We start from the raw sequence: 57329 nt of genomic DNA, 5'->3' as shown, positions 1-57329 counted from the left end.
GGCAGTCTCGACCCCCTGGCCGATCTCATACGGGCGCAGCGACTCGCCGTCCTCCTAGCGACGGTCCGCGGTTACGATCCCGACCGGCCCCGAAATCTCACCCGCTCCGTGATTCTCGGTACCAGCGATGCCTGATATCCCTGCCGCGTCGGACTGCGTGATCGCGCTCGATGTCGGTGGCACCGGCATGAAGGGCGCGATCCTGGACCGTGCGCTCACGCCGCTGGCCACGCTACGGCGCCCGACTTTGCGGGCCTTGGGGCCGGACATGGTGATCGACGCTATCGCGGTCGCGCTGCTCGAGCTGCGACAGCAGGCTGAGCAACGGGGACTCACCGTGCGTTCCACGGGAGTTGTGGTGCCGGGGATCGTCGAAGAGGCTTCGGGAAACGTCGTCTTCTCCGCCAATCTCGGATGGTCCGGACTTCCCCTGGCGGCGCTGCTCGAAGAATCCACTGGGCTACCCGTCACACTTGGACACGACGTGCGCGCCGGCGGGACAGCCGAATGGCGCGTCGGGGCTGCTCGGGGCGTGCTGGATGCACTCTTCGTCCCCGTCGGAACGGGAATCGCGGCCGCGGTCCTGTGCGGCGGTCGGCTGGTACGCGGCCTCGGCGATGCGGGCGAGCTTGGTCACGTCGTGGTGGAACCGGACGGAGCCCCATGTGCCTGCGGCGCCCAGGGCTGTCTGGAGACCATCGCTTCCGCCGCGGCCATCGAGGCAGCGTATGCCGAGCGCTCCGGCCGGCCTGTTGACGGAGCCGCCGAAGTAGCAGGGCTAGTGGCCCGCCGCGATCCCGTGGCCGTGGCTGTTTGGGACCGGGCCGTCGACGCCCTCGCCTCGGCACTCGCCACCTGCAGCACGCTGTTCTCACCCGAGCGAATCGTCATGGGGGGCGGTCTCGCGGATGCCGGCGACCTGCTGATCAAGCCGTTGCGTGCACGCCTGGAGGACCGCCTCACCTTCCAGCGGCGGCCGTCGGTGGTCCGTGCCCGACTGGGTGATCGGGCGGGGTGCCTGGGCGCGGGCATCATCGCGTGGGAATCGGTGGGGTACGAGCCGCATCCCGCCGGCAGGAAGCGCCGCGAGGTGGGAGCGATAGTGCCGTGATCCTGACCGTGACCTTGAACGCGGCGCTCGACGTCACCTACACCGTGGACGACCTGGTCCCCCACGCCTCGCACCGCGTGCTCGCCACTTTCGAGCGGGCGGGCGGCAAGGGCATCAACGTGGCCCGCGTTCTCTCCGCGCTTGGTACACCGGCCATTGTGACCGGACTGGCCGGCGGCCCAACGGGCGGGATGATCCGCGACGACCTCATGTCGTCTGGAATGCGGGACGAACTCGTACCGATCACGGGCGACTCGCGCAGAACCGTCACCATCGTCTCGCGGGCCGACGGTGATGCGACGGTCTTCAACAATCCAGGTCCCCACGCCGATCTCAAGACCTGGGCTGGCTTCGAGATCCGCTTCGCCGAACTCGTCCGCAACGCTCGCATCGTTGTCCTCTCCGGCAGCCTACCGCCGGGACTGCCGACCGACGCCTACGCCCGGCTGATTCGGCTGTCTGCCGACGCGGGCGCCGCAACCGTGCTCGACACCAGCGGTCCGCCGCTGCTCGCGGCGCTCGCCGCCGGCCCTACCGTGGTGAAGCCGAACGCATCCGAGCTCGCAGAAGTGACGGGCGTGGCGGACGTAGTCAAGGCAGCAGGAATCCTGCGCGAGCTCGGGGCGCACGCAGTCGTCGCATCACGCGGCCCCCTGGGCCTGTACACCGTCACCTCAGAGGGTGCCTGGCGGGCCGCTCCCGTTCGCCAGCTTTCGGGGAACCCGACCGGGGCTGGCGACGCATGCGTCGCCGCTCTCGCGCTCGGGCTGCAGTACGGCGTCCCCTGGCCAGACGTATTGCGCGAGGCAGTGGCGCTCTCGGCCGCAGCAGTGCCCTGCCCCGTGGCGGGTGACGTCGCCGTCGACGTCTACGCCGAGTTCCGTACCGAAGTTTCCGTAGAGGAGATACGTGCCACTGACAGCCACTGACCTCATCGTGGGTACCGCCCGTTCGAACAACACAGGGATCGGTGCCTTCAACGTCGTTCAGATCGAGCACGCTCAGGCAATCGTCGCTGGAGCCGAGAGGGCCGGCCTGCCGGTGATCCTCCAGATCAGCGAGAACACGGCCCGCTATCACGGCTCACTCAAACCGATCGGGCTTGCCTCACTGGCCATGGCGCAGGAAGCCACTGTGCCCGTGGCGGTCCATCTCGACCACGCCGAATCTCCCCGACTGGCTCGCGAGGCCGTGGAAATCGGCTTCACCTCAGTGATGTTCGACGCCTCCCGGCTGCCTTACGAAGAGAACGTCTCCGCGACACGCGAGGTCACAGCGCACTGTCACCGTGCGGGCGTCTGGGTGGAGGCGGAACTCGGCGAGATCGGAGGCAAGGACGGCGCCCACGCGCCCGGGGTCCGCACCGATCCGACTGAGGCCCAAGCCTTCGTGGAGGCGACGGGTGTGGATGCCCTAGCCGTGGCAGTCGGCAGCAGCCACGCGATGCTGAGCCGCGACGCGGTCCTCGACTTCGAACTCATCGGGCGGTTGCGAATTGCCGTCGACGTGCCGCTGGTCCTTCACGGTTCCTCGGGTGTTGCTGACACCGATCTTGTGAAGGCAGTTGCTTCAGGCATCACGAAGGTCAACATCTCGACCCATCTGAACAAGATCTTCAGCAGAACGGTACGCGAGCGCCTTGCGGCATCCCCCGAGGCCGCCGATCCGCGCAAGTACCTTGGCCCTGCCCGATCGGCGATCGAGGCCGAGGTCGCCAGGCTGCTCAGAGTGTTGGCCAGCAGCTGAGGTCGCTCTCCCGTTCGCGGGACTCCCTGGGGTGCGACAGAGCGCAAAATGAGCGTACCGGTTGCATGATTTTAATGCTAAAGCAATCTTCCACGCGTCTATCGACACCAATGTGTCATCGCCGCGACAGTCGTTTCTCGAGTGATGCCGCCCCATGCTCCCCTTCTGCCCCGTCTGTCCGATGCGCACAACAAGGTCGCCAGCACCGACGAGACCGATACCAAGACCGGTGACTTTGACGCTGAGGGCAACAGCTTCTCCACCCAGAAGCTCGCAGCGGTCGGGCTGATTCCTGAAGCACCTGTCAGCGCGCTCGGTGCCCAGCTGACATGGCCCACCGCGGCCCCCGGCACGAAGAACATCGTGTCCAGCGCGGGACAGGCGGTGAAGATCGACGGATGGCCGCAACCGTCCCACTGGCTATGGAAATGCGGGCATCGACTACCGGTTCTTCGCGCACTGCATTGCGCTGGACCCGATCAGGCAGGTCAAAGCCGACGTACTTCCGGCAACGGAAGCATCCACTTCTTCGACATCGCATTGGCGCCCTAGCCATGCTCCCGGTGGAGTAGGCACCCTTCGCCGGGTGCCTACGTCGCTGTCCACGGACAGTGGGACATCCGGGTGAGCGGACAGTTCAGGTCCTTGCTGGCGGACAGTTGATCTCCCTGTCCGGTATGACAATTGATCGCCCGTGCGGCTCAATGCTCCGGTAGCTGACGTGGAGTATCGGAGCGGATGATGCCTGCGTAGGGTGGCCGGGTGACAGATGATCGCGAACTGCGCCCGAGGCCCATAGGTGAGTTGCGGAACGCCTTCGACCTCGTGGAGCAGGTGCGGCTGCGGTCCGGAGTATGGGTGCGTAACGGTTCGGTGGAAGAGCTGAGCACGATGTTGTTTGGCTACTCTGTCGCGCTTCAGGTCCACGGGGTGGACGAGGACTTCGTCTTCCACCCCGCTGCCGGCCCGTTCGCGCAGTGGCTGGGCTGGAAGTACGGCTGGTCGATGGCGACGGGCTGGGCCAGCGCGATCGAGCGGCATCTCCCTGACGAGCCACCGCTGGAAGCGTTCTTCCGGTTGCTCGACGAGTTCCGGGAGAGCACAGCTGGCCGGCCGAGGGGAGCCGAAGCGTGCTGAGTGCTGGCGGTTGATCTCTCACGACGACGCCAGCGGAACGACGCCCTGGCCGGTGGTGGCCTGGGTCAGCCGCAGGCTGGAGCCTTCGGTGAGGACGATGTGGGCGTGGTGCAGGAGCCGGTCGACGGCGGCGGTGGCCAGCGTTTTGGGCATGATCGAGTCGAATCCTGAGGGGTGCAGGTTCGAGGTGACGATTACGGACCGGCGTTCGTAGGCAGCGTCGATGACGCGGTAGAACGCCTCGGCGGCGGCCTGTCCGGAGGGCAGCATGCCGATGTCGTCGATGATGATGAGGTCGCATCGGGTGATCTTCGCGATGGCCTTGGAGACGGTGTTGTCGACGGTCGCCCGTCCCAGGTGGGCGGTGAGCGATTCGAGAGTGAACCAGGAGACCTTCATCCCCTCGTCGATCGCCTTGTTCGCCAGGGCCTCGGCGAGATGGCTCTTGCCCGTACCGGAAGGCCCGGCGACAGCCAGGTTCTCCGCGCGTCCGATCCATTCCAGCGTCATCAGGGCTTGCTGGGTCGGCGCCGGGATGGAGGAGTCGGCCTCGCGCCAGGAGTCGAAGGTCTTGCCCGAAGGGAGCTGGGCCTGCTGGCGGTGGTTGCGGCGGGTCGCCTCGTCCCGTCCCTTGATCTCTTCCTCCAGCAGGATCCGGACCACCTCGGCCGGGTCCCAGCGTTGCGAGCGGGGCGTGGCGAGGACCTCTGGGGCCGCCCGGCGCAAGTACGGGAACCGCATCCGCTTCAGGACGGCCTCCAGCTCGATGGGGATCGGCGGGGGTGCGGGCGACGGCGGGACGGGGGACGGGGCCGGAACGACTTCGGGCGGATCGGCAACAGCGGTGGTGGTCATCAGCAACTGCCTTTCTTTGTCGGATTGTTCGGAGCAGTAGGTCAGGTGGCCTGGCGGCCGAAGTCGGCCCAGGCGGAGGTGCCTGGCTGGACCGAGTGGGATTCGTCGGCGACGACGAGGTCGGCGGGGCGGGTGCCGTGCCGGCGGTGCTGGACGATGGACATCAAGTCGTCCTCGGCGAACCGGCCCGCGGTCGCCGCGAGACCGAGGCCGAGGTCGACTTCGGCGGGGCCGATGAGGGCGGCGAGCTCGACGGCGGCGGCCATCTTCACCCGGATCCGGGTGGTGCCCGCGGCGCCGGCCTCGATCAGCCAGGACTTCGCCCCGGGCCCCAGCGCGAGGAAGGCTGCCTCGGCGTCGTTCGCGGGCTTGGGTTTGGGCTGGCGCGGGGAGCCGTCCATCTCCTGCGGATGGTTCGGATAGTGCGCCAGGTCGGCGGCCCACGGCAACGACTTGAGGATGTCGGACCGCGATCCCGGCGACCCGGTCGATGGTCATCGTCTTCTCGTTGTCGGTGAGTACGTAGGTCGGTGCCCCGCCGATGGCCCGCAACGTGGAGTCGATGCAGGAGATCACAGTGGGCAGGGTCCGGTCCCAGACCGGGATCACCACCCGGAAGCGGGACCAGGCCAGCCACGCGCAGAACAACAGCGTCTCCCGCTCGGCCGTGCCGCCCGGACCAGGCACTTTCGGGCCCCATCCCCAGTCGAACTGCAACCAGAGACCGGGCTCGGTGATCCACGGCCGGTAAGTACGACTGTGGCCGGCCCGCCAGCGTTCCTTCGCCCGCGCGACCGCCCGCCGGGTCGTCCGCTCGTCCCCGGCGAACCCAAGCAGCTGAAGGCGTTCGTGGAGCTTGTCGGCCCGCACCGTGCCCTGCGAGCGTTCGACCCACTCCTCGATCTTCGGCATGAACGGGTCGATCACCTTCGGCCGGCTCACCGGACCACCGGTGGGACGACCCGCGTCCCTCATTCGTGCGTACCGGCGCACGGTCTTCGGATCGACCCCCGCCAGCGCAGCCGCCGAATGCGCGCACTCGGTGGCGTCGAGAGCCTCGAAGATTTCCATGATCTCCCTGTCAGACTTCTTCACGATCCCTCCGGAGATGAGTTGGTTCGCTGCCAGGCAGCACCGAACCAACCCCCGGAGGGATCACCTGTTCGGAATCGACACGAATGGGTCCGCGGAAAGGGAGATCAACTGTCCGCAGATCAGGACCTGACTTGTCCGCCTACAAGGATCTTGCGCTGTCCGCTCTCAGTCGCCATCGTCTGTCATCTCCGCTCGTCCGCCGTGCAGCACACGAGGCTCCGCGGTCCGGCCTTGGTCTCTCAGCGGCTGAAGAAGCGGGCGGCGTATGCCGGGACGGCAGGGGGCCGAGCTCGCTGACCGCAGCGTTCCATGTCATGGAAGGCCAGGACAGCCGTTGAATCATGGGTCCTGGCTGTACTCGTTCTGTCGGCAACGCCGGTCTCGGCGGGGCGACCGCGAGTAAGACAGGTCGGGGGCGAATCGCTAGTGAGGTGCTTGGCCTGGCCGGCTCAGTACCCTCGGGTCTGCTGGGCGGCATCGCGGACGCGACCGACGTAGACGGGTACCCGTTCGGCAAGCCGGGCCATTTCGCGACCCGCATGGACTCCGATTGCAAGGGCCAGAGCAAGGGCCACGGCTCGGCTCAGTTCGGTCAGGCCTTGCGTGGTGCGCCCCTGGATAAAACCGAGAAGCCCCAGATAGACGGCTGAGCCAGGAAGAAGAGGGCCCAGTGCGGCTGTCACGTAGATCAGGGAGGTCGTGCCTCTACGCCGTGCGATGAGCTGCCCGAACAGGCCAACCAACATCGTGGCCGTTCCGGTTGACGTGACCGGATCCAGGCCTGCCTGGCCGTTGAGAGCACCGAAGACAGCCCAGCCTGCCGCGCCGTTCGCGGTGACCGGCAGCAGGACATCGCGAGGGCATTGCAGGAGCACTGCCAGCGCTGCGGACACCAGCATTGCAGCGATCAGCTGCAGTATGGGCAGGGAGTTGCGTCCGAAGCTCTCCTCTGGGCGGAGTTCAGCGCCCAGGTAGTGTGCCAGCGGGAGGACAGCGAGTACCCCCAGTACGATTCCCGTGACGAGGTAGAAGACTTCCAGCAGTCGCGCGCCGGCCGTTAAGTAGAACGCTGTCAGTCCGTCTTCGACTCCTGCGACCAGTGCCCGGCCGGGAAGGAGTGCGTAGAGTCCGCCTGTGATCACGAAAGATCCCTGCAAGCCGGCTCCGGCCGCAGCCAGGAGTACTCCGCTGATGGAGGCGGGCAGGGCGCCTGCGACGAACTGGTAGAATTCTGGCACTCCGTAGCGTGCCAGCAGGGCCGCGAGACGGTCGCCTGCGGCGGCCGCGCAGAAGGCGGTCATGAATCCTACGACCGCGAGCAGACTCCAGTGTCCCCCTACCAGCAGGCTCGCGCTGCCGGCCAAGCACCCTGCGGCCAAGGATGCAGCCCATGGAGGGTAGGGGCTGGCGTCGTTCCGGATCTGTGTCAGTCGCGTCTTGGCAGTCTGGACGTCGTATTCGCCGTGCACGATGCGATCGACCAGCCGGTGGGTGGCTTCTAGTCGGCTGTGGTTCGCCGCCCTGCGGCGTACGGTTCGGGTTGCTGTTAGGGGAACTGGGTGTGTGTCCGGCTGGAAGCTGATGGACAGCATGGTGAACGTCACCTGAGGTTCGCACTGGTGCAGGCCATAGGCGCTGGTGATCCCGAGCATGGCGGCCTCGACGTCTTCGGCACCTTGTCCGCTGGCCAGGAGTAGTTCGCCGATGCGCAATGTGAGACCCAGCACCTCACCCGCGTCCAGGAGTTGGCCATAAGGTGCGTCCTGCCTGCTCTGCGGGGACTGAGGCCGAGGACCTCCCCGCCACAAGGCGTCCCGCATTCTGTCCAGCCACGATTCGCCTGCCGCTCGGCGGCGAGCTGACCGAGTGCTGCGTCCCCTGTGAACCGGGTGCTGGTTCGATGTGTGGTTTCTTTTCGTGGGTCCTAGCATTCCGCGCACGCCTCCACGCGAGATCAGTCGCCCGTACGGTCAGGCGCGGGCCCAGTGCCACCATCGGGCAATGCCGGATGATCTTGTAGCTGGCACCACTTGCCTTCTGAGTGTCGTATCAGAGCGGATGAGGGGAGCACGATGACCAAGCATGACCCGGCTATCGACATTGCGCCGACGACGATTAAGCACCTTTCTGACGTCCTCGGTCTTGGTCATCGGGCGTTCGACACGACCATCAAGCCATAGGCCGGGTGATCTTCGTCAGCGCGGCCGCACACATCGAGGCGTCGGAGCCGGCGTGCTATGTGGCCTTGAACTGCGATGCGCTTGGTGACTTCGTGCTGGGTTTCCGTGACCTTGGAGCAACACGGACTGGGGCTACCGGAATGGATTGCTCGTTGCCTCTGACGCACGAGGCAAGGAGGTGGCCGGTCTTCTCGGTACAGCGTGCCGTGACTACCTCGTAAGTGCAGAACCCTCCTCTTGCCGTACGCGGGAGAACGCTGCACTGGACGGAACGGGCAGTTGACAGAGCGGATCCACGGTCGGTTCAGCAGAGCCGGGAAGCTTCGGGCCTCTCGCGGGTACATCCCTTCGGGTCTCAGTAAGCGAGTGAAGAGGGCTGCGGACCACCTGATGGTGACGCGCGAGATGATCAGTTGGGACCAGAGGAAGCGCTGAGCAGGCAGGGGACGTGCCTGGATGCTGTCAGGTTCAGAGGCTGTCGATGACGTCAACGATGAGCCGGGTGCCGCCGCTCGCGATGAGAGTAACTGCGATGGCGGTCAGGAGGATGCCCGCGACCTTCTCCAGAAGGGCAGTGGTGGAGGCCGTAATGCGGTGGGTGAGGCGGCCGGCCAAGGCGAGCGTGATGCCGGTGAGGGCCGCGTAGGCAAGGCCGGCGATGGTGAGGCCGACGGCCGCGGTCGTACTGGGGGCTTCAGCTCGGTACGCGACGAAGAAGCCAAAGGTGGTGCCGCCGAAGGTGAGGGGGAAGGTGAGGGGAGTGAAGGCAATCGACCTCCACGGCGGCACCGCGGGCCGGTCTTTGGCGGCGGGGCTGTCGGAGACAGGTTCGACGGCCGTTGCGGTTTGACCAGTCATCATGGGAACTGCTGCCAGGAGCAGTGCGATGCCCCCGGTGGCCGAGAGCGCGGCTGTGCTGAGCCCGAGGAGTTCAAGGAGCGGTTCGCCGACCCAGAGGGCCGCGAGCATGAGAATGGTGGTGTTGACGAAGAGCTGCCAGGCCAGCTTGCGTTGGTCAGAGCGACTGTAGCCCTCCATGTAGGGGAGGTAGGACGCGAGTGCCGCAATGGGGCTGTAGAGCGCGAAAAGGGCGAAAAACAGCAGCAGCGCATCGTCCAGGTGCAGCGACGACATGACGTCTCCAGAAGGTACGGGCAAGCCGCGCCGAGGTGAGAAAGAAGGCCCGCCGGCGAAAGCCCTTCGCTGTTATCGGCTGTCGGCGAGCGCGTACTGGGTATCCGGGAGTTGGAGGGTGAAACGGCCCGGGAGGTGTCAGAAGGTGACGGGCTCGCGGATCAGCGGGCACGTCATGCAATGTCCTCCGCCGCGTCCCCGGCCGAGTTCAGCACCCACGATGGTGATGACCTCCACTCCGGCTTTGCGCAGCAGCGTGTTTGTCTGTGTGTTCCGGTCGTAAGTGAAGACCACACCGGGCTCAAGGGCGACAGCGTTGTTTCCGCTGTCCCATTGCTGGCGCTCGGAGGCGTACACGTCTCCACCCGTCTCGATCACTCGCAGTTCGGGCAGGCCGAGTGCTCGGGCGACCACGTCTACGAAGGGAGTCGAGCCCTCATCGGTCACGTCCAGTCCAGGCGCCTTGTCACTCGGACGGAGCGAGAAGGTGTGGACGGCGCTCATGATGTGCGGGTACAGCGTGACGATGTCGCGGTCGGCAAAGGTGAACACGGTGTCCAGATGCATCGCCGCGCGCAGCTTGGGCATTCCGGCCACGATGACGTGCTGTGCCGCGCCCTGTTCGAACAGTGCCTTGGCGACCTGGGTGATGGCCTGGCGCGAGGTACGCTCGCTCATCCCCATGAGAACGACGCCGTTGCCGACAGGCATGATGTCGCCGCCTTCGAAGGTGGCCTGGCCCCAGGTCTTCTCGGGGTCGCCCCACCAGACGGTGGAGCCCTTGAAGTCGGGGTGGAAGGCGTAGATGGCCTTCATGAGGAGGGTCTCGTCATGCCTGGCGGGCCAGTACAACGGGTTGAGTGTGACGCCGCCGTACAGCCAGCACGTAGTGTCGCGGGTATAGAGGGTGTTGGGCAGCGGCGGCATGAGGTATTCGCGCGCGCCACTCGATTCCTGCGCGAGTGCGAGATAGCCGGAGCGGAAGTCATCCGGCAGGTCAGTGGTCGCAAGGCCGCCGATGAGGAACTCGGCCAGCTTCTTGGTCTCGAGGGTTTCCAGGAAAGAGCGGGCGTCGTCAACGAGGCCCAGGCCGACCTCGTTAGGGACGATCTTCCGGTCCAGGAGCCAGTCCCTGGCTTCGCGGACGTTCATGGTCTGAGCCAGAACATCGTGAAGTTCGACGACGTCGACGCCGCGCTGGGTGAGCTTGTTGACGAAGTCTGCGTGGTCGCGTTGGGCGTTCTCTACCCACATCACGTCATCGAAAAGCAGGTCGTCGGAGTTGGTCGGTGTCAGACGCCGGTGCGCGAGACCAGGAGCGCAGACCAGAACTTTACGCAGTCGGCCGACCTCGGAGTGGACGCCGAGCGTCTCGGCGGAGGCATCTGCGGTCATCGGATTCCTCTAGCTCATGTGCTGTCTCAAACAGCTTGCGGGGGATGGGAACTGCGGCGGCAAGAAGTTGCCGAGGTCAGGTCGGTCAGTAGCGCAGGAGGGCAGCGGTGCCGTCCACCACGTCGCCCTGCCCTGCGGGAATCTCGGTGAAGTGGGCGTCGCTGAGTACGGCCGCGCGGAGCAACAAGGCTGCTGCGTTCATCTCGAACGCTTCTGCTGCCTTGTCAGCGAGGGCTTCCCGGGCACTTGCCACCACCAGTGGTTCGGATGCGGCAGACCATTTCAACAGGCCTTGGGGGAAGTGAGAGGAGAGCAACAAGGTACTCACTCGTCCGTCGGCCAAGGCCTCGGCCACCGCCGGGATTGAGGACACGGCAGCGCCCGATGCCGCGCTCTGCCTGAAACTGGCAAACGTGTCGTCGTGTGAGCGCCGGGAGGCGGCAGCAAGGGCTTCGTCAACCGATCGGCGTAGAGACTCCTGTGCGTCTTCCCCGCCACGGCCTCCAGAGACGTCCACGAGAGTGAGGCCTGCACGCTGCAACACCGGCTGGTCACGCAGGGCCGCAGTTGCCTTGACATCGCCGCCGATGAAAACCACGGCTGCGTCCACCGCCTCAACAGCGGCGGCAATCTCCTCTGCCACACCTGCCGCGTTCGCGGACCACACGTTCTCTGTCCTGCGATGGTATGAGGCTTTCGACGGCCCACCGGCCTTGACTCGAGTGATGTGCAATGTACTGCCGCTATAGGAACGGCTAGCCGCGGCATCCAGAGTCCCCGCCTCGTATGCGTCAATGTCGCCGCCCTGCCGATCGATGGCCACCACGACATGGGGAAGCTGCCGGTCGTAGTCGAGCACCGTGTCGAAGGCGTCGGCCACTGGCCCGAATACTGCTCTGTTCCGCAAAGGTGGAGCCGCCAGAGTGTACGCACCAAGCAGACGACCCTGGGTTGCAAATAGGGACTCCCCTTGCAGACCCACCACCTCGGGCGCACCGCCTACCTGCGCTCCAATGACATCGAGCGTCTGGCTGTCCGCGCCCTGGTGCTCGAGTTCCTGTCTCAGATGCCGCCACTGGATCTCGATACGTCTGTCCGCGTCCTGGTCCGCACGGGTGGTGTCCAGATGCACCGACACGACAGGCCCCGACACCTCATACAGGGGACGAAGAAACGCAAGGTCCACCAGCACTCCTTCAAGGTCACCAAGAAACAGAAGCTACAGTCCGGACATATTGCCCCATACCATTAGGAAAGGTGATCCGACGCGCGGGCATGTCGACTCCTTCCCGCTAAAGCTGGCAAGGGCGACGCGAGCGGAGGCTCCGCGTCTGGCCAAGCGGGAGCGCTGTTGCTGTCCGGGCTGTTGCGCCAGCACGACGGCATTCAAGCCGACAGTCGAGCGGCAGCGCCGAAGGCGATGCAGCCGACCGCGGTGACACCGAGAGTCAGGTGCTCCAGTAGCGCGCCAGTGACGAAGTCAACCGGCAGGAACGAGACGACCATGGTCGTCCACAGCGCTACGGCGACAGCGAAGCCCAACGTAACTTGGCCGGCGAAGAGGGCAAGGCCATTTTGACGCGGCAAACGCTGGCCCGACACGGCCATCGCAATCAAGGCGGCGATTGCGATCAGTGCAATCACCAGATTAATCCATACCCCGTCGGAAACCTCATGGGCACACTCTGCGCCGCCGACTGGGTTGTTAGGTGCAGCTCGGTAGGTTTCGACGTCGAGCGCATCCCTGAACTGGAAAGCAAGCACGACAATCGGACCGTAAAGTCCGGCCGCGTTAACGATCAGACGCTGCCCTGACTCGAAGGCACCCGAATCACGGCTGCGGAGCTGAAGCAAGGTCTTCACTCCGAGTAGCAGCAAGAGCGATGCAAACCCGAACACCGCGCCGTTGAGCTGGAGCTCATGCGCGGCGACAGCCCGAGCGATACCTTCGGAAGAAAATCCAGCGATCACGGCGAAGGTGAAGCTAAGGATCAGCAGCGCGAAGAATGCGGAAACGAATAGAGCAACCCCATCCCCGCTTCGCCTGTCCTCAAAGGTGTGTTTTCCTGATGACTGTTGATCAACGGTCAGCGGAATAGCTAGAAGCGCGAAGCCTGCCAGGAGTCCCGCCACAGCCGAGTACCAGCCAGCCGTCGTTGCCACGTCGAACCTGACAGCTTCATCGCACATCATTTGCTTACACTATGTCATTTCTGGTGCCAGGATTGCCTTAGCCGTTCTCGATGCCGCGCGCCTCCAAAGAAAGTTCAGTATGAGGTGCGAGGGAGTCTGCGGCTGGCATACGGTGTGGCTCTCATTTGGGGGAGTACGGGGAAGTTGGATTTCTCCGGACGAGGTGTGCGTGATCGTGAAGCCGTTGTTCCTGCCGTCGCGGGCCCGGTCGTCGTTGTGCGGCCGGGTCAGAGAATGTACATGAGGATCCAGTGAGCCTCTTTCATCCTGAATAGTCGCAGGTCATTAGCATATGGATGGCCTATACGATGCTGCCGACGCGACGGGTGGAACATCTGGCTCTCCCCAGCAGTCGCCAGGACTTCAGCTGCGCGAAGGCGCGTTCTCCGGGAGCTCTCAGCCGGGCGTGGTCGCGGTTGAACTGCCGATAATGCTCTGGCTGTTCGCGGTGGTGGTAGTAGTAGGGGGTTCGGCTGGTGGCGCCGGCACCTTGGTAGGCGCGGTCGGCGAGGACCAGGATCTGCTGGGTGAGGCAGGCCCGGCCGCTGCCGTGGGCACGCGCGGCGGTCAGGTCGTGGGTGCGGCCGGGCATTGCGCGGGAGAACCACAGCGGTGTGCCGTCGGGGCGGGCGATGACCTGCACGTTCATGCCGTCCCGACGGTGCTTCATCGAGTAGTACGGCTCGTCGGCGCCGATGCGGTCGATGGGGATCAAGGTGCCGTCAACGATGACGTTGGGCCTTCCCCGAGGCCGGTGAGGGCTTCGTGGAGGCCGGGTGCCAGGCCGCGGGGACGTCCAGCGTCTCGTCGACTTACCGCCAGGCGGTGGTCTGGGGTTTCCCGAAACCGCTCCGAGCTGCGAGAACGTCTCGTTCTTCCGCTGTGGAATCAGCACGCCAACGATCAGGGGCACCGTCTCGTCACCACACCCGCCGACCAGCCCAGTTCACCCTCCAGGACAGGATGAAGGAGGCTCAGTCACCCAGAACCTGGGTGATGCCCCGCTGTGCCAGGTGAGCCTCGTCGTGCGCCCGCTCGGCGGTGACGAGGGCCGGGTGGACGCCGTCTTCGATGCAGCGGAAGAACCGGTCGGCCGCGTCCATGTTTTCGGCGCCCTTCGTCAGGACCAGCGCGGTGGTCCGGGTCAGCGGATGGGGTGGCTCCCGCCGGAGCTCCGCGACGAGCTCGGCGAGCGCGGCTCCCACCGGTTTGACCTCGTTGTCGACCGTCAGCAGGCCCAGCTCGTACTCGTAGGGATCGAAGCCGGTGAGGCTGCGGTCGATGTCGTGGCTGCCCCACCAGGTGCAGCCCCACACGTCCGACGACGACAGGGTGTTGCGGACGAAGGTGCGGGCCCAGTCGGGGATGGACGCGTCCGGGCGCTCTACCGGGGAGGCGCCGAACTCCTGCAGCCACTTGGCGCGTCCGGGGCCCGGCGCGTACGCCCCGGCCAGCTCGGCCATGAACTCGCCGAGGTGGAGGGTCCCGGTGCCGTCCGGGCCCCAATGTTCGAGGACCCCCGTCCAGTAGGGATAGCTGTGGAAGACGCTGGCGTTGCCGCTGGTGGCCGCGCCCTGGGGGCTGAAGACGTCGCCGTGCAGCCAGGGCCGGTGGTCGAGGCCGTTGACGTGGAAGCCGCCCGGTGCGATCCGGGCGCAATGGTCGAGCAGCCTGGCGGCCCAACGGTCGCCCTCGGCGGGGGGTGTCCCGTCGGTGATGACCGAGATCTCGTTGCCGAGGTCGAAGCCCAGGAACCGCGGGTGGTCCGCCACGGTGTCGGCTAGCGCCTCGAGCAGGTGCAGTTCGGCCGCCACGACGTCCTGGTCGGTGATCATGTTGCGGCCCCTGACCCACACCGGCTCGAACGTGAAGCCGCTGAGCCAGCCGTCGAGGACGCTCACCATCACGTCCAGGCCGGTGTCGGGGCGGTCGGCGAGGTCGAGCAGTTCGCGCAGCCGGCCGAGGGCGGCCGTGCTGACGAAGGCGGGGTTGGGCTGGAACACGGGCCAGATCAGCTGGATCCTGATGTGGTCGAGCTCCAGACCGGCCAGAGCGCGCAGGTCGTCCAGGACGGATTCCGCGTCCCAGTCGTTCCAGCAGTACCACCAGTTCCTGCTGGGCACATAGTTGACCCCGAAGCGAGGTGGCTGGGCCCGGTGCTCCGGCGCCGGCTGGGCTAGGGCGTACTTGTTCATGTGTGTCCTTATGTGAGAGGTGTCGGATGCGGGCGGGAGTCAGCGAGCCGCCTCCTCCAGCCACAGCGCGGCGGTGACACCGCGCGGGTAGTAGCGGCTGGCCATGACCTCTCCCGCGAGCATCTGGTCGCTCCAGGCCCAGACGGAGTGCTCCGGGTGCAGCAGCCAGGCCCGGTGAGCCGCATCGGCGGCCCGGTCGACGGCGTCGGCGGTGCGGCCGAGCAGGTGCCGGGCGACGAACTGGCAGAGGTAGATCTTGCTCAGCCAGGAGTTGTCGCTGGTCGCCGACAGCTTCCAGCCACCGTCGTCAAAGAGGCACGTCCCCTTCACCAGGACGGCGTCCACGTGCGCGCGCAGGGCCGCGACGAGATCGCCGTAGGGACCGTCTGGCGCCACGGCGTCGGTGCGTCCCGCAGCCCACAGGTGAGCCAAGCCCTCGATGACCGGCACGGTGACCCCGGGGGCTCCACGCTCGAGGAGTGCCGGGATCAACCCGTCGGGCGTGCGGTGCGCCAGGACGGTGTCCACACAGCGGCGAGCCTGGGCGGTGGCGACGGCCGCCGCGTCGGGATCGAGAACGCCTCCGAGCCAGACATACGCCGCAAAGGTCTTCACCGCGAGGTAGGCGCTGCGCCGGGCTCGGCCGAGAGACGCATCGAGGCTGTCGTACGTGGTGATCTCGGCGCCGGTCCCGCAGCGGCTGCCGTCCAGGCTCATCACCCCGTCACGGAGGGCCGGATCGGGGTGGTCGCGGTTGACCAGACTTTCCAGGCACCGGGCCAGCACCGGCAGGCGCTCCTCCAGCCAGGCAGTGTCACCCGAGGCATGGGCGTAGACACCCGCACAAAGCACCCAGTTCACCAGTTGCTCGTGGGACATCTGTGAGAACAGCCCATGGCTGCCCCACCTCTCATAAGAGGAAACACCGGGCGGCGAAAAGGCGTTCGCGAACCCCATGTCGTGGGTGAAGGCGATACCCCCGGGGTGTTCTGAGCCGGAGCCTTGGAGCCGCACGGTGTCCTCGTAGGAGTAGCGGTCGGCATACTGGTCGAGGACGTTGCGGATGACCCAGGGGTTCTGCCGCGCCTCGAAGAACACATGGTCGGCGGTGAGGTCGAAGGTGTTCATCATTCGGTACTCGCCCTCGTGCACGACCCACAGAGGTGCCCCGCCGGCGTCCAGCGCCTGGGTGGACGCGAAGTAGCCGCGCAGTGCGTGCGCCAGCATGAACTGCTGGTCGTCGTTCAGCTCTGCCCGGGCGAACGTCGCCTCGTCGCGCTCGCAGCGGGCCGTCAGCTCGGCGAACCGGCTGACCGCGTAGGACGCGACGTCCTCGATGCGAGGGAACCAGCGACCGTAGAGGTAGGAGGCCTCCAATCCGGTGGTCACCGTGCCCGCCTGGTGGAAGCAGACCGCGACCCGCAGCGTCCGCCGCTCCCCGGCGGGCACGTCGGCGACCAGTGCTCCGGCCGACCCGAGACCGAAGCCCCAGTTCTCGCCGTCGGGCGACCCCACAATGTCCTCCAGGTCGAGACCGATCGCCGACCGCACCCCGGGGTCGCCGGTGGCCAGCGCGGTCGTGCGGCCCTGGCCGACCCCGGCGGTGACCGCGCCGGCGGTCTCCAGGTGGCGCATCCCACGGGTGCGGTCCGTGCCCTGGTAGCCGAAGAACAGCCGGCGCCGCCGGCTGCCCGCGGTGTTGTCCAGGGTGACCTCGGCGAAGACGGCCGGGACATAGGCTGCCCGCAGCGCGTCGGCGTCGGCGCGGTCCGGGTCGGGCAGCGGGCCGGTGGGGGACCACACGGTGAAGGTGAGGTCCCCGGCGCGCCAGGTGTCGCGGCCCGCGGTGGTCTCCCGGCTGATTCCCGCGTCGGGGAAGGCGGTCAGCGGGCGTTCGGCCAACGGTCCGAGCATGCCCTGCGCCTCGGTGCCGAGGCCGGTTCCGGGGGCGTCGCCGGCTCCGCCGAAACGTACCCGGTCGTCCGGCGACGGCGTGAAGAACGGCAGAGCCTCGAAGCGTGAGCCGTCCGCGGACTCCGCGCCGATCCACACGTTGTCACCGGCCGGGCCGGCGAGTTCGAGGCCGAGTCCGCCGCTCGCCCCTCGGTGCCCGAGGGTGAACGAGGCGAAAGCGCCGGCCGGGGCGTGGTGGGTGTTGTAGAAGATGCGGTGCGTCATGATGCCTTCTCGTCAGCGGCTGAGCCGGTAGGAGCCCGGGGTGAGGTCGGCGTACAGGATGTTGCCGCGGCGCAGTTGCCCGCGCACCGGCCGCCACCGTCCGCCGCCGGTGCGGCGGGTGAGCGTCCAGCCGGAGCGGTGCAGGTCCGTGGCGAGGAACGAGGTCCGCTCTCCGCTCTCCTCACCGACCGTGAACCCCACCGTGCGCTGCAGCGCCCCCGCCCGGTCGCCGAACAGCGTCAGTGCGCGGTGGACGCGGACCAGGACCGCGCCGTCGGCCTGGAAGGTCTCGACGGGGAACGGCTCGGTGTCCGCCGCGTGCGGCTGCAGGACGTGCAGGAACTCGGTACGGGTCCCCTGCATGGCCGGGCTCACCTCCACCCGCCAGGCGCCGGGGTCGGTCGAGGAGTTGACGGGAAGGGGGTTGGGGTAGTTCGTCCCGTCGACCTCGAACTCCCGGCCCGGGCCTCCCGTCGTGGTGATCCGGTTCCCGCTCGGCCAGAGCGTCTCCATCCGCAGCCGCCCGCTGTATCCGGGGTCCGTGCGGGCCACGTCCACCCTGGCCCCGTCCACCCGAGGCTCCTCCGCACTGTGCAGCAGGAAGGCGGTACGGAACGACGAGTCGCTCGTGGTGAGGGAGTCCCGTACGAGCAGCGCGGCCGGTCTGCCCTCCTCGCCGTGGTTGACGAAGACGAACGAGCGGGTGCAGGAGCGCACTTTGGGCCCGTACGCCGCGCTGATGTCCCCCTTGATGTGACTGAACGCGGGCCTGTCGCGGTCGGGGCCTGCCCAGCTGGCCGCGGCGGTGGCGTTCTCGTAGCCGTTGGCCGGGTCGAGCAGCTCTTTTAGGTTCCGTGCCTCCTTTGCGCCGGCCGGGAAGCGCTGGCCGCCGTCGTTGGAGACCGGTGTGGTGTAGAAGCGGAAGCTCTCGGCGGGGTCGTGGACGAGCAGCGCGTTGTGCGCGATGGTGCGCTTGTTGTAGTTGAGGTCGTGAGGGGAGGCCCAGCCTCCGTTGCGGCCCTCGTAGACGCCGGAGTCCAGGGCGAGCGCGCCTCGGTAGTAGATCTGGAAGGCGCCGGCGTCCAGGTGCGCGTGGTTGCTGAAGTTGTGGCCGCCGATGTGGATGTGGGCGATCGCGGTGTCGGCGTCGGGTCCCTCGTCCCAGCCGGTCCTGGCCGTCATCCCCGCCAGAGGTCGAGGGCTGAGCCGCGTGAGGGGCAGGGTGGAGGCAGCCTTGCGCGGCAGTGCGGGGTCGTGGAACAGGCAGAAGAACAGGGCTTCCTCGGCGCGCGGGACGTAACCGTGCTCGAGTTGGCTGAGCAGCAGGTCCTGGTGCCACCGGTTTCGGTAGTGGGCCGTGGACAGGAGCATGGACGCGACGGTGGGCGGGTCGCTCCAGTACCTGCCGAGGGGGTGGTAGGTGCTCTGGTAGGTGTCGCCGGAGCGTATGAGCTGACCGTCGGGCCGGCGTTGGTGGATCCAGTCGGTGACCAGGTCCTGCTGCGACGGGAGGTAGCCCGCGTCGGACCCCATCCGGTCGTAGAGGACGGTGGCGATCATGTCCGGGACCAGGCGGATGCCCTGGTAGGAATCGCCTTGGTGGTGGCGGCCGGTGGGATAGAAGAAGTTCCGGGCCGGCACGAACTCTTCGCGGATGCGTGCCGAGACCAGGTCGAAGATCTCCGGGTCCTCGTCGTACACCGCTATGCCGGCGGCCAGTTGGTCGCGTTGCAGTTCGTACTCGGTGGCGTGGGAGGTGACCGAGCTGAGCCGGTCGGGCGGGAACCCCACCCCCTGGTTCTCCGCAAGTCGCTTCATCGCCCCGATGAACACCTGCCTGTCCTTGTCGCCGATCAGCTCGTAGCACCAGTCGTAGACCAATGCCGCCGTGAACAGCGTGGTGCCCGTCCTTCGCACCTCGGAGACGGACGCGGTGTGCGGGAACGGCTTGAAGGTGGCGAGGAAGTTCCGCAATTGGGCGACGGCCTTCCGGCCGGTGGCTTCCTCCCGGTGCACCAGGTAGAGGAATGCGCCGGCCTCGATGGCGCTCTTGACGGGCAGGCTGTAGACACCGCCGGAGAGCGTGCCGTCCGTGTCGAGCTGCGCGGCCCGTATGAGCGTTTCGTAGCGCGGTGCGATCACCGGATCGGTGAGGTTGGCGCGAATGGCCGCGAGGTGCCCGTCGGTGACGAGGACTCTCGGCTCTCCGTTACGACGCGGCCGGGGTGTGCGCCGGCCGGCCGCTGCGTCGACGGTCGTGGCGCCGGGCACGAGGGCGTACACGGTGGCGGATGCGGCGGTCACTGCGCCCATCGCGAGAACATGGCGGCGGGTGAGGCCGGGCCTGCGGTGCTCGGACATGTGCGGAACCTCCGGGGGGCGGGGGTGCGGGTGAGGAGGGGGCGCGGGAAAGGCGCGCGGCGTCATTTGATGCCGACGTGCGCGAGGCTGTTGACGAAGTACCGCTGAGCGAGGACGAAGAGGACGATCATCGGGAGGGTTGCCATCGCGGTGCCCGCCATGAGCAGTTCCCACTGGGTGGTGTTCTCCTGCTGGAACGAGGCGAGGCCAACTTGAAGGACCCGCAGGTCCTCCCGGCCGGTGACGAGCAGCGGCCACAGGAAGTTCGTCCACCCGGTCTGGAAGGTCAATAGGGCCACGGTGATGATCGCCGGACGGATCTGCGGGGTGACGATCCGCGCCCAGATCACGAACTCGTTCGCCCCGTCGATCCGGGCCGCCTCCGACAGTTCGCGCGGTACGCCCAGATAGAACTGCCTGAAGAGAAAGACCGAGACCGGGCTCATCGCCCCGGGGATGATCAGCGCCCACCAGGAGTCGAGCCAGCCGGTGCCCCCCTGTCCGAGGATGTCGTTGCCGCCGAAGAGGGGCATCGACCGGACGAGGATGAACTGCGGCACGACGATTGTGTACATCGGGATCATGATCGCGCCGATGAAGCCGAAGAAGAGGATCTTGGAGCCCCGGAACGGCAGCCGCGCGAGCGCGTACCCAGCCATTGACGCGAGCACGACGTTGATGACGGTGTGCCCGGCGGCGATGAAGAAGCTGTTGCGCGCGTAGGTCACGAACGGCGCTGCCCGCAGCGCGTCCAGGTAGTTGCTCCAGCGCGGGGAGTCCGGGATCAGCGCGCCGGACGCGGCCTGCGACGGGTCCCGCAGCGAGGAGAGGACCATCCATGCGAACGGTGTGACCATCAGGATCGACACCATGGCGAGCAGCCAGAACCCGGCGATCCTGGCCACGGGCGAGCCGTCGCGCCGGCTGCGTCGCCGACGGGTCTGCTGAGGCCGGTCATGCGCGGCCGACGGGGGCGCGGACTTCTGGGGCCGAACCGCTCGGACCGCCGCGGGAGAGGCTTCAGTGGCCATCGCGGGACTCTCCCATCGTGCGTGTGTTCACTGCCGTCAGCACGATCAGCGCGACCAGCAGGACCACCGACTGCGCGCAGGCGACGCCAAGCCGGAAGTCCGAGAAGCCGGTGTTGTAGATCTCGTACGTGGTGAGGGTGGTGGCGTACGCCGGCCCGCCCCGCGTCAGGACATACACCTGGTCGAATGCCTGGAACGCGCCGACCGTGGCGGTGATCAGGACGAAGTACGTGGCGGGGCGCAGCAGCGGCACGGTGATATCGACAAATTTTCGCCACGGGCCGGCCCCGTCGATCGCCGCGGCCTCGTACAGGTCGCCGGGCACGCCCTGCAGGGCCGCCAGGTAGATGAGCGTGTTGAAGCCGAGGCCCTGCCAGATGCTGATCAGGATGACCGAGACCAGCGCCACCGAGGGGTCGTTGAGCCAGGCGACGGGAGCGATGCCGACGCTGCCCAGGATCTCGTTGGCCAGACCGTCGACTTGGAGGATGTAGCTCCAGATCAGGGCGACGGCGACGGTGGCGGTGATCTGCGGCAGGTAGATCGCGGTCCGGAAGAAGCCCTGGCCGCGCATGCCCTGGTTGAGCAGCACCGCGAGGCCCAGGGAGATCGCCATGGTGACGGGGACCGTGCCGACCGCGTAGAGCAGCGTTGTCCACAGACTGCGCAGGAACCCGCCGTCGGTGAAGATTTCGGCGTAGTTGTCGAGGCCGACGAAGCCGGGGGTGGTGAACACGTCGTAGTCGGTGAGGCTGAGGACGAACGCCGCGACGACGGGGAGGCCGATCCACAGACCGACGTGCAGGGTGCCGGGCAGGGCGAATAGCAGGCCGGCCCGTCGCTGGCCGCGCATCAGGTCGTGGCGGGAGGGGGCGCGGCTGCCGGTGGGAACCTTCTCGAGGGTGCTCATCAGAGGCGCCCGATCGCGTCCTCGGCCTGCCCGAGCAGTGAGTCCAGCGCCTTGTCGACGGAGTCCTTGCCCGTCAGCACGCCCTCGATGGCGGGGTTGACCACCGTGCGGATCTCCATCCAGGCCGGTGAGCCGCCCTCGTTGACGGAGTCCTTGAGGTGGTCGCGGATCAGCGGGGCGGCGGGATTGCGGACCGAGGTGTCGGCGGCGACGTCGGCGTAGGGGGGGATGTAGCCGTTGGGGTCGGTGACTGCCAGGGAGTTCTTCTTGGCGGTGACCTCCTCGACGAACGCGACGGCCGCTTCCTGGTTCCTCGACCGCTTGTTGACGGCGACGAGCGTGCCGCCGACGAACATCGAGGGCTTGGTGTCCTCGATCACGAAGTAGCCGACGTTGTCGAGGTCCGCGCTGCCGCCGCCCAGTTCGACGGCGACCTGCCCGACTGCCGAGGCCGCAGTCGGCATCATCGAGCTGCTGCCCTTGAGCAGGGACTGGAGCGGGGTGGTGCTGCGGAACGATAGCGACGTCGACTTGTCCGTGACCAGGCCCGCCATGAACTCCAGGCCCTTCACGCCCGGCGCGCCGTCGAAGAGCACCTTCGTACCGGCCTCGTCGAACATCCGGCCGCCGGAGGCGTCCAGGGTGCTGACCCACAGCTGGCGGAGGTTGACGGAGGAGATGTCGATGCCGGCCCGCTCGAAGCCGCCGCCGCTCTTGCTCCGGGTGAGCTCTTTCGCGGCCGCGCGCAGGTCGTCCAGGGTTCTCGGGGTGGCGGTGATGCCGGCCTGGGCGAAGTGGTCCTTGCGGTAGGCGACGACGATAGGGTCCAGGCCCAGAGGACGGGCGTACGGCTTGTCCAGGTACAGGGCCGGGGCGACGACCGGGTCCAGGTAGCCGGCCCCGTCGGTCAGCGAGGCAGGCAGTTCGGCGAAGGTGTTCTTCGCGGCGAACGGCGGTATCCAGCCGAAGCCCACCATGACCACGTCTGCCAGCGTGCCTCCGGCCAGTCCGGTGGAGATCTTCTCCGGCAGCACGTCCCAGGTGTTGTAGTCGACGCGCAGTTTCGCGCCCGGGTAGGCGCCGCGGTAAGCCTGGGCGATCCGGCCCTCGAGGATCTTCTTGCCCTGCGTGGTGGCGAAGACGGGTGTGAGCACCGACAGGGAGCCGTCCTTCTTCGTGCTGCCGCCGCCCCCGCAGCCGGCCAGTCCCAGCGTGGAGGCGGCGAGCGAGGCGCCCAGCGCCCCTCTGAGGAGGGTCCGGCGATCCAGTGACGTCATTGTCATGCCCCTTTGCGTTCGGGTGGGCCGGTGCGCGACGCACCGGAGGGTGAGCAGGCGGCCAGGAGACCGGACGGGAATCGGTCCGGGTGGAGCGGGCGGGCGGGATCAGGCGAGTCGGGGGAGCTGGTGGGCGCTGACCAGGCCGTGGAGCGGCAGGCCGGCGACCAGCCGGTGCAGTTCCTCGGCGGCGAAGCGGCCCATCACGTCGAGGTCGGCCCCCTCCGTGCCGGCCAGGTGCGGTGTCAGGAACACGTTGGGGAGATGGTGCAGTCCGTGCTCCGGGGGCAGCGGTTCCGGATCGGTGACGTCCAGGTACGCCGCCAGCCGGCCGCTCGCGGTCTCGGCGAGCAGCGCCTCGGTGTCGAGGAGCCGGCCTCGGGCCGTGTTGACCACGGCGGCCCCGTCGGGCAGCAGGCGCAGCCGGGTGGCGTCGATCATGTGGACGGTCGAGGGCAGGATCGGCGCGTGCAGCGAGAGGATGTCCGACCGCTCGCAGAGCGAGTCCAGGTCGGTCAGCTCCACACCGAGCTCCGCGGCCAGGGCGGGCGAGCAGAAGGGGTCGTACAGCACGACCTTCCGCCCGTCGGCCCTCAGCCTTTGGATGAGCGCCATCCCGATCCGTGAGGCGCCGACGATGCCGATGGTCTTGTTACCGAAACCGACGTCGGGGCGGTCGTGCCGGGCCGCCACCGTCCCCTCGCGGTAGGACTGCGAGAGGGTCAGTGCCTTCTTCGCCGCCAGGGTGATGAAGGCGTACGCGACCGCCGCGACCGGATCCGCCATCTCCCCGGCCGCCGAGGACACAAGCAGTCCCCGGGCGAAGACCTCCGGACCGACGACGTCCTTCACCGACCCCGCCGCGTGCAGCACGGCACGCAGCTTGGGGGCCCGGTCCAGCACCGCGTCGTCGATCAGCGGCGCGCCCCAGCTGGTGAAGAGCACGGTCGCCTCGGCGAGTTCCGGAGACTGGTCCAGATCGGCGAGGTCGACGAGTGGAGCCGCAGCGATGATGCGGGCCCGGACCGACTCGGGGAAGACCGCCGGCTGGAGTCGCCGGTCCATGCACACGACGGCACGGTGTGTCACCGCGACGGCGGAGCCCGGGCTGGGCTCCGAGGTGGACTGCATCACCATGGATAGAAAAACTTTCTGTCGTAGACGAAAACTTTACTGACTGGCGTGTAACGTAGAACCGCTTGTTTTCAGGTGTCAAGGGTCGTGCGCTGCCTGCTTGCGGGCCATTTCTGCGAAGGCGTTGAGTGCGACTCCAGAAATCTGATAGAAAAGTTTTCATGACGAACCTCGAATCGGATGGCCAGGTCTCTGCGCGCAAGGCGACGCTGAGCGAGGTCGCTGAGCGGGCTGGGGTTTCCCTGGCGACCGCGTCCCGCGCACTTACCGGCACCTATCCGGTCGCGGAGAAGACCAGGGCCCGGGTGGTCGAGGCCGCGGGCGACCTCGGCTACGCGCGCGGTCGCCGGCTCGGGGACACGGAGCGGCGGTTCCCCACGGTCGCCGTCGTCGCCCACGACGTCCGGCAGGAGTTCCTCGTCGAGATCGTGTCCGGCATCGAGCAGGTGGCCGCAGGTGCGGGGCACTTCTGCCTCGTCGGATCGACCGGCTACTCCGCGGAAACCGAACTGGCCATGCTCGACAACCTTGTCGGCGACCCGGTTATCGAGGGCGTCGTCGTGGCGGGCGGCGCCTACGACACCCCCGCCTACCGGTCGGGCATGGCCGACATGGCACGGCGCTTCGCCGACCGCGGACTCCCGCTGGTCTTCTGTGGGCGCCCGGGCATCGGCGACGACTCAGCGATCACTGTCGTCGACTACGACCGCGCCGGCGGCTCGGCCTCCGCGGTCGGGCACCTGCTTTCCCGCGGGCACCGGAGGATCGCCTTCGTCCGCGGTCCGCGCGGCTTCACCACCAGCGAGGGACGGGCTGCCGGTCACGACGCCGCCCTCGCGTCCTTCGGCATCCCTGCCGACGATCGACTCGTCAAGATCGGCGAGCGCAGCCGGGCCACCGGCTACCAGGGGACCAAGGAGCTCCTGGCAGAGGAGGCCGGTATGACGGCGATCTTCGCCGAGAACGACTACATGGCGGCTGGCTGCCTCGCCGCACTCCGCGAGGCAGGTCTCTCCGTTCCCGGTGATGTATCCGTCATCGGCTACGACGACCTCGACGTCGCACAGGAGACGTGGCCACCGCTCACCACCGTCCACCTCCCCTTCGATGAACTCGGCCGCGCCGCCGCCCGCCTCGTCCTCGCGCCCGCGGCACCGGGCTCGGGCCGGGACTCGGCCGTCTTCGGCACGCATCTCGTCATCCGGGAATCAGTGCGAAGCCTCTGGTGAGGCGGCTGACAGCGGCCACCGGCACAGGCCCCAACGTCTCACTCGGCAAGAGTCCCCGCCAGCCACGCGCGAGCGTCCACCAGCACTCCCTCCAACGGGGCAGCGCCCGGATGCCACTTGCGCTCCCACTCCAGCGACAACCATCCCGCGAATCCGTCGTGGGCGAGCCGCTGCACGAGCGGCGAGAGCGGGAGGTCCCCCGAGCCCAGCGGCATGGGAGAGGCGTCACCTGTTCGCTCGTCCTTCAGCTGCACATGGGCCAGATGGGAGCCCAGCGCCCGAAGCGTGTCCTCCCACCGCTCACCCGCCGCCACAGAATGCCCGACATCCCAGATGGCACGGACACGCGGGTGGCCGACCCGGTCCAGGAGATCCGCTACATCTGCCCCCGTCCGATGGGTGTCGTGCGTCTCCAACCACAGCCCGGTGCCGTCCGGGAGCCGCTCCGCGGCGGCCTCGAGCCGCGCCGCCATCCGGGCGTCCGCACCACGGCCGGCACCGCCCGGAAAGACCCTCACCGCCTGTGCTCCCAGATCCGCAGCGAGCCTCGCCTCCGCCAGCAGCCGGGTGATGACTTCTTCGTCCCCCTCGGACGAAGTGCCGCAGTACACGTACGAGTTGAGCGTGACCAAGCTGATCTGCGTGCCCAGCGCAGCCCGGGCCGCCCGCCGCTCACCGGTAGTCAGTCCCACGTGGACGGGCTCGTCAGGAGCGGACAGGAGTTCCACCCCCGCCCATCCCGTTCGCACGGCCAGATCACGAACCTCGGGCAGCGGCAGCCCGGGGCATCCCAGGGTGGAGAACGCCAGTCTCATGGCCGCGCAGCATAGCCCGGACGACCGAAACCAGAAAACCGGCCGGACTCAACAGCGCCTCGTTCCACCTCCCCGACGTACGGCCTGCGGCGATCGGCACCGGCACCGGCAGGCGACGAGCCGCGAGGGAGGTGCCTCGTCCACGCACACGACGTGCCCCGTTCGCGCACACCGCACGCCGACCGGGCGAGGCAGCCTTACGGCGAGGGGTCACCGACCCACCGACTTACGTGGAGGAGAGCACCACCATGGGCCGCCTGACAGAGGACGAGGTCGCCGCCTACCGGCACGACGGGTACCACCGCTTCAACCAGCAGGTCTTCGCACCCGAGCAGCTTGAGCGACTCGCGGCAATCTTTGAGGAGCACGTCGCCGGCGCTGGCTCGAAGCGCACCGACGAACTGGACAAGCCGCACCTGGAGGACGCGCGCCTTCTGGAGTTCCTTCTCGCCCCGGAGGTCGCCGACCTCGTCGAGCCGCTCATCGGTTCCGACATCGGCCTGTTCTCCAGCCACTTCATCGCCAAGGAGCCCTTCACCGGCCGGCCCACGCCCTGGCACGAGGACTCCGCGTTCTGGAACGCCGAGTTCAACGACTTCTCCCGCATCGTCACCGTCTGGCTCGCTCTGGACGACGTGGACCGTGAGAACGGTTGCATGGCCGTCATACCCGGAACACAGCGCAACGGATTCTCCTCGTACCACGCAATCGAGAACGGCGAGGCATACACCTTCGGCGAGGAGATCAGCCAGGTGGACTCCAGCAACGCCATGTACTTGGAACTCGGCCGAGGCCAGGCATCGTTGCACGACAGCCGGATCATCCACGGGGCCGACGCGAACACCAGTGACCGCCGCCGCGCCGGCTACACGATGCGCTACTTCGACACCTCAGCTCGAGTACTCAAGAACGGGCCCGTCTGGCTCGTCCGGGGCAAGGACCGCGACGGCGGCAACCGCTTCGTCAACGCCTAGCGTTTCGGTAGGCGGTCGGCGAGCAGCCGACCGCCGCCCTGAAGGCGCGCGCGAAATGTGAGGCGTCGCCGAAGCCGCTCGCCCGACGGACCTCGCCTACGGCCAGATCCGTGGTTGCGAGGAGGGCACGCGCCGCCCGCAGGCGCACCTGGTGCAGATGCCCGGACAGCGTCATCCCGGTCTCCTGCCGGAACCGCTCACGGAGGTGCCCGGCGGACAGGTGAGTCACCGCCGCAAGCTCGTCTGTACCGAGAGGCCGCGCGTAGTGGCGTTCCATGTGTTCGAGCAACCGCGGCAACCAGGCCGGCGCGGGGGCCCCGCCCCCGGACAACGGTCCCTCGCGCTGCCGCGCCAGGGATACGACGAGCTGCGTGAGCAGCGCGTGGGAAGCGAGCCTGCGGTGGGGGCGACCATGCTCGGACTCACTGACCAACTCCGCGAACAAGCGCTCCGATACGCCGTCCTCGGCCCCCCTCAGCGGCCCGGTCGCCGTTGACAGCCCCTCCAGCAACGACGGAATCTCCGACGGCAATCCATGTACATCGAGCGTCACATCGATCAACTCCAGACGGCCCCCCCGCTCAGGTTCGACCGCGTGCAGCGAACTCGGCGAGACCACCAGAACGTCGCACTCCCCGACCGGGTAGGACACTCCATCCACGCTATGGACGCCGCTCCCGCCGGTGACCAGCACCACTTCGTGGAAGTCGTGCCAGTGCGGCCGGTAGGGGCGAGTAAGCGTCTGCCGGACGGCTACGACGTCGCCTGGCCGCCGGAACCCGTGCCCCGTCAGCCGCGGAGGCAGTTGTCCCACCACCCCGAACTCAGTCGACATGGCGTCGAAACCCCTCATGCAACGTTTCCGAGAGAGTGATTATTCACGGCATTATCTTTCCCGACAACGCGCCTTCCCCAACAGATGCTCACACCATGTGTGGTGCAGCCTCACACATCAGCACACGACCGTTGTGGCAGCCCCGGGTGAGCACGGAGCGCGGTGGCTCCGGCGACAGAACTCGGCGCACACCCTTCCGCAGGCGCTCCCACCACTTGGTGCGGGGAGCAGTCCAGAACGGCGCCATCTCACCCTGTCGCACGTTCACATGGCGCCCTTCGAAGAGGTACTCCAGCTCTCCCTCCACAGCGAAGTTCACCTCAATGTCATCGTGTCGGTGCGGGTGGGTCATCAGAGAAGGCCGCCCGTGCCAGCACGCTAGACCGAACGTGTCCAGGGCCGCCGGGTGGTGTGCTTTCGGCATCCGACAATCCAAGAAGGTCTGAGGTCGAATGAGGGAGACGTCGCTTCGCTGCAGCGGGTCTACGAACGTGTCAGGAAAATGTGCCACCGATGCAAGCCTTCGACCTGTGTACGTGCCGATCTCTTCCCTAGGAGCACCCATGTCCGGTTACACCCCACCCTCCGACACGAGGAACCCTCTGTTCCTGAACGCAGAGGAGATCGCGGCCTTCGACGAGCAGGGCTACCTCATCCTGAGGGAACGTATCCCACAGGACCTCCGCCAGCGGCTTGCGGACGCCTCGGCCCGCTGGATTGCCAACGGCCGACAACTGGCTGAGGACTCGTCCGCCGACGGGGACTTCGGCTTCGCCGACCGTCCGGGTGGTCGACGACTGTTCCGGGTCAACTACTTGCACGCTAAGGGGGAAGCCGCATCACTCGAACTGCTCGGCTCACCTGAGCTGCTCGCCATCGCGGAAAGCCTCGCCGGGCCGAACTTCGTACCCACGTACGAGTCCCTTGTCTTCAAGGACGAGGGAGATGGGGCGCCCATTCCCTGGCATCAGGACGCCGTGCACCCTCGCAACCACCGCATCTTCAACATCGACGTCTATTTGGATGCGTCCCACGACGGCGCCGGCGCACTCCGCGTAGTGCCCGGTTCCCAGCACAGCACGGTCGACGTATGCGCACTGACTGACACGCATGGCTGGGACGTCCCCGGGGCGGTTGTTGTCGAGATGGAACCGGGCGACGTCCTTATCCATGACGTGATGTTGGTGCACGGTTCTGAACCTGTGGTTGGCAACCGGATGCGACGAACCATCTACTACGAGTTCCGCCCTGCCGAGCAAATCCTCGGTGAAGGTCCATGGGACCGACAGTTCGTTGACGCCCGTCTGCGGCTACTTCCGGTCGCGCTCGACCACTACGGAAGGATGCACCCCGATGACCCGGGCTTTCGGTGGAACATAGATGAGTCACTCCGGCCGATGCCGTCGAACCGTGTAGATACTGAACTCCGCGTGGCACACCGAGTGCACTCCCAAGGCTCGTTCTGCAGCGCGGGTGACGTGCCGGGGCGCCTCGACGGTCTGGTGTGACGCAACTGATGCCACGCCTGCGCAGGCCGCAACGGATCTTCGCCGAAGCGTAGCCGTCGTCCGTGACGACCCGCCCGAACCGGTTCGTGGGGTGCCCGGGTTCGCACGTCGACGCTGATGCGGGCCATGACCTCCTCGAACGTGCGATCGTTGACATTGCCGGGCCCTGCCCGTCACGAGCCAGCTGGATCTTCATGGTCAGCCCCCCGGTACCGGCCGATCCATCTCACCTCACCCTGGCCAGAGCCCCGTTACCGTTTCGTGCCTCGCAATGAGGCCCCCGACTGCACGCTGATAGGCCCGCACGGTCGCGGAGACCACGCACACCGCCGTCCAGCAGGGAGCGGGTCTCGCTCGTGCGCCGGGCCCGTAAGCGCTTCTTCTTATCTCTGGCAGAACCCAAACTGGTCGATTAGGAGCACTGTGAGTGGACTCCAATGGGCACACAACGACATCACCGCCGTTTCCGACGGCAAGTTGGTGACGTTCTCCGCCGACAACCGCGTCATGCTCGTCCTCGGCCTGGACGGGGAAGTGATCACCTCGGCCGACACTGAAGTTGTCTCGGCCCACGGGCTCACCGCCGGCACCGATGACCAGGGCCGGGATGTCGTCTGGGTGGCCGATCCGGCTGCCAGTGCGGTTCCGGACGGAATCGGAGGGTACAAGGCGTTGCGCAGAGGTCCGCACGGCCGTGTCGTGGCGCTACGACTGGACGGCACGACGGAGCGTGAACTTGTCCTTCCACCTCTCCCCATCTACTTCCGTCACCGCTATGAGCCGACAGCCGTGCTGCCGCTGCCGCTAATCGGCGAGATTTGGGTGTCTGACGGATACGGGCAAGGCCTGATCCACCGCTATGCCGCCGACACCACCTACCTCGGTCTCGTTGCCGCGAGCCGGCATGGTGAATTCGCCTGTCCGCACGCCATGGCCCTAGATGACCACGAAGGGGATGCCCGGGTTCTTGTGGCCGACCGGGAGAACAATCGCCTGGTTGCTCTGGATTTGGATGGCGAGCGTATCGGCACTCTAGCCAGTGGCTTGCGCAGACCCAGCAGCCTCGCTATCCACCGCGGCTCCCTTTTGGTGGGCGAGCTGGAAGCATCCTTCGCGCATTTGGACCGGCAGGGAAGGTTGATCCAGCGAGTTGGCCTCGACGATGCGGCGCCTCAACGCCCGGGATGGCCCAACACCCATGACGCGAACGGGGCTGTGGGGGTACCCACACCGTCTTCCGCTCTCTTCAATAGTCCGCATGGCCTCACCGTCGACGCACAAGGCCGCGTGCATGTGGTCGAGTGGCTCTTGGGCGGACGGCACATGCTCATCACTCGCGGCCGTACGGGATACGAGGTCGCTCCAGGGGGATGGTTGAAAGACCTGGCCCAGTGGGCTTCTTCGGAGCGGCCACCGATCGGGTGACGGCCGGATCCCTGAAGGATGATTTCCACAAACGGTTGGCCAACTCAGCCGCCGCAGCACCAGTCATCAAATGGGCGGTTCGTGCTCTGCGATGTGCGGAAAGTCCTTACGTGGGGCTGGCCCCAACGCCCTCTCATCCAGGGAAGCTTCGTGAATTCTCCTGCTTGTGAGGTCTGTCAAACCAGCGGCTCTGTCTCACATTCGGTGGCAACTCCGCGTGGTGAAGGGGCGTTGATATCCATGTGGTGGATGTCAACCAGCTTGTGCAGATGGTCTTCTCGGTGTGCGGGGCGTCGTCGGGGCGCGTTCACGGTTATCACTGGCGGACGGTGGCCGACGTACCGGTCGACAGCCGACGAGGGGTGGTCCGCGTACGGGTGCGGCGTCTGGTCTGTCCCACACGCGGCTGTCGTCACACCTTCCGCGAGCAGGTGTCCGGGGTGCTGGAGCATTTTCGGCGACGCACCACTCGCCTGGCCGCGCAGGTCAAGGCGGTGGTCGCGGAGTTAGCGGGCCGGGCAGGGGCGCGCGTTCTGGCGATACTCGCGGTAGGTCTGTCGCGTCACACGACTCTGCGTGCCCTGTTGCGGATCCCGTTGCCCACGGGACGGGTGCCCCGCGTGATTGGCGTCGGCGATTTCGCTCTGCGCCGGCGGCACCGCTATGCCACCGTGGTGATCGACGCCGAGGCCATCCGCGCGCTCTGCCCGACGCAGTGCAGGTCGGTGGCCGCTGGCATTTGTGGCGCAACCTGTGCGAAGCCGCCCTGAGCGAGATCGAGGCGCACAGCACCTGCTGGGCCACCGTACTGGAGGCGTCCCTGTATGACGGGCCCGCGCACGGACCACCCTGGAACGCTGGCACCAGATCCACGACCTCCGCGACCAGGGCGCGGGCCTCCTCGAATGCGGCCGCCGTCTGCTGCTGGCCCTGAATACCGTCAAACGCTACGCCCGAGCCGACCGGCCCGAGCGGATGCTCCGCGCCCCGAAATGCCGTGCCAGCCTCGTCGATCCCTACCGCGAGCACATGCGCAAACGCCGGGTCGACGACCCCGCTGTCCCAGTCCAGCACCTCTTCGAAGAGATCAAGGCCCTTGGTTTCACGGGCTACCTCAACCTCCTGCACAAGTACATCAACCAAGGGCGCCCGGACGCCAATCGCAGCCATATCTCCGCACGCAGACTCGCCCGGATGCTCCTCACCAGGCCCGACAACCTCAAGGCCGAGCACCACGACCTCCTGGTCCGGCTCACCGCCGCCTGCCCCGAATTGACCCAACTGGCAGCCCACATCGGGACCTTCGCCCCACTCCTGAAGCCTCAGCCAGAAAGCGCCGACGCACTCGACCATGGGTCGCCCAGGTCCGTGCGGCCGATCTGCCGTATCTGCACGCACCCGCGGTCTTGAGGGAGACCGCGACGCTGTTATCGCCGCATGCACACTCCCGTACAGCAACGGCCCGACCGAGGGCGTCAACACCAAGGCCAAGCGGACGCAGAGTCACCACCGAATGTGAAACAGGGCCGTTCCTTTTGCAGACCCTCCGCCTCGTCCTGCCCATAGGAACGGTATGACAGCCCTGCCTCAGGGCATGATCTGCATGTAGAAGTGCATGGTCGGCGGCACTCATTGCGACCGGACAGGATTTCGCCCTCGCTGGTGCGTTCCACAGCCGAGGGACGAAACCTAGTCCACCGAGTGCCTGACATTCTCTTGCCTGTAGGCACCTGTAGCGGCGGCGCTGTCGCCCTGGGGATCCGCCGACCGGGACGCGGCTGATCTCTGCCACGATGCCGGGCCATTCGTACCTGCAAGACCATCCACTCCCGAACGAAGAGGCCTCTCACGCTCGCAAGGTTCTGGCTCCCGGAGCCCGTTTCGATCAGTCAGTAGGTCGGCCCGGTTTCCTCGGGCGCGCCCGGTGCTCAGTCACTGCAGCAGACAGACGTGCAGACCACCGGGCCGAGTTCGCGCACGTCAGCGATCATGCGCTCGATGACCCGGTCGGGCAGGGAGAGGGCGTCTGCGTAGCGGGTGACGCTCATGCCGGCCTCAACGACGATCCCGCTCCCGCACACTGCCCCGAGGTCGGGTCGATACGTGCGGCGGTTGCCGCCGCCTTGGACCTGGTGATCCGATATCGCTGCTGCCTTCCTTCCCGCGCGCGTCGGCGGGCGGCTCGGGAACTCGGAGTGCTGATGTGTGAGGGCAGTGTCGGCCATGGGGTGTTTCTGTACCGGGATACCACGGTGCCTTGAAAGTGTTGCTGGGCCCAGGATCGCAGCGGGTCCGGGGCCTAGGTCAGTCAACGGGCTTGTCGTCGGGTTGCCGAGGCGGCAGTGAGAGAAAGGCCAGCTGGGCCGATTCCCATCTTGGATGCTCGTGGTCGCTGCAGCCGACCGCCGTTCATTCCTCTGCTTGACAGCAGGGTTTCTCCAACTCAATATGTGAGTGAGCGCTCACACGCTTTGGAGGAATGATGAATGTGATCAAGACGGCTGGGCTCACCCGCCGCTTCGGTGAGGTCACCGCCCTGGAGGACCTGACGCTCGAGCTTCCGCGGGCGGGGGTGATCGGCCTGGTGGGACCGAACGGGTCGGGCAAGTCGACCCTCATCCGCATGCTTCTCGGCCTGATCGCGCCCACATCGGGAACGGCCGAGGTGCTGGACGAGCCGATCAGCGAGCCAGGCCGATACCTGAACCGGGTCGGGGCCCTGGTGGAGAACCCGGCGTTCGTGGCCGGCCTGTCGGCGAGGTTGAACCTCATGTCGCTCGCCAGGCTGCGGGGCCTGCCTTCGTCCCGGGTGGACGAGGTGCTCCGGATCGTCGGACTGACCGGTCGGGATGTCGAGCCCGTCAAGCGTTTCTCGTTGGGCATGAAGCAGCGACTGGGTATCGCCGCGGCCCTGCTGCCCGATCCGGAACTGCTGATCCTGGACGAGCCCACCAACGGGCTCGACCCGTCGGGCATCGTCGAGATCCGGGGGCTGCTGGCAGACCTGGCCCGGGCGGGCCGGACCGTTATCGTCTCCTCGCATCTCCTGGCCGAGATCGAGACCCTCTGTGACTTCCTGGTCGTCATCCGCTTCGGTCACCTGGTCTACTCGGGCCCCGTCACCGATCTGCTCGCCCGCACAGGGCAGCGGATCGAGATCGCGGCGGAACGCGAACAGGACACCGACTCACTGCTCGCACTGCTGTCGGCCGACGGCTGGCAGGTCGAGCCCGCACCCGAGGGCCGGCTCAGTGTCGCTGCAGACGAACGCCAGGGCGCCGAGCTCAACCGCAGCGCGGCCCGCGGCGGCATCACCCTCAAGTCGATGACCGCGGTACGCGGCAGCCTGGAGGAGATCTTCCTGGAGATGACCGGCATCAGCGACCAGGACCTCACGGCAGCCCGCGCTGCGGCTGCGGAACGGAAGGCATCATGATCAACGCAGTGCGCAGCGAACTCCTGCGGACCCGCCGCAAAGGCGTCATCCTGGGATGGTTCGGCCTGACGATCCTCTTCACCGCCATGATCAACATGGTGATGGCGCAGGTCGTCGGCTCCTCCCAGGCGCAACCCGAAGGCGGCCCCGGGGTCTCCTTCCCGACGCTCGACCAGTGGCAAGCCGCCGACGGCATCACGGCGGGCCTTTCCTCGGCCGCCAGCATGTATGGGGTCGTCGCCCTGTCGTTCTGGGCGATCGTGACGGCCGGCGACTACAGCAGCGGCCTGATCCGGCTCACCGCCTCCGCCCAGCCCGACCGCTTCCGGCTGCTGCTCGGCAAGGTCGGCGCGCTGTCCCTGTGGACGGCAGCCGCTACGACGGTTGCGCTGATCGCCAATTTGCTCATCGCCCCCCTGGCGGCGCAGAGTGCGGACCTGGATGTCTCCGCCTGGGGGCAGGACGTTCTGCCGACCCTGGCCAGTGCGTGGTTCAACCTGTTCTGCACCCTGCTCGTCTGGGGTGTCATCGGACTGGTGCTGGCCGTGGTCACCCGCTCTGCGGCCATCTCCATCTCTGTCGGCGTGGGCTACGTCCTGGTTGTCGAAGCGGTCATCACCGCCGCCCTCGACTCCGTCGCCGACTGGACCCCCGGCGCCACCCTCAGCGCACTCGCCCAGGGCGGCACCAGCAGCATCCCCTACGGCACCGCCCTGACCCTTGGAGCCCTCTACACCCTTCTAGGCTTGGGCATCGCGCTCGCCGTCTTCAGACGCCGAGATATCACCGACTGATCCCAGCCCGCCACCACATCGAAGGGGAAGTGCCATGACCCCACGCGGCACCGCCACACGGACCAAACTCGTCGACACCACCATCCGGCTCGTCAGCGAACTCGGCTACGCCAAGACCACCACCCGCGCCATCGCACAGGCAGCAGGCGTAGCCGAAGGCACCCTCTACCGGCACTTCCCCGACAAGGCCACCCTCTTCGCCGAAGCAGTCCTGCAGCAAAACCGGCACGTCGTCGACTGGATCGACACCCTGCCCGCCCGCGCCGGCACCGCCACCGTCAAGGCCAACCTCACCGACTGCCTCACCCACCTCGCAGTCCTGCGCGCCGACATCCTCCCCCTCGAACTGGCCATCCTCACCGACCCCGAACTCGCCCGCATCGCACCGCCCCCCGGCGCCCTGCCGGGCCCCCCGGGACGGCTCGCCGAGTACCTGCGTGCCGAACAGAGACTCGGCCGCCTGCGGGCCGACGCCGACCCCGACCACGGCGCCGTCGTCCTGCTCGCGCTGCTGTTCGGCATGGCCATGAACCCGCCCATGCCACCCGACCACGAGACCCTCCAAGCACTACCCGGGATCGCCGACGCCGTCGACATCATCCTCAACGGCCTCGCATCCCACCCGCAGTGAAGACGATGACATTCGCCCACGGCCACTCTCAGAGGGCATTTAAACTAGGCGTATTCCCCTGTATACCCTGGTGGGTTCCTCGCCAGGGCGGTGTGTACTCGTCCGTTCTGCGCTTGGCGAGGTTGTCGATCGAGGCGATGTGGATCATCGCCTTAGAGCTGGCTCTGAGCGTCTCGTAGTCGTGGGCGAGGCGGCGGCGCATCATGATCCAGCCGAGTTACATGAGCAAGGGCGGCTTCAGCAGCGTGGAGGTGAACCCATCCGTGCTCGCGGCGCGGGGGCCAACAATCGGCTGCCCACCGCCGACGGAGTCCTGGCGGCCGTGCTCTTCCTGCGCACAATCGGTAGCCGAGACCTGCTTGCGCAGCTCTTCGGAGTCAACGGCAGCACAATCACCTGAACCGTTCAGTTACCGCAGCCGCTCCTGGCCAAGCGCGCCTGCGCCGTTCGACCCTCAACAGCCAGTCCGCACACCCGCCGGCGTCACCGCGTTCCTCATGAAAAGCAACCCCTCAGAGATCAAGTCAGCATGTTGATTCTCTGCGATCCATTAGGCGAGCCGGGCGATATCCCGCGCGTCGCAGTGGAGGGTCGCGTGGGGCATGAACTGCCTGGTGTGGAGGGTACGTACAGCGAGGGGACGCTCGCAATCGAGGAGCGGATAGTTGGGTATCTCCAGGAGGTGTGGGAGCAGGAAGTGGTGGGAGCCGGGCTGTGGACACCGCCCTTTTCCATCCGTCTCCCAGACGATCCCGCGAAATCCACTCCGCCGCTGTCCAGCGGCCTTTCCACCCTGGAGTACCAGTGATTGTTGTTTGGATCAACGGTTGCGCCTGCATAAGGCCAGGTCGGCGTCCTGCCTGCTTATATTCGCTCCGAAACACGGCCGTACTCAGCTGTAGCCTCGATCTTTCGTGACGGTCCGTCGGTTTCTTCGGCGGGCCGTTTCGGCTGTGCGGGCTGGTGGTGGCCATGCTGATGGCCCGTCTGTGGCGTCGGGTGGGCGCCGGGTTCCACGGCTCCGGTGGGATAGCGTTGCTCGCAGGGGAGGGAACGCGCTGGTCAGCCGGGGCTCGGGAGAGCTTCGAGCCGTGCGAGGGCGTCGAAAATCACGTCGGTCCTGGGCCAGTGGCCAGCGAATCTCAGATGTCTGCGGCGGGCGGTCGAGACGATCTGGGCTGCGGTGGAGAACAGGCGGAGTCGCAGGCGACGGGGCTCCCACCTGCGGGTTTTGCCGGTCAATGCGAGCATCGGCATCCAGGCCAGCAGGTCGAGGGCGATCGAGACGATCGCCAGCCAGATCCGGTTCTGAGCGGCATCGTGCAGGGGCAGGTTGCCAGGCCGGTGGCGCGGGCGGCGTTGATGCGGTCCTCGGCCCGCGCGCGCTTGCGGTGCCGCAGTTCGAGTGATTCGAGTGAAGCGATCGGGACACCGGAGGTGTTGGTGGCGAACGCGGTGAGCCGTAGTCCGTCGGCGTCGGTGAAACGCAACTGGGCTCCGGGGTGGGGCCGTTCCTTGCGGACGATCAGTCGCATCCCCTTGGGCCAGCCCTTGAGGACATCGCCGTCGAGTTCTGCGACCCGGGCGCCCTCACGGATCTCGCCGCCCGGTTCGATGGCCGCGGCCCAGGCCGTGGCGGGGACCTTGCCGACGGCCTGGTGAATCTGCTCGGTGATGGTCGTACCGACCGAGTAGGACAGCCACCGGCCCCGCCTGGTGAGCCAGGCCACGAACTCGTGCGTGCCGCCTGCGGAATCGGTACGGATGAGCGTGCTCCGCCCGCGCCGGTGGCGTTGCGGCCTTTGGGCCAGGGCCAGTTGGGTGGTGGTGATGTGGTCGGCGGCGGTGTTCCTGCCCGCGTTCCCGGGCCGCAGCACTGCCGCCACCGGCACCCCGGTCCCGCCCATTCCGTCGTCGACGAAACCCATGAGCGGGTGGTGTCCATGGGTCTTCTTCCAGGTCGCGGCCGCGTCCTGCCAGTCGGAGTGGGCCAGCACCAGCACTCCGTCCAGGTCCACGATCACCTGCCCGGCCGCGTCCGGCGCCGATGGACCGGCCAACTTCCATACACGCTCGCGCACTTCGGCCCGGGCCGAGCGGATCGCGGCCAGGGCCTTGGGTCCGGCCGAGGCGAGGGAGTCGATGAGGCGGGAGGCCGTCGAATCCGAGGCCACCGGCCCGAACACGGCCGGCTCGGCCCGCAGCATCCCGACATCCGCGAGGCAGTCCCCGCCGAATGCGACCGCCAGGGCCACGTCCAGCAGGCTCTTGCCCGGATCGTGCACCGCCCGAGGGCGTGGCCACGGCGCCAGCGCCTCCGATATCGCCCGGTCAAGCCCGGTCTTGCGGAGGGTCTCGACCAACAGCACACCCCCGCCTGGGACACCACCGCCCGACCGGGGCGGGGACAGGGACCTGGACAATCCTCATTCTTGCTGGTCAGAGGCTCTTTCTGTATTCCTGACCACCCGTCGGACAACCCGCTTCATGAAAGGCGAGGCTCGGCGTCACGGGTTCCAGCCGCAGCCGCCCGGTCGGCCAGGGTGGTAGCTCGGCCGGGCCGAACCAGACCCGGGCGTCCTCCCCGGTGCGGACGGGCAGACGGGGAAAATCGTTCTCGGCGTGCTCGGTGCGGTGCAGCGCATGGCCCGGACCCAGGTGCCGGGCGGCGTACGCATCGAAGGCGGCCGCGTCGGCGGGGTGGCAGACGGTCGCGAACACTTCACCGGCGCCGGGCGGAGGCGTGAAGCCCGGGCCGCGCAGCAGTAGGACGTTGTCGCTGTCGACCATGGTGGCGTTGGCCGCATCGCGGTGCTCCCGCCAGACCGGGCCGGTGTAGAACGCCTCCAGCGCGCGCCGGCGGTGCGCCATGTCGGGGAACGCGCGCAGCCAGACGAAGCGGTCCGGGTCGTCCAGGTCGCGGAAACGGCCTGCGACGGTGATGCCAACCGCCTGCTGACCGATCACGAACTCGCGTTCGAACAGCTCGATCAGCGTCTCCCGGGCTCCAGAATGCAGGGTGTACTGCCGGAGTTCGACGATGCTCATCCGCTGACCTGCCCCGTGCGGGTGAGATCCATGATCCAGTTGAGCTCCCAGGAGCGGCCGTCGTCGGCGGAAAACTCTTGCTCCCAGCGGGCAGTGTCCGGGCCGAGGCGGTACCAGGCGAAGTGCACTCGGATCGGCCGGCCGTTGTAGGTGTCCTCTCCGTGGAAATCACCGCGGTCACTGGTGAAGGCGCCGACCACCGGCGGATCCAGACGGCCCGTCCGGCTGTCGGACCAGTGGAGAGACCAGCGCTCCGTCTCCCGGTCGAACAGCCGCAGGGTCACGCCCTGACGGCCGAGGGTGGGAAAGGTGATCTCGTCAATGTTGCCGGCACCCCCGAATAGCGGCCGGACCACCGCGTGACCGGGGAAGTCCACCCAGGTGCCGGGGCCCGAGCCGAGTGGTGTGGTGAGACGGCGGTTGGCCACGTCCCAGGAGCCGTGCAGGAAGTCGAAGTCGTCCATGCGCCGCAGGTTAGGGCCGATCCACTGACATCTACTGTCAGTGGATACTGAGCGGCATGCGTGCGAGTCGGCTGATCACCCTGCTTCTGCTGCTCCAGAATCGGGGCCGGATGACGGCCCGGCAGCTGGCCGAGGAATTGGAGGTCTCCGTACGGACCGTCTACCGAGACGTCGAGGCACTCGGCGCCGCCGGTATCCCGCTGTACGGTGACGCCGGACACGCGGGCGGCTACCAGCTGGTCGACGGCTACCGGACCCGGCTCACCGGACTGACCGCGGACGAGGCGCAGGCCGCGTTCCTCGCCGCACTCCCCGGCGCCGCTGCCGAACTCGGCCTCGGCGAGGCGCTCGCCACCGCCCAGCTCAAGCTGCGGGCCGCCCTTCCGGCGGAGCTGCGCGAGCACGCCGAGCGGATCCAGGAGCGCTTCCTGCTCGACGCCCCCGGCTGGTACGGCGACGCCGACCGTACGCCTCACCTGACCGCGGCCGCCGCCGCGGTGTGGGCACGACGGGCGGTGGTACTGCAGTACCGGCGCTGGCGGGCGCCGGAGGAGATCGAGCGGCGGGTGGAGCCGTACGGGCTCGTACTCAAGGCCGGCCGCTGGTACCTGGTCGCGGGCGGGCCGTCCGGGATCCGCACCTACCGGATCGACCAGATCCTCGGACTCCGGCCGCTGGAGGAGCAGTTCGTCATTCCGGACGGATTCGACCTGGCCGGGCACTGGGACAGCCATCTGGCCGACTTCCGAGCTCGGCTGCACACCGGGGAGGCCCTGGTACGGCTCACCCCGGAGGGCGCTCGCCGCCTGGGCGTCACACCCAGCGGTGACGGATGGACGGACGCCCGGGTGCCAATCGAGTCGATCGAGCACGCCCACGGAGAGTTCCTGCGGCTGGGCACCGACGTCGAGGTCATGGCACCGGCTGAACTCCGCGACCGCGTCGCCGAGACGGTACGGACCGTGGCCACCCGCTACGAAGGGTGGCCCTCGGCAGAGGGTTCTCCCGACCGGGGCACCGACCCCCCGCACCCTTCCCCCTGCACCCGCACCCGCGTATAGGACCTCGTACGCATGTTCACCTGGGGAGTGCAGCCTTCTTGACGGCGACAAGACTCTCGACCCGTCCCATCGACCCAGGTCAGCGGCACTCCTCACTTCATTGATCGCACGTTGGACGACCACGCTCGTGAAAGCGCGAGGTTAGCTAAGGTAGTCAGCCTTGATTGGGAAGATCGTTCTCCCATCCGTCTCCCATGGGAGACGGATGGGAGACGGATGCGATGGAGTTCCAGATCCGGGAGCGTGCGGTTACCAGCGGCGCCGTGAGCTATCGCCGTCGAGGGGAGTTGCGCCCGCCGGGCTACATCCAGGGGGCCGCCGCCATCCGGCTCCCTGACCGTCGGCCGGATACCTTGCCCGCCGGGCCGCACGCCCGGCGGGCAAGCAAGGAGAAATCCCATACGTGGCCGGGTCCGGGCCCGTGGTCCGTCGGCGGCGGTCGACCTTCTGCCGACAGGCGGCGTCGCAGTACGCATAATTCGCACGCCCAGCAGAAACGGGCGTGCCGCAGGGGCGGCCCGATCCCCAGCATCCGCTACGCGTGCGGGATGTTTCGGCATGCCCGGGAGCAGGTCGCCCCCCTCATCAGGACTTCCGTCCTGAGGACGACGGCCAGGCCGCACCCGGCGGCATACGCCTGGGGCGGGAGAGCAGCGGGGCCTGCAGGCGCTGGTCGCCATGCAGGCGGGCCGCGACGCGGATACCCGATCCTCGCCGACCACCTACGTGACCAGCTGTACGTTCTGGTGCCGCCCGCCACCAGGCTGTCAGTTGGTTGCGGGCTCCACGTCGGCGCGAGCCGCATCGACCTCGTTCCGCATCTGCCGCTCGATCACCTCGACGGGCTCAGCGAGCCATTCGGTAACCTCGTCAACGTCGGCTTTCCCCTCAAGCCACTGGACCTTGTCTGCGACCTTCCTGGCGCCGGCCTTGGCCTTGCCGGCTGCCTTCTTGGCACCCCTGGCGACCTTCTTGCTGCCCTTCTTTGCGCCCGCCTTTATGGCGTCGCCCTTCTTGGCTCACTTCGCGGCCGTCACGACGTTGCCCGCGAACGGGACTGCCGCGCCCGTTGACAGCATGCCGTCGGCGAAGTTGCCTTCGGCCATGTACCAGACGCCGTTGGCGACATCGGCGACCTCGCCGATCACCGGGACCATGCCCGCAACGTCGAGGGCCCGCGTGGCCCACGTCGGAGAGGGAGATGTCGATGCCGAAGAGGTGGCCGTCGAGCTCCACGAAGGAGATCGGGTTGCCGCCCGCGAACGCGTACCGGTTTCCCGTGTACGGGTCGGTCGCCAGCGACATGTCGGCCCACGGCCGTGGAACGGGACAACATCACCTGGCCACTCAGCGGTTGAGTTGGCTGATCTGACCCTTCAGAAGTCCATGACAGTTCTGCTGTCAGCAGACCGGCTGGATGTCAGACGGCGGCCTGCGAGGATGGCCGCATGGGGAAGAACATGGCGGTGCATCGCCTCGATCTCGGGTACTTCGTCCGGCCTGCCTCAGAAACAGGCGGCCCGCAACCACGAGTCGAACCCGTCCTTGCCTATCTGGTGCAACACGACAATGGGCTGATCCTCTTCGATACCGGCATCGGGGACGCAGACCCGGAAACCGAAGCGCACTATCGACCCCGCCGGCGTGGGCTACGGGCAGCCCTCTCAGCGTTCGGCGTCACCGTTGACGAGATTTCCATGGTCGTGAACTGCCACCTGCACTTCGACCACATCGGCGGAAACTCCCTTCTGAGCGGCAAGCCGATCCTGGTTCAGGACGTCGAACTGGCCATTGCACGTCGGGGCAACTACACAGTCGATGAGCTGATCGACTTCCCCGGCGCAACCTACGAGGAAGTCGCCGGCGAAACCGAAGTCTGGCCCGGAGTCTGGCTCATTCCGACGCCTGGGCACACTCAAGGCCACCAGTCGCTGGTCCTCCGGCAAGGCGACGGCACAGTAGTCCTCGCTGGCCAGGCACACGACTTCGCTTCCCACTTCGCGTCCGAGCAACTCGCCCGCCGCGCGGCGCTTCACGGCGTGGAGCAGCCGCTTCCTCCCTATCAGCACTGGCTGGATCGGCTCGCCGATTTCGACCCACGACGTGTGCTCTTCGCCCACGACTGCTCTGTCTGGGAACCGCCGCAGACCGAGGGCCCCTGAAACCCGTCTCTCTGGCACATGCCACACGCCGAACTGCCCACATATAGGCGGGACAGCCCCGGCCAACGCGTCCCAGACAAGACGAGGCACCGCAGGTCACGACCTCGCGCTACCCACACTTAACTGAAACAGGACAGCTATCCGTCGCGGCCAGACGTACTCGACTGTCTTGACCAGCGTCGAAGACCATTGCGGGGTCGATCTACTCCCGACGCGTGAAGCCGGGCTGGCCGCCTGGCAGACCGCCCACACTGCGGTAGGGATTTGGCAACCGTTGGTGAAACCGAACGGCATGATGCGGCTGAATGCCTCCTCACACACAGAGGTCGAGACCTTCTCGACCGAATGATGGGGATGATCGCTATGAACACTCGTTCTGCTGTGGCGGCTGGTGTCGCTGTCGTGCTGTCGGTCACCGCCGGTGCTCCCGCCTTCGCCGCGGCTGACAATCAGGCGACGGTGTCGGTGCTGCACGCGGTGCCCGGTCTGACCGTGGACGTGTACGCGGGTGACAAGGAACTGCTCCCTGATTTCGCGCCGGGCACGCTTACCGATCCGATGAAGCTTGACGCAGGCTCGTACGACATCAAGGTCTTCAAGGACGGCGAAGGCCCGCAGGGGACCCCGGCCATCGAGAAGACGGTCGACGTACCGGCCGGTTCCAACGCCACGCTGGTGGCGCATCTGACAGCCGACGGCAAGCCCGCGCTCGACGCGTTCGTCAACGACACGTCCAAGGTTGCCGCAGGCAAGGCGAGGGTCACGGTCCGGCACGTTGCCGCGGCCCCCGCTGTCGACGTCCGCGCCAACGGCGCGGCGGTGTTCAAGGACTTGCAGAACCCGAAGGAGGCCAAGGGCGAGGTGGCGGCAAGCAAGGTGTCCGCCGACGTGGTCCTCGCCGGCACGGACACCGTGGCGATCGGCCCCGCGACGCTGGACCTGGCAGAAGGCAGCAACACCATCATTTACGCCTGGGGCAGCGCCACCGACAAAAACCTCGCCCTCAAAACCCAGTCCATCACCGGCATGCACTCCGCACCCCACGGAGTCCCCGCTGGCGAGACGGGCCAGGCCGCAGCCCACAACCAGCAGATGACGCTGGGGGCCCTGTCCCTCGGCGCCCTCCTCGCCCTGGGTGCCTCCGGCTACTTGCTGCGCCGCCGCAACGACGCCGGCTGACCCCACAGCGCCCTCCTTCACCCTTTATCCGCCGCCTGGTGTGGTCCCCCGACGAGCTGGGGGATCACACCGGACGGCTCCTCCACCGGAAAGGCCGGACATAGGCATGGCCCGTGCACACCGCCGCAAGCCCCTGGGGGCAGTCGCGGCTCTGCTCGGCATCATCCTGACTGTGGCGGCTGTCCTTCTCGTCACTGCACGGGCCGACAATCCGTCAAGCGCCCGTGACTTCGGAACTTCGCCAGTCATCACGGTCCCGTCGGAGTCAGAGCAGCCCAAGGCATCTGCGCCCGCGCAGCCCAAGCCCTTGAGATCCACCAGTAGCGCCGCTTCCCTGGCTGTTCCGGCGCCGCGCGAACTCTCGATTCCTCGGCTCGGTCTTCGTGCCCCGATCGATCCGGTGGGTGTGGCAGGAGACGGGCAGATGCAGGTTCCCGAGGATCCCGACCGGGTCGGCTGGTACCGCTTCTCACCGGCCCCGGGCGCTGATCAGGGCTCCTCGGTCATCGTCGGACACGTCGACGCGAAAGGACTCGGCCTCGGTGTCCTGTTCGTCCTGAACAAGGTGCGGCAGGGCGACCAGGTACGGGTGGCACGCGAGGACGGCACGTCCGTCAGCTACGAGATCACCGCTCGTCGGACCCTCAGCAAGAAGGCGCTGGAGGACACCGGTGTGTTCGACCGGGAAGGGCGTTCGGTACTGAGCTTGATTACCTGTGCCGGCCCGTACCTTCCGGACCGTGGCGGCTATCAGAACAATCTGGTGGTCACGGCGGTGGAGGTAACGAAGTGACGACCCCGTGGGGCGGCGCGCGAGTCCTTGCGGCTAGTGTTGCTGCCGTGGCAACGGTGCCGGATGAAAGGCTGGGCAAGGGGTTCGCCGACGGCGAGGAGCCCTGCCTCAAGGAGGCATACCGCCGTTGGAGTCCGCTCATCTACACCATCGCGTCACGGAAGCTCGGGGACGCCGAAGAGGCCAAGGACGTCACCCAGCAGGTGTTCGTCGGAGCCTGGAACGGTCGCAAGACCTTCGATCCGCAGCGCGGATCCCTCAAAACCTGGCTGATGGGCATCACCCATAAGAAGGTTGCCGACGCACTCACCCGCAGATCACGCAACCAGCGGGACGTCGAAGCCCTCACCTCCGTAGTGGGCATGTCCGAGCAGTCTGCGCCCGCGCCGGAGTCGGTGGTGGACTATGTCGTGCTCACAAGGGAGATGGAGAATCTCACCGAGCACCAGCAAATCGTGCTCAGGCTGGCGTTCTACGAAGACCTGTCTCAGTCACAGATCGCCGAGCGCACCGGACTCCCGCTCGGAACGGTCAAAACCCACACACGGCGTGGCCTGATGCGTCTGAAGAAGCGGCTGGAGGTGGACGGTGAAGCACACCGATGAGAAAACCCTGGCGATGATGGCACTCGGAGAGGAAATCGATTCATCAGCTGCCGCCCACCTGCATGAATGCGTCGCCTGCCGCCATGACTTCGACACCCTGCGCCGCGTCGTCACCGCCATGCACACCGCGCCCGGGGACAGTGAGCTGCTCACGCCGCCGGACGACATGTGGGACTCGATCGCGACAGACCTGCGCCTCCCGGACCAGCCCGTCCCTTCGCCTCGCCCGTCTGGGTTCGTCCCGGTCGACGGACCGGGTCCCAGGGTGTGGCGGCGCGTCGGCCGCTCCGCTGTTGCTCTGGCGGCGTGCGCCGCACTGCTCGGGGCGGTGGCGGGAAGCGCGATCACCTGGTGGGTGACCCACGCCGACGCCTCCGCCACTCAACCTGTTGCCGACGGCAAGCGCCTCGAATCGCTTCGCGCCAGCTCGGCCGGCTACGCCAACCTCACCGACCAGAGCGGGCGGCGATCGCTGCAGATCACCGTCAAGGGCCTCCCCAGTAACTCGGGCTACTTCGAGGTCTGGCTCATGGACAACAGCCACACCAAACTCGTCTCCATGGGCGTACTGGGCCCCGACGGCCGCGCCATCCTCCCTGTCCCCGACAACATCGACCTTCGCGAGTACTCCGTCGTGGACGTCTCCGTCCAGCCGTACAACGGCAAGCCGGACCACTCCGGCAACAGCATCGTCCGAGGTGCCTACGCTGGCTGACCGCTGTGATGCGGAGACCGCTGAGCGCAGCAGGCCCTCGCTCCATGGTCGGGACGGCTCTGAGCTGGCTGGACTGCCCGCGTTGCAACCGCTGGCGTGGTCCGGGGTGAGTGCTCCACGTGGCCGGTGGCCCGCCATCGCTTGCAAGCAAGCGCATCGGGCTACTGCTGAGGCGGCCTCAAGCAGCCGTCGCAAGGCACTTCGCCCGCTGTCGTTGAGCTCGCCGTGACGCCTGGGTCAGCACTCGCTTCGTACAGTCCTCGCCCCACTCCGCAACCCGTAAGAAGGGGAGCTGGGTGCCATGCGATCCCCTGCCGAAGCGGTCGGAAGGGCAGGTCCCTTGACAAGCGATCATACTGATATTGTCTTGACTGTTGAGATAATGACTCGCTGAAATAGATTCGCAGTCCGACGAGAGTCGTCACTGCTGATGGGCTGTCAACGGGGTACAACGGCCTGACTCCGCCGGCCCGCGGGAGTGACGTTCCGTCGAGAAGAACCGGACGTCCTGGTGGCTTCAGGGCCATCGGCACCCTCTGCGGGCAAGGTCGAGGTCTGGTGCGCCCGGATGATTCGTGCGCCAGGCCGGTCAATGCCGATCGCCCCGGGCCAGGTCAGCAACAGTTACCCCCATGAGAGGTGCGGCTATGCGCATCAAGTCCGACGGCCCGGTTGGGCGCGGCCCTACGCGCAGCGGAGCGCCGCGGCCGATTTCGGCCGCCTGTGACCCGGACCCCGACGCGGACCCGGCAGGAGCTGTGGAGCGTGCTCTGGACCTGTATCTGGAGGAGCGGCTGGTCGAGGCCGAGGCGGTCGACCCGCGGTTTGCCCACGATGTAGCGGACAGAGTGCGGTCTTTGACGCTACGCGGTGGCAAGAGGTTGCGTGCACAGTTCGCCTGGTGGGGCTGGCGCGCCGGCGGGGGTGACGTGGCGGGAGCGGGCGTGCAGTCGGCGCTTCGTCTTGGAGCCTCGCTTGAATTGATCCAGACTTGCGCACTGATTCATGATGATGTGATGGATGGTTCGTCGCTGCGTCGAGGGGCGCCTTCGCTCCATTTCGAATTCTCCGCGGAGCACGTGCGATCCGGCCTGCGTGGCGACCACGTTGCTCATGGGCAGGCTGCAGCGATTCTGGCCGGTGATCTGGCCTTGGCGTGGGCAGACGACCTAGTCGCCGAAATCGAGGCCAGCACTCAGGTACGCAAGCGAATCCACGCTTTGTGGCGTTCGATGCGAGCCGAGATGGTTGCGGGTCAATATCTCGACATATACGCCCAAGCCGATTCCTCTTCTTCTCAGGATCGAGCTCTGAGAATCGCCCTTCTGAAGACGTCTCTATATACGGTGGAACGGCCCCTCGCGCTCGGAGCCGCTCTGGCCGGAGCAGATGATAGGACTGTCTCGGCGCTGCGCTCCGCAGGTCGTTCGGCGGGTATCGCCTTCCAGCTGCGCGACGACCTGCTGGGTACTTTTGGCGACCCATCGAAAACCGGAAAACCCTCGGGCGAAGACATCAGAAGCGGAAAACTCACCTACCTGACAGCGGCCGCCAGAAGCCTGTCGGAGGGCGCAGGGGACACCGCCGCCCAGCACATGCTGAGCCAGGGTATCGGAAATCCTGAACTGTCCGGTGCCGATCTGGACAGGCTGCGCGAGGTCCTGGAGCGAACGGGAGCAAGAGGCATGACAGAAGCCGAGATCGACAGGCTCCTTGCGCACAGTGAGGAAATTCTGCTTCAGGTCTCTCTCCCCGGCAATGTCCGTCGCCGACTCTCTGCCCTCATGGGTACTTCGACCAGAGCCGTCACCACCTGCCCAACGCCCCAACACAGTTCGGCGAAATAGTCGACTGTGAGCCGTTCTTGAGGAAGCCTGTGTACGTGCGCAAGCTCCAGCTTGTATTGAGGAAAATCAAGAGGGAGAAGCGAGGCCGGGCTCATATCGCATGAAACCGCGGACGGTGCGATCTCAATGCATTGTCTTTCGGGTAGGCCCCACGAAATAGTGAAAGTGAAAGTGAAGGGAAGTGTCGGTGAAATCGGTCCCAGGACCCACTGATCATGTGGTCGTTGTCGGAGCGGGACTGTCCGGGCTGTCTGCCGCACTTCACCTGCTGGGCGCGCAGCGACGTGTCACTGTCGTCGAGCGTGATGCCCTTTCGGGTGGGCGGGCAGGCCGGTTCGACATGGGGGGTTTCCGTGTCGACAGCGGTCCGACGGTGATGACGATGCCGGAGATCGCCGACGAGGCGTTCGCGGCGGTCGGTGATTGCTTGGCGGACAGAGTGGAGTTGGTGGAACTCCACCCCGCGTATCGGGCGCAGTTCGCTGACGGAACCCAGTTGGACGTCCACACCGGGGCGGAGGCCATGGAGGAGGAGATCCGACGTTTCGCGGGTGACCGGGAGGCGGCCGGGTACCGGCGGCTGCGTGTCTGGCTCACGGACCTCTACGCCGCCCAGATGCGGCGCTTCATCGACACCAACTTCGACTCCCCTTTGCAGCTGCTCCATCCAGATTTGGTTCGTCTGGCGCGCCTGCGGGCATTCGGGCGGCTAGATCCGCAGATCGGCCGTTTCCTTTCGGACGAGCGTCTGCGCCGGGTTTTCTCGTTTCAGGCCCTCTACGCCGGCGTGCCTCCAGAGCGTGCCCTGGCCGCCTACGCGGTGATCGCTTACATGGACACGGTGGCCGGTGTTTACTTTCCTCGCGGAGGCATGCACGCCCTGCCGCAGGCCATGGCCGATTCCGCGGCGGAAGCCGGAGCGAAGTTCCACTGGAACACAGAGGTCACCCAACTCGAGCGCAAGGGCGATCGGATCACCGCCGTCCGGACATCTCATGGAGAGCGCATCGCCTGTGACGCCGTGGTTCTCACTCCGGATCTGCCGACGGTCCACCGGTTGCTCGGCCGGTCTCCGCGACGTGTGGTCGGCCTTCGGTATTCTCCCTCCGCCGTGATCCTGCATGCCGGGACGGATCGCACCTGGCCACAGCTGGCGCATCACACGATCTCTTTCGGCGCTGCCTGGAAGAGCACGTTCAGGGAGCTTACCGTCGAGGGTGCGGTGATGAGCGACCCATCGCTTCTCATCACACGGCCGACGACCCACGACCCCTCTATGGCTCCTGTGGGTAAGCACCTTCACTACGTTCTCGCGCCGTGCCCGAACACGGACATCGGTCCCGGCGTGAGCGAATGGCGAGATCTCTCGCCTCGGTACCGTGACAGCCTCGTGGCGGAGCTGGAGAACAGGGGTTTGGATGGACTGGGAGAGTCGATCGAGCAGGAGTCGCTGATCACCCCGGTCGACTGGACCGCGCAGGGTCACGCGGCGGGTACACCGTTCTCGGCAGCCCACACGTTCGCGCAGACAGGACCTTTCCGGCCGCGAAACCTGGTGCGCGGTATCGAGAACGCAGTCATCGCGGGCTGCGGAACCACCCCGGGTGTCGGAGTTCCCACCGTGCTGATCTCAGGGAAGCTCGCGGCAGCCCGTATCACCGGAAACAGTGCTCCGGTACGCAAGACATTCTCCGGACGCGGCACTGGCGTCTCTCCTTGTTCCACCCCGGCGAGAGGTACCTCCCAGTGACCCGACGAGAGCTGGATGCCGCAGGCATCGAGGACCCGGGTCTGCGCGCGGCATACAGCCACTGCCGTCAGCTCAACGCGCGTCATGGGAAGACCTATTTCCTCGCGGCCCGGCTGCTGCCGATTGAACGCCGGCCCGCCGTGCACGCGCTGTACGGGTTCGCCCGGTGGGCCGACGACATCGTCGACGATCTCAACGGAGACGCGACACCGGCAGAACGTGACAAGGCCCTGCACGCGCTTCGCGACCATATGGCTACCGGCCTGCGCACCGGCAGGAGCGAGGAACCGGTGGTCCGAGCACTTGTCGACACAGCGCTGCGATACGAAATCGACCACACCTACTTCATCGACTTCATGGCCGCGATGCTGAGCGATCTCGAAGTCACCGACTACCCCACCTACGAGGACCTCGCCCGGTACATGCACGGCTCGGCAGCCGTGATCGGCCTGCAGATGCTGCCGGTGCTGGGCACCGTGACGACGCGTGAGGAGGCGGCGCCGCATGCGTCCGCTCTGGGGGTTGCTTTCCAGCTCACCAACTTCCTCAGGGACGTGGGTGAGGACCTCGACAGGGGGCGGGTCTACCTGCCGGCCGATCTCCTCGCGGCTCACGGAGCGGATCGTGAGCTGCTTCTGTGGAGCCGTAGGACCGGCCGGGACGATCCGCGGATCAGCGCTGCTCTGCGGGCCGGGGTGGCTCTGACACGTGAGGTTTACCAGCAGGCTGAACCGGGGCTGGACATGCTCGATCCGGTTGCGCGTCCGTGCATGCGCACGGCTTTTACGCTCTATCGCGACATTCTTGGAGCGATCGAGACCGACGGCTTCCAGGTCGTGCACCGCCGGGCTGTGGTGCCACGGCGCCGTAGGGCCGCCGTGGCGCTTGCCGGGGCGGTGCGTCTGTCGTTGGCCAGGCGCTCGGGAAGGAGCCAGGACAGCGGCCTGCTTCGCTCTGGCCCATGCGCCGGGAGGGAGGAGCCCGCTCGTCCGCAGACAGGTGGACTCGACCCACGAAAGCAATCGGCAGACGCCGTGAGAGGGGAGGCTGCGACATGACGGGCCGAGATGGGCTGCGTCCACGACGCCGCAGCCTGGGGGATCGTGTTCCGTTGCGCCTAAGGCCGGCCGTGCCATGGCATCGGCAAGGTTCCACATGGCGCGACGCGAAACCTGCCTTGATCGACCAGGCACTCAAGCGGGCCTCCGCGCTGCCCTCCGGTAACTGGTTTGTAATAGCGGCGAGCCGGGAGATCTCAGGCCGAAAGCCATTCGGCATGAACGTGGCAGGAACCGAAGTGGTCGTGTGGAGAGACCGGGCGGGGCGCCTCAAGGCAGGCCCTGGAAGCTGCCCGCATCTGGGCGCTCCACTTCGGGACAGCACCGTGGTGTGCGGGACTCTCGTGTGCCACTGGCACGGGCTGGCCCTTGAGGGCGGGCCGTTCGCCGGCTGGACGCCTTACCCGGTTCACGACGATGGCGTGTTGGTCTGGGTACGTCTGGACACCTTGGCCGGAGAGCAGCCTCTCGAAGAACCCGTGCTTCCTGCGCGGCCCGGCCTCGCGCGCTCGGTCGCCGCCGTGTACACGGCGGTGGGAACCTGCGAACCGGAGGACATCATCGCCAACCGGCTCGACCCATGGCACGGCGCATGGTTCCACCCCTACTCGTTCGTCGACCTGACGGTCGACGATGCCTCAGGAAATGAAGACGGCTTTGCGGTAGGTGTCTCCTTCAAAGTGGCGGGCCGGGCGGTCGTGCCCGTCCGGGCGGTCTTCACCACCCCGGAACCGCGTACCGTCGTGATGCACATAACCGAAGGCGAAGGAGCCACCTCGGTCGTGGAGACGCATGCCACTCCGCTAGAACCCGATAAGTGGGGCAGACCTCGTACGGCCGTCATCGAGGCCGTCATCGCCACATCCGACCGCCCCGGCTTCGCTGTCGCCCGGGCCGCAGCACCGCTACTTCGGCCCTTCATGCGGCGGACGGCCGGACGACTGTGGCGCGACGACCTCGCTTACGCGGAGCGACGCTGGACCTTGCGCAGCAACGGCACATTCCCGGGCTGATCAGCGACCGGTACTCCTCGGCCTCCGGCTGAGGCCAGAAGTACCGGAGCGCCTGCCCTCTGCGACTGCGGCGTGGACCAGGTCGCGCAGCTTGCGGTGTCGTCGGAGGTTGCCCTCCGGCGACACCGGTCACTCGGCTACTGCCACTCCCGCTACGACGAGAGCCCTGCGAGCAGACGCATCAGCCGCGATCTACCCTTGCGGGGCACCGTCCACAGCACCTGCCCACGCACGCCCCAGTGCCCTAGCAGTGCGTTCGCCGCGAGAAATCCGCTCGTCGCAGCACGCTCCATCAGCGCCACTGGCAGATCGGTACGCACCAGGTCTCCTGCCATCACCAAGGTGGGATCCACAGTCCGTACCGCGGGACGCTCCTCATAGCCGCCCGCGGGAAACAGTGGGCAGTCCTCCCGCCATTCATGACGCGCGTCCACGATCTTCGCATCGCGGGTCTCGGGGTACACGCGATGCAGCTGCGCCAGCAGGCGTTCCTGTTCGGTCGCCCGGTCGGCGCCCGGCTCGACCGCGTAGGCATGGAGCTCCACCACCGAACCTCCCGTTCGCGCGGCCCAGCGCGCAGCTTCCCCCTCCCAGCGATCCAGCACACTGACGTTATCCAGTGACTCGTATCCACTTGTGCCAAGGAAGCCGGCCCGATCTGCTCGCAACGGACGGTCGAGCCACAGACGCGAAACCAAGAACGGCGGCGCCGTGCGCAACCGGGAGATCCTGTCACGCCAAGCACCGTCGACCAGGTGCGGAGACGAAGCAACCACCCGTTGCAGTCCGGCGGTGTCGAGGGCGAGCACTGTTGCGTCGAAATGCTCGGCGGGCCCGCCTGCCGTTATCCGATAGCCACCGGACGGGTCGGACTCGACCGTGTCTACGGACGTGCCGACGCGCATCTTCACGCCGTGGCCTTCCAGGTACTCGGCCAGGGGCTCCCACAGGGCTTGCGAGAACGGTTCGTCGGGAACGTCGAACAGCAGTCCTTCGCTGGAACCCAGGAAGTAGATGTGAAACATCAGCACAAGTTCGGCGGCGGACAGTTCACGTGGGTCGGCGAAGAAGCTTCGGGAGAAGACTTCGAAAGCCAGATGGTGGGCAGCCTCAGGGAAACGAATGCCGGCCAGAAAGTCGTGGGCGCTCACCGAGTCGAGCTGGTCATACACCTCCGGCACCCGGACATCCAGCAGCGGAAGGGCAGCCCGCGGATCCATCCGAGCCATGTCCCGCCAACCGAACGTGGGACTCAGAGCCGCGAAGCCCACAGCACTCCACGGAGGAGTGCGAGGCACTCTGGCGAAGCTGTCGTACAGGCCCCCGCTGTGCTGAAGAGGGTAGTCCGGCAGGGCGGTGAGCATGCCGAGCTGGCTGTCAGCCCTGCGCAACAGGCCGCGCAGGTTGTAGTACTGACGAAAGAAGGCATGGAACCCTCGACTCATCGTCACACGGGAGCCGTCGGCCAGTGTCGTCTGCCATCCAGCCAGGCGTCCTCCGAGGGTGTCCTCGCGCTCGTACAAGGTGACGTGCGCGCCGCGCTCAGCCAGACCGGTGGCGGCGGCCAGACCGGCGATGCCTCCGCCCACCACCGCCACCCGAGGAGCGTCATGGGTGAATCGGGCGCGGCCGGGGGCCGGATGGACAACCTCCGCCTGCCGGTCTCTGCCCCGTCGGGGGACACTGGGACGCGTAATCGATGGGGACGGCATTCAATGCTCCTTCGTGGCGCACGAGTAAGGGAAATCGTTCCCGGCATACGTGTGGGAGGCGTGTTACACGCCGAGTGGCGCGAAGACGGGACGCGGCCCCGCCCCAGGCTAGGGAGCTGACGGTGAACCTGCGGTCAGTGCCGGGTGTCATTGCGTCGCAGTAGCGGCAGGTCGGCGACCGCTCGCAGCATTGGAAGAACGGGTGTCGCAAATCCGAGCAACAGGTCCTCTCGAATGCTCGTGCGACCGTCCAGGAAGCGGAGCATCCGCTCCATGGGGACTCGCTCGAAAAGACCAGTGAAGAAGTCCGCGCCCCCCACCCGTCCCGTGTCGAGGGCTCGCAGCATGACGGCGTCCATGACCAGCGATCGCCGGGCGTGAGGCGGTGGCGGAGCAGGGACGGCTCCAGACCGGTAGGCATCGGCAATGGCACGGCTCTGCCGCTGCACTGCGGCGAAGGTATACCCGGTCGCCGGTCTCGTGGCGCCGCCGCTGGTGCCGATGCGGAAAGTGCGCCGCCCGACCTGTCGCGAGAATCGCGCGTCCGTCATCGGGATGACGCCTTGTTCAGTGTCGTAGATGTCGAACGAGCCGAGTCCCAAGACCTCGCTCGTGTAGTGCCGCAGCGCGGCGTCGTACGCCTCCGTGGAAAGGGTGGCTGCCGAGAACTCGGTGTACTCGACCAACCCGCGGTCCGGTCCAAGGGGGAGTACGTAACCGAACGAGAGCCCGTGCTCGGGCTGCGGGGTACGGAAGTCCATCAGGCAGGCGGAATCCGTGTCGAACCACGGGGACGCGTCAGCCTTTCGGGTGTTCAACTGCACGAACCAGCCGCGGAAGTGCTGCAGCAACGTTGTCCGTGCCGGCGGCAGTTTCGGCAAGGGCCGCGAGTCGTATGCCCAACTGGCACGCAGCCTCAGACGCCGACCCCCTGGCATTGTGCCCGAGACGAGTACACCGTCGGCTGTCTCCGACACGCCGTGCACCGTGGCGCTCACCCGCTCCGCAAGAGGGGAGTTCGCCAGCCGGACATCGACGAACTGGTCGAAGGCGCTGGAGCGGATCATTTTGTACTGCCAGGGATGAGGCAGGCTTTCCCATGACTGTCCGACCGGTCCACGCACACAGAGCCGTTCCCAGGACTTGGCCACGACCTCCTCGAAGTCTCCGACCCCTTGCTCCCAGAAACACCAGGTGCGCTCGGGCGGACGCAAAGGCCCTATGGGGGCATCGATCAGCACCACACGAGGTGCGGGTCTGACGTCGCCCCCCACCGCCGTCCTGACACCTGCGGTGCTCTGACCCGTCAACTGGTACGCAAGCGACAACCCTGCCGCACCGGCACCAACGATGACGACATCGGCGTCCATCATGGCCACTCATTCCTACTCGCCCGAAAGTGGCTCATCGAACTTGTGGCGACAGCTTTGCAGCGCGCCCCTGCTGCGGTCGCCGAAACGCTCCGGCCGGCCATGGATGATGGCCCAGCCCTGCTGAACCAACCATCCGGCCTCATCGCCTCTCGGTAGGACGCGGACTCATCCGATGGGCGGATGCACCCGGAACTACCCGCTTTTTGGCATCACACGTCCTCCGGTGCCTCACGCCTGCGCCTCGTGTGCTGCGCCCAGCTCGGTGTTGAGAGCGCGGAGGAAGGCCGCGATCATGGCCAGCTGCTCCGGGGTGAACTGGCTGCGCGCGGTCTCGGTCGCTCGCGCCAGCGGGCTGAAGTACTCGCGGGCGAGCGCTCGGGCGTCAGGGTTGTAGACGAGATGAACGACTCTGCGGTCCACAGTGTCGCGGACACGGCTGACGTGCCCCGAGCGTTGGAGCCGATCGAGGCAGGCGGTGATCGCTCCGGAGGTGAGGCCGAGCTCTTCCCGCAGACGCGTGGGAGTCACGGGGCCATCGGCGGATACCGCAGGATCCATGATCACGGAGAGGGCGTGGATGTCTGTTGTGTGCAGCCCCTGCTGATGAGCGAAGTCCAGGGTGGCCCGGTTCAGCTCGCGGTTCAGCGTGCGTAGCAGGACAGCGTAGGCGAACAGGTCGCTGGCCTGGTCGGTGGTGTCCGGCGAGTGTGACTGCATACACCAATCATAGTCTCACTCAATCATTGAGATAGTTTATCTTTGAGTTACCTTTACTCGCTCGTCCCGATAGGTAGTCGATGAACAGCGCGCGTCGACCGGTCCGCTGGCTGGTCCCCCTCGTCCTCGTGGTCGTCTGGCTCGGCCTGGGAGGAGCCTTCGGCTCTTACGCAGGCAAGCTAGGCGAGGTCTCCACCAACGACCAAGCCGCCTTCCTGCCCCAGAACGCCGAGTCCACGAAGGTGATCAAGCAGCAGAACGCCTTCAATCAGCAGGAGACCCTGCCTGCGATCATCGTCTGGACAACCTCCGAAGGCAGCGATATCTCGCAGGCTCAGCAGAAGGCGGCGACCGCCGCTTTGCAGTCGCTGAACGGCGCGCAAGGAGTTGAAGGCGCCCCCTCCCCGGCATTCCCGTCCGAAGACGGCAAAGCCCTCCAGGGGGTCGTGCCCCTGTCCCCGGACCTCGGTGAGGAACTCGCAGAAGCCCTGGACAAGATCCAGGTCGCAGCTGATCAGGTACCGGACACCCGAGCCCAGCTCGCCGGCCCCGCCGCGACTCAAGGAGATCTGGGAGAGGCGTTCGCCGGCATCGACGGGCTTCTGCTCGGAGTGGCCCTCGCCGCTGTGCTGCTCATCCTGCTTCTGGTCTACCGAAGCGTCCTGCTCCCCTTCCTGATCATCGTCAGCTCCGTCTTCGCCCTCGGGGTTGCCGGTGCGATCGTCTACGTGCTCGCCGACAACGACATCGTCCGCGTCGACGGCCAGGTGCAGGGCATCCTGTCCATCCTGGTAATCGGTGCAGCCACCGACTACGCCCTCCTGCTCACGGCCCGCTTCCGCGAGGAACTGGCAACCACCGGTGACCGAGCCGCAGCCGCCTGGGCTGCTACCCGAGGATCGTTCGCAGCCATCACGGCCAGCGCAGCCACCGTGGCTCTCGGCCTTCTGGCTCTGCTTCTCAGCGACCTGACCAACAACAGGGCTCTCGGGCCGGTTGGCGCGATCGGCGTCGTGTGCGCCGTACTGACGACTCTCACATTCCTTCCCGCCGTTCTGGCCCTGATGGGCAAGGCCGCCTTCTGGCCCGCCAAGCCGAAATCGGCTGACGCCGAGACAGGCGGTCACGGCATCTGGCGCCGCGTCGCCCACTGGGTGGACACCCGTCCCCGCCAGCTGTGGATCATCACCACAGGCCTTCTGCTGGTCGGCGCGGCATTCTTCCCCGCCCTGCAGTCGAAGGGCGTGCCGCTCGACGAGCTGTTCGTAAACGACGCCCCGTCCGTCGCCGCGCAGCAGACGCTGGGCAAGCACTTCCCCGGCGGCTCCGGCCAGCCGGCGGTCATCATCGCCGACGCCGACAACCAGGCCGCAGTGCAGAAGGCCGCAACGCGGACACCGGGAGTGGCCGACGTTCAAGTGGTCACCAATACGCCCGGCGGAAAGCCCCTGGTCGTCGACGGCCTGGTCCGGATCGACGCGACTCTGGCCGACGCCCCGGACAGCGACGCCGCCAAGGAAACCGTCCAGAACCTCCGCGACCAGGTCCATGCAACGGACGCGAGCACCCTCGTAGGCGGCTACACCGCTCAGCAGTACGACACGCAGCGCACCGCCGAGCACGACAAGAACCTCATCATCCCCGTCGTCCTCGTGATCATCCTCGCCATCCTGATCGTTCTCCTCCGCTCGCTGCTGCTGCCCGTCCTGCTGGTCGCCACAGTGGGCCTCAACTACCTCGCGACCCTCGGCATCGCCGGGCTGGTGTTCAAGCACGGCTTCGGCTTCTCCGGCACGGACGCCTCCGTACCCCTGTACGGCTTCGTCTTCCTCGTAGCCTTGGGAGTCGACTACAACATCTTCCTCATGTCCCGGGTACGCGAGGAAACGCTGCGGCTGGGCACCAGGCAGGGAATGCTCCGAGGGCTCATCGCCACCGGCGGTGTCATCACATCGGCGGGCGTCGTCCTGGCCGCGACCTTCGCGGCCCTCATCGTCATTCCGCTCGCTTTCCTGGCCCAGATCGCCTTCATCGTCGCCTTCGGCGTACTGCTCGACACGATCGTGGTCCGGTCGCTCCTGGTACCCGCTCTGGTCCGCGACATCGGCCCAGCGGTCTGGTGGCCCAGCCGACTGCGCCATGAAGCAACCGTCGAACAGCTGAATCCGACCGCAACCGACATGAAGGCAACATCCAAGGCCGGTAGTTGAAACAGACACGCTTAGGGGGCTTCGTGGCGGCCGAATCAGACCC

General features: G+C 66.9%; 48 protein-coding genes and 6 pseudogenes (1 of these 54 running past the window's edge). 27 read left to right on the top strand and 27 right to left on the bottom strand.

Annotated elements, in window-relative coordinates; translation table 11 throughout:
* The 6 genes from ACWGO0_RS15505 to ACWGO0_RS15480 form a co-directional block, all read left to right on the top strand.
* Positions 1 to 135 carry the 3' end of an SIS domain-containing protein gene (locus ACWGO0_RS15505; RefSeq protein ID WP_453533884.1) on the top strand. 816 nt of this gene lie to the left of the window's left edge, so 135 of the gene's 951 nt are visible here — the last part of the coding sequence; the start codon falls outside the window, past its left edge; its stop codon occupies positions 133 to 135.
* The gene (locus ACWGO0_RS15500) at positions 128 to 1111 is read left to right on the top strand and encodes an ROK family protein (RefSeq protein ID WP_453533881.1); all 984 of its coding nucleotides are present in this window, start codon (positions 128 to 130) and stop codon (positions 1109 to 1111) included. Before ACWGO0_RS15505 ends, ACWGO0_RS15500 begins: the two co-directional genes overlap by 8 nt.
* Entirely contained in the window at positions 1108 to 2040 is a 933-nt protein-coding gene (locus ACWGO0_RS15495) for a 1-phosphofructokinase family hexose kinase (RefSeq protein WP_453533878.1), read from the top strand. The genes ACWGO0_RS15500 and ACWGO0_RS15495 overlap by 4 nt, the downstream gene beginning before the upstream one ends.
* Positions 2021 to 2857, top strand: a complete 837-nt coding sequence (locus ACWGO0_RS15490; protein ID WP_453533875.1) for a class II fructose-bisphosphate aldolase — start codon at positions 2021 to 2023, stop codon at positions 2855 to 2857. Before ACWGO0_RS15495 ends, ACWGO0_RS15490 begins: the two co-directional genes overlap by 20 nt.
* Positions 2858 to 3001: 144 nt before the next feature.
* Positions 3002 to 3409 carry a hypothetical protein gene (locus tag ACWGO0_RS15485; RefSeq protein WP_453533873.1) on the top strand — a complete coding sequence of 136 codons (408 nt, stop codon included), beginning with the start codon at positions 3002 to 3004 and terminating at the stop codon, positions 3407 to 3409.
* 210 nt (positions 3410 to 3619) lie between these two features.
* A complete protein-coding gene (locus ACWGO0_RS15480; RefSeq protein ID WP_453533870.1) occupies positions 3620 to 3994 on the top strand; it encodes a hypothetical protein in 375 nt (124 codons plus the stop codon).
* An 18-nt stretch (positions 3995 to 4012) separates the two neighbouring features.
* Here the strand turns inward: ACWGO0_RS15480 and istB are convergent, their stop codons facing one another.
* From istB to ACWGO0_RS15400, 16 genes and pseudogenes are all read right to left on the bottom strand, one after another.
* Entirely contained in the window at positions 4013 to 4849 is an 837-nt protein-coding gene (istB, locus tag ACWGO0_RS15475; protein ID WP_453534102.1) for an IS21-like element helper ATPase IstB, read from the bottom strand.
* Between the two features lie 41 nt (positions 4850 to 4890).
* A complete protein-coding gene (locus ACWGO0_RS15470; protein WP_453534117.1) occupies positions 4891 to 5298 on the bottom strand; it encodes a hypothetical protein in 408 nt (135 codons plus the stop codon).
* Positions 5276 to 5920, bottom strand: a pseudogene (locus ACWGO0_RS15465) (IS21 family transposase); the annotation flags it as partial. The gene ACWGO0_RS15470 and the pseudogene ACWGO0_RS15465, both read right to left, overlap by 23 nt.
* 473 nt (positions 5921 to 6393) lie before the next feature.
* The gene (locus tag ACWGO0_RS15460) at positions 6394 to 7656 is read right to left on the bottom strand and encodes a threonine/serine ThrE exporter family protein (RefSeq protein ID WP_453533868.1); all 1263 of its coding nucleotides are present in this window, start codon (positions 7654 to 7656) and stop codon (positions 6394 to 6396) included.
* Between the two features lie 936 nt (positions 7657 to 8592).
* A complete protein-coding gene (locus ACWGO0_RS15455) occupies positions 8593 to 9258 on the bottom strand; it encodes a MarC family protein (RefSeq protein ID WP_453533865.1) in 666 nt (221 codons plus the stop codon).
* Positions 9259 to 9396: 138 nt separating this feature from the next.
* On the bottom strand, positions 9397 to 10653 hold the full coding sequence (locus tag ACWGO0_RS15450; protein WP_453533862.1) for an arginine deiminase: 1257 nt from the start codon (positions 10651 to 10653) through the stop codon (positions 9397 to 9399).
* 85 nt (positions 10654 to 10738) lie between these two features.
* Entirely contained in the window at positions 10739 to 11839 is a 1101-nt protein-coding gene (locus tag ACWGO0_RS15445) for a baeRF2 domain-containing protein (protein WP_453533859.1), read from the bottom strand.
* 200 nt (positions 11840 to 12039) lie between these two features.
* A complete protein-coding gene (locus ACWGO0_RS15440) occupies positions 12040 to 12846 on the bottom strand; it encodes a hypothetical protein (protein WP_453533857.1) in 807 nt (268 codons plus the stop codon).
* Between the two features lie 301 nt (positions 12847 to 13147).
* A pseudogene (locus ACWGO0_RS15435) lies at positions 13148 to 13726 on the bottom strand (transposase family protein); the annotation flags it as partial.
* A 94-nt stretch (positions 13727 to 13820) separates the two neighbouring features.
* Complete coding sequence (locus ACWGO0_RS15430; RefSeq protein ID WP_453533854.1) at positions 13821 to 15041, bottom strand: glycoside hydrolase 5 family protein; 1221 nt, start codon at positions 15039 to 15041, stop codon at positions 13821 to 13823.
* Positions 15042 to 15080: 39 nt separating this feature from the next.
* Complete coding sequence (locus tag ACWGO0_RS15425; RefSeq protein ID WP_453533852.1) at positions 15081 to 17219, bottom strand: glycoside hydrolase family 52 protein; 2139 nt, start codon at positions 17217 to 17219, stop codon at positions 15081 to 15083.
* 12 nt (positions 17220 to 17231) lie between these two features.
* Entirely contained in the window at positions 17232 to 19580 is a 2349-nt protein-coding gene (locus ACWGO0_RS15420; protein ID WP_453533849.1) for a heparinase II/III domain-containing protein, read from the bottom strand.
* A 62-nt stretch (positions 19581 to 19642) separates the two neighbouring features.
* Entirely contained in the window at positions 19643 to 20485 is an 843-nt protein-coding gene (locus ACWGO0_RS15415; protein WP_453533846.1) for a carbohydrate ABC transporter permease, read from the bottom strand.
* A 115-nt stretch (positions 20486 to 20600) separates the two neighbouring features.
* Positions 20601 to 21521, bottom strand: a complete 921-nt coding sequence (locus ACWGO0_RS15410; protein ID WP_453533843.1) for a carbohydrate ABC transporter permease — start codon at positions 21519 to 21521, stop codon at positions 20601 to 20603.
* Complete coding sequence (locus tag ACWGO0_RS15405) at positions 21521 to 22798, bottom strand: extracellular solute-binding protein (RefSeq protein ID WP_453533840.1); 1278 nt, start codon at positions 22796 to 22798, stop codon at positions 21521 to 21523. Before ACWGO0_RS15405 ends, ACWGO0_RS15410 begins: the two co-directional genes overlap by 1 nt.
* A 108-nt stretch (positions 22799 to 22906) precedes the next feature.
* Positions 22907 to 23863 (bottom strand): hydroxyacid dehydrogenase, encoded by a 957-nt coding sequence (locus ACWGO0_RS15400; protein WP_453533837.1) that lies wholly within the window; start codon positions 23861 to 23863, stop codon positions 22907 to 22909.
* A 230-nt stretch (positions 23864 to 24093) separates the two neighbouring features.
* On the opposite strand from ACWGO0_RS15400, the gene ACWGO0_RS15395 reads away from it, so the two are divergent.
* On the top strand, positions 24094 to 25161 hold the full coding sequence (locus ACWGO0_RS15395; RefSeq protein ID WP_453533834.1) for a LacI family DNA-binding transcriptional regulator: 1068 nt from the start codon (positions 24094 to 24096) through the stop codon (positions 25159 to 25161).
* 38 nt (positions 25162 to 25199) lie between these two features.
* Here the strand turns inward: ACWGO0_RS15395 and ACWGO0_RS15390 are convergent, their stop codons facing one another.
* Complete coding sequence (locus tag ACWGO0_RS15390) at positions 25200 to 25976, bottom strand: sugar phosphate isomerase/epimerase family protein (protein WP_453533831.1); 777 nt, start codon at positions 25974 to 25976, stop codon at positions 25200 to 25202.
* A 248-nt stretch (positions 25977 to 26224) separates the two neighbouring features.
* Between ACWGO0_RS15390 and ACWGO0_RS15385 the strand changes: the two genes are divergently transcribed.
* A complete protein-coding gene (locus tag ACWGO0_RS15385; protein WP_453533828.1) occupies positions 26225 to 26950 on the top strand; it encodes a phytanoyl-CoA dioxygenase family protein in 726 nt (241 codons plus the stop codon).
* On the opposite strand, the gene ACWGO0_RS15380 is transcribed toward ACWGO0_RS15385, so the two are convergent.
* Positions 26940 to 27785 (bottom strand): helix-turn-helix domain-containing protein, encoded by an 846-nt coding sequence (locus ACWGO0_RS15380; RefSeq protein WP_453533825.1) that lies wholly within the window; start codon positions 27783 to 27785, stop codon positions 26940 to 26942. The two genes, ACWGO0_RS15385 and ACWGO0_RS15380, sit on opposite strands and share 11 nt — an antisense overlap.
* 563 nt (positions 27786 to 28348) lie before the next feature.
* Between ACWGO0_RS15380 and ACWGO0_RS15375 the strand changes: the two genes are divergently transcribed.
* The 3 genes and pseudogenes from ACWGO0_RS15375 to ACWGO0_RS15365 form a co-directional block, all read left to right on the top strand.
* Entirely contained in the window at positions 28349 to 29293 is a 945-nt protein-coding gene (locus ACWGO0_RS15375; protein WP_453533822.1) for a phytanoyl-CoA dioxygenase family protein, read from the top strand.
* Positions 29294 to 29716: 423 nt separating this feature from the next.
* A complete protein-coding gene (locus ACWGO0_RS15370; RefSeq protein ID WP_453533819.1) occupies positions 29717 to 30718 on the top strand; it encodes a hypothetical protein in 1002 nt (333 codons plus the stop codon).
* Between the two features lie 272 nt (positions 30719 to 30990).
* Positions 30991 to 32237: pseudogene (locus ACWGO0_RS15365) on the top strand (transposase); the annotation flags it as partial.
* A 409-nt stretch (positions 32238 to 32646) separates the two neighbouring features.
* Here the strand turns inward: ACWGO0_RS15365 and ACWGO0_RS15360 are convergent.
* Complete coding sequence (locus ACWGO0_RS15360) at positions 32647 to 32943, bottom strand: hypothetical protein (protein ID WP_453533816.1); 297 nt, start codon at positions 32941 to 32943, stop codon at positions 32647 to 32649.
* A 263-nt stretch (positions 32944 to 33206) separates the two neighbouring features.
* On the opposite strand from ACWGO0_RS15360, the gene ACWGO0_RS15355 reads away from it, so the two are divergent.
* From ACWGO0_RS15355 to ACWGO0_RS15345, 3 genes are read left to right on the top strand one after another with little or no spacing between them, the layout of a single operon-like run.
* Positions 33207 to 34154 (top strand): ABC transporter ATP-binding protein, encoded by a 948-nt coding sequence (locus ACWGO0_RS15355; protein WP_453533813.1) that lies wholly within the window; start codon positions 33207 to 33209, stop codon positions 34152 to 34154.
* The gene (locus tag ACWGO0_RS15350) at positions 34151 to 34948 is read left to right on the top strand and encodes a hypothetical protein (protein WP_453533811.1); all 798 of its coding nucleotides are present in this window, start codon (positions 34151 to 34153) and stop codon (positions 34946 to 34948) included. The genes ACWGO0_RS15355 and ACWGO0_RS15350 overlap by 4 nt, the downstream gene beginning before the upstream one ends.
* A gap of 34 nt (positions 34949 to 34982) precedes the next feature.
* Positions 34983 to 35579 carry a TetR/AcrR family transcriptional regulator gene (locus ACWGO0_RS15345; protein ID WP_453533808.1) on the top strand — a complete coding sequence of 199 codons (597 nt, stop codon included), beginning with the start codon at positions 34983 to 34985 and terminating at the stop codon, positions 35577 to 35579.
* Positions 35580 to 35607: 28 nt separating this feature from the next.
* Here ACWGO0_RS15345 and ACWGO0_RS15340 read toward each other — a convergent pair.
* A pseudogene (locus ACWGO0_RS15340) lies at positions 35608 to 35796 on the bottom strand (hypothetical protein); the annotation flags it as partial.
* Between ACWGO0_RS15340 and ACWGO0_RS15335 the strand changes: the two are divergent.
* Positions 35794 to 36115 (top strand): annotated as a pseudogene (locus ACWGO0_RS15335) (ISAzo13 family transposase); the annotation flags it as partial. The pseudogenes ACWGO0_RS15340 and ACWGO0_RS15335 sit on opposite strands and share 3 nt — an antisense overlap.
* Before the next feature lie 526 nt (positions 36116 to 36641).
* Here the strand turns inward: ACWGO0_RS15335 and ACWGO0_RS15330 are convergent.
* The 3 genes and pseudogenes from ACWGO0_RS15330 to ACWGO0_RS15320 form a co-directional block, all read right to left on the bottom strand.
* Positions 36642 to 38022 (bottom strand): annotated as a pseudogene (locus tag ACWGO0_RS15330) (IS1380 family transposase).
* The gene (locus ACWGO0_RS15325; protein WP_453533805.1) at positions 38019 to 38627 is read right to left on the bottom strand and encodes an NIPSNAP family protein; all 609 of its coding nucleotides are present in this window, start codon (positions 38625 to 38627) and stop codon (positions 38019 to 38021) included. The pseudogene ACWGO0_RS15330 and the gene ACWGO0_RS15325 overlap by 4 nt, the downstream one beginning before the upstream one ends.
* On the bottom strand, positions 38624 to 39091 hold the full coding sequence (locus ACWGO0_RS15320) for a hypothetical protein (RefSeq protein WP_453533803.1): 468 nt from the start codon (positions 39089 to 39091) through the stop codon (positions 38624 to 38626). The genes ACWGO0_RS15325 and ACWGO0_RS15320 overlap by 4 nt, the downstream gene beginning before the upstream one ends.
* A gap of 56 nt (positions 39092 to 39147) precedes the next feature.
* On the opposite strand from ACWGO0_RS15320, the gene ACWGO0_RS15315 reads away from it, so the two are divergent.
* Entirely contained in the window at positions 39148 to 40152 is a 1005-nt protein-coding gene (locus tag ACWGO0_RS15315; RefSeq protein WP_453533800.1) for a helix-turn-helix transcriptional regulator, read from the top strand.
* A 1019-nt stretch (positions 40153 to 41171) separates the two neighbouring features.
* Here the strand turns inward: ACWGO0_RS15315 and ACWGO0_RS15310 are convergent.
* Positions 41172 to 41309, bottom strand: a complete 138-nt coding sequence (locus ACWGO0_RS15310; RefSeq protein WP_453533797.1) for a hypothetical protein — start codon at positions 41307 to 41309, stop codon at positions 41172 to 41174.
* Positions 41310 to 41600: 291 nt separating this feature from the next.
* On the opposite strand from ACWGO0_RS15310, the gene ACWGO0_RS15305 reads away from it, so the two are divergent.
* The 10 genes from ACWGO0_RS15305 to ACWGO0_RS15260 all read left to right on the top strand — a co-directional run bounded on the left by ACWGO0_RS15305 (position 41601) and on the right by ACWGO0_RS15260 (position 51274).
* Entirely contained in the window at positions 41601 to 42314 is a 714-nt protein-coding gene (locus tag ACWGO0_RS15305; RefSeq protein ID WP_453533794.1) for an N-acyl homoserine lactonase family protein, read from the top strand.
* 169 nt (positions 42315 to 42483) lie between these two features.
* Complete coding sequence (locus ACWGO0_RS15300; RefSeq protein ID WP_453533791.1) at positions 42484 to 42663, top strand: hypothetical protein; 180 nt, start codon at positions 42484 to 42486, stop codon at positions 42661 to 42663.
* A 5-nt stretch (positions 42664 to 42668) separates the two neighbouring features.
* Entirely contained in the window at positions 42669 to 43493 is an 825-nt protein-coding gene (locus ACWGO0_RS15295) for a DUF4397 domain-containing protein (protein ID WP_453533788.1), read from the top strand.
* A gap of 106 nt (positions 43494 to 43599) precedes the next feature.
* Positions 43600 to 44286: a class F sortase gene (locus ACWGO0_RS15290; RefSeq protein ID WP_453533785.1), complete on the top strand. Its 687-nt coding sequence runs from the start codon at positions 43600 to 43602 to the stop codon at positions 44284 to 44286.
* A 47-nt stretch (positions 44287 to 44333) separates the two neighbouring features.
* Positions 44334 to 44891 (top strand): RNA polymerase sigma factor, encoded by a 558-nt coding sequence (locus ACWGO0_RS15285; RefSeq protein ID WP_453533782.1) that lies wholly within the window; start codon positions 44334 to 44336, stop codon positions 44889 to 44891.
* Positions 44875 to 45606: an anti-sigma factor gene (locus tag ACWGO0_RS15280; RefSeq protein ID WP_453533779.1), complete on the top strand. Its 732-nt coding sequence runs from the start codon at positions 44875 to 44877 to the stop codon at positions 45604 to 45606. The genes ACWGO0_RS15285 and ACWGO0_RS15280 overlap by 17 nt, the downstream gene beginning before the upstream one ends.
* Positions 45607 to 46253: 647 nt before the next feature.
* Entirely contained in the window at positions 46254 to 47453 is a 1200-nt protein-coding gene (locus ACWGO0_RS15275) for a polyprenyl synthetase family protein (RefSeq protein WP_453533776.1), read from the top strand.
* Between the two features lie 187 nt (positions 47454 to 47640).
* Positions 47641 to 49203 carry a phytoene desaturase gene (locus ACWGO0_RS15270; protein WP_453534099.1) on the top strand — a complete coding sequence of 521 codons (1563 nt, stop codon included), beginning with the start codon at positions 47641 to 47643 and terminating at the stop codon, positions 49201 to 49203.
* Positions 49200 to 50261: a phytoene/squalene synthase family protein gene (locus tag ACWGO0_RS15265; protein ID WP_453533773.1), complete on the top strand. Its 1062-nt coding sequence runs from the start codon at positions 49200 to 49202 to the stop codon at positions 50259 to 50261. The genes ACWGO0_RS15270 and ACWGO0_RS15265 overlap by 4 nt, the downstream gene beginning before the upstream one ends.
* Positions 50258 to 51274, top strand: a complete 1017-nt coding sequence (locus ACWGO0_RS15260) for a DUF5914 domain-containing protein (protein WP_453533770.1) — start codon at positions 50258 to 50260, stop codon at positions 51272 to 51274. The genes ACWGO0_RS15265 and ACWGO0_RS15260 overlap by 4 nt, the downstream gene beginning before the upstream one ends.
* A gap of 152 nt (positions 51275 to 51426) precedes the next feature.
* Here ACWGO0_RS15260 and ACWGO0_RS15255 read toward each other — a convergent pair whose 3' ends face one another.
* From ACWGO0_RS15255 to ACWGO0_RS15245, 3 genes are all read right to left on the bottom strand, one after another.
* Entirely contained in the window at positions 51427 to 52986 is a 1560-nt protein-coding gene (locus ACWGO0_RS15255) for an FAD-dependent oxidoreductase (RefSeq protein ID WP_453533767.1), read from the bottom strand.
* Positions 52987 to 53120: 134 nt separating this feature from the next.
* Positions 53121 to 54359 (bottom strand): lycopene cyclase family protein, encoded by a 1239-nt coding sequence (locus ACWGO0_RS15250; protein ID WP_453533764.1) that lies wholly within the window; start codon positions 54357 to 54359, stop codon positions 53121 to 53123.
* Positions 54360 to 54587: 228 nt separating this feature from the next.
* Positions 54588 to 55076, bottom strand: coding sequence for a MarR family winged helix-turn-helix transcriptional regulator (locus ACWGO0_RS15245; RefSeq protein WP_453533761.1), 489 nt, complete (start codon positions 55074 to 55076; stop codon positions 54588 to 54590).
* An 80-nt stretch (positions 55077 to 55156) separates the two neighbouring features.
* Here ACWGO0_RS15245 and ACWGO0_RS15240 point away from each other — a divergent pair, with 80 nt between their 5' ends.
* Entirely contained in the window at positions 55157 to 57286 is a 2130-nt protein-coding gene (locus ACWGO0_RS15240; RefSeq protein WP_453533758.1) for an MMPL family transporter, read from the top strand.
* The last annotated feature ends 43 nt before the right edge of the window (positions 57287 to 57329 follow it).

Source organism: Streptomyces sp. NPDC055749 (assembly GCF_053617235.1).
The sequence above is the reverse complement of the archived record's forward strand: the minus strand, read 5'-3'. Positions and strand labels throughout refer to the sequence as shown.

Bases quoted from the DNA above. Each gene is read 5' to 3' on its own strand.
- ACWGO0_RS15240 (WP_453533758.1), top strand. From the start codon at position 55,157: ATGAACAGCGCGCGTCGACCGGTCCGCTGGCTGGTCCCCCTCGTCCTC.
- ACWGO0_RS15310 (WP_453533797.1), bottom strand. From the start codon at position 41,309: ATGGTCCCGGTGATCGGCGAGGTCGCCGATGTCGCCAACGGCGTCTGG.
- ACWGO0_RS15410 (WP_453533843.1), bottom strand. From the start codon at position 21,521: ATGAGCACCCTCGAGAAGGTTCCCACCGGCAGCCGCGCCCCCTCCCGC.
- ACWGO0_RS15485 (WP_453533873.1), top strand. From the start codon at position 3,002: ATGCCGCCCCATGCTCCCCTTCTGCCCCGTCTGTCCGATGCGCACAAC.
- ACWGO0_RS15250 (WP_453533764.1), bottom strand. From the start codon at position 54,359: ATGATGGACGCCGATGTCGTCATCGTTGGTGCCGGTGCGGCAGGGTTG.
- ACWGO0_RS15275 (WP_453533776.1), top strand. From the start codon at position 46,254: ATGCGCATCAAGTCCGACGGCCCGGTTGGGCGCGGCCCTACGCGCAGC.
- ACWGO0_RS15360 (WP_453533816.1), bottom strand. From the start codon at position 32,943: ATGGCCGACACTGCCCTCACACATCAGCACTCCGAGTTCCCGAGCCGC.
- ACWGO0_RS15290 (WP_453533785.1), top strand. From the start codon at position 43,600: ATGGCCCGTGCACACCGCCGCAAGCCCCTGGGGGCAGTCGCGGCTCTG.
- ACWGO0_RS15450 (WP_453533862.1), bottom strand. From the start codon at position 10,653: ATGACCGCAGATGCCTCCGCCGAGACGCTCGGCGTCCACTCCGAGGTC.
- ACWGO0_RS15400 (WP_453533837.1), bottom strand. From the start codon at position 23,863: ATGGACCGGCGACTCCAGCCGGCGGTCTTCCCCGAGTCGGTCCGGGCC.
- ACWGO0_RS15350 (WP_453533811.1), top strand. From the start codon at position 34,151: ATGATCAACGCAGTGCGCAGCGAACTCCTGCGGACCCGCCGCAAAGGC.
- ACWGO0_RS15325 (WP_453533805.1), bottom strand. From the start codon at position 38,627: ATGAGCATCGTCGAACTCCGGCAGTACACCCTGCATTCTGGAGCCCGG.
- ACWGO0_RS15385 (WP_453533828.1), top strand. From the start codon at position 26,225: ATGGGCCGCCTGACAGAGGACGAGGTCGCCGCCTACCGGCACGACGGG.
- ACWGO0_RS15315 (WP_453533800.1), top strand. From the start codon at position 39,148: ATGCGTGCGAGTCGGCTGATCACCCTGCTTCTGCTGCTCCAGAATCGG.
- ACWGO0_RS15425 (WP_453533852.1), bottom strand. From the start codon at position 17,219: ATGACGCACCGCATCTTCTACAACACCCACCACGCCCCGGCCGGCGCT.
- ACWGO0_RS15345 (WP_453533808.1), top strand. From the start codon at position 34,983: ATGACCCCACGCGGCACCGCCACACGGACCAAACTCGTCGACACCACC.
- ACWGO0_RS15380 (WP_453533825.1), bottom strand. From the start codon at position 27,785: ATGTCGACTGAGTTCGGGGTGGTGGGACAACTGCCTCCGCGGCTGACG.
- ACWGO0_RS15420 (WP_453533849.1), bottom strand. From the start codon at position 19,580: ATGTCCGAGCACCGCAGGCCCGGCCTCACCCGCCGCCATGTTCTCGCG.
- ACWGO0_RS15320 (WP_453533803.1), bottom strand. From the start codon at position 39,091: ATGGACGACTTCGACTTCCTGCACGGCTCCTGGGACGTGGCCAACCGC.
- ACWGO0_RS15405 (WP_453533840.1), bottom strand. From the start codon at position 22,798: ATGACGTCACTGGATCGCCGGACCCTCCTCAGAGGGGCGCTGGGCGCC.
- ACWGO0_RS15295 (WP_453533788.1), top strand. From the start codon at position 42,669: ATGATCGCTATGAACACTCGTTCTGCTGTGGCGGCTGGTGTCGCTGTC.
- ACWGO0_RS15390 (WP_453533831.1), bottom strand. From the start codon at position 25,976: ATGAGACTGGCGTTCTCCACCCTGGGATGCCCCGGGCTGCCGCTGCCC.
- ACWGO0_RS15455 (WP_453533865.1), bottom strand. From the start codon at position 9,258: ATGTCGTCGCTGCACCTGGACGATGCGCTGCTGCTGTTTTTCGCCCTT.
- ACWGO0_RS15395 (WP_453533834.1), top strand. From the start codon at position 24,094: ATGACGAACCTCGAATCGGATGGCCAGGTCTCTGCGCGCAAGGCGACG.
- ACWGO0_RS15440 (WP_453533857.1), bottom strand. From the start codon at position 12,846: ATGATGTGCGATGAAGCTGTCAGGTTCGACGTGGCAACGACGGCTGGC.
- ACWGO0_RS15245 (WP_453533761.1), bottom strand. From the start codon at position 55,076: ATGCAGTCACACTCGCCGGACACCACCGACCAGGCCAGCGACCTGTTC.
- ACWGO0_RS15255 (WP_453533767.1), bottom strand. From the start codon at position 52,986: ATGCCGTCCCCATCGATTACGCGTCCCAGTGTCCCCCGACGGGGCAGA.
- ACWGO0_RS15260 (WP_453533770.1), top strand. From the start codon at position 50,258: ATGACGGGCCGAGATGGGCTGCGTCCACGACGCCGCAGCCTGGGGGAT.
- ACWGO0_RS15430 (WP_453533854.1), bottom strand. From the start codon at position 15,041: ATGAACAAGTACGCCCTAGCCCAGCCGGCGCCGGAGCACCGGGCCCAG.
- ACWGO0_RS15375 (WP_453533822.1), top strand. From the start codon at position 28,349: ATGTCCGGTTACACCCCACCCTCCGACACGAGGAACCCTCTGTTCCTG.
- ACWGO0_RS15500 (WP_453533881.1), top strand. From the start codon at position 128: ATGCCTGATATCCCTGCCGCGTCGGACTGCGTGATCGCGCTCGATGTC.
- istB (WP_453534102.1), bottom strand. From the start codon at position 4,849: ATGACCACCACCGCTGTTGCCGATCCGCCCGAAGTCGTTCCGGCCCCG.
- ACWGO0_RS15305 (WP_453533794.1), top strand. From the start codon at position 41,601: ATGGGGAAGAACATGGCGGTGCATCGCCTCGATCTCGGGTACTTCGTC.